Raw genomic sequence first — 55,683 nt, forward strand, 5'->3', positions numbered from 1 at the left:
CGGCGCGGCCACCTATCGGCCATCAAAATTGACGCCGACCGGACTCCGTAATCGTCGCGCTACAGTTCTTCTTCCGTCCCGGCTTGCGCCAGTTCGTCAAGCTCCTCGGCCATCTTCTCGATCGGGCCCTTGGCATCAGGCCAGTCGAACCCGACACGGCTAGCGCGCTTTTGCAGCTTTTCCGCCCGCATCAACGCCGGCAGCGTGGTCGCCACCCCGTCGAGCGCGCTGGTCGCGCCCTTGGCCCCGCGTTCCCGGGCCTTCAGCTTTTCCCAGCGCTCGGTCTGGGCATCGCCCGAGGCGTCGTCACCGAAGATGTGGGGATGGCGCGCCTCCAGCTTGTCGGAAATCGCCGCCGCGACATCGGCGAAAGCGAACGCGTCGGCTTCCTCGGCCATGCGCGCGTGGAACACGACCTGGAGCAGCAGATCGCCAAGCTCGTCGCGCAAGGCGGCCAGGTCATTGCGCTCGATCGCGTCGGCGACTTCGTAGGCTTCCTCGATGGTGTAAGGCGCGATCGTGGCGAAGGACTGCGCGCGGTCCCATTCGCAGCCGGACACGGGATCGCGCAAGCGGGCCATGATCGCCAGCAGGCGGTCAAGTTGGGAATGGCGGGGCTCGGTCATCGCGGCTCGGATCCATTGGGATGATAATATATACTCTTGTAAATCGAATCAGGCACTTAGGCCTACGCCGGTTTACGACATTTCGGGCGCCTATCATGTGGCTGCCCAGAAGTCATTCGATCTCGACCGTCTGCAACTCGAAGCAGCAGGGCAGGGAAGGCTCTTTCGGTGAGCGCCGTCATGGTCGATTTCCTGACTGTCGAAACGCCCGATCCGTTCGGGCAAGTGATCCACGGGGGCGAGGTCGTTAAGGTCGATCGTGACGGCGAGGTGGAGTGGTCCACGCGTTGCAAGCTGTCGGTTAAGGGCTCGTGGGACGGCCAGCTAGTCGTCCGTAACCTCATGGCGGACGATGTAATTTGCCCGGGTTTCGGGACGAAGCGCAGCGGTTTGGAGCTTTCGGGCAACCCGGCGAAATTCCTGCAGGGTCACAACCTGTTCGGCGTTGGGGATCCTACGGAGTTGATCCGCCGTGTTGTCGATCGCGTCGGATCGGTCCTTTTTCCGGGAACAAGCATGTTGCCCGTCGACCTTGGCATGGGCCAGATCAGCCGCATCGACCTGACGGCCTCGTGGCTTCTCGACCGGGCGGAAGACGTGCTTCCGTTCCTCAGGGCGATGGAAGAGCGTGTTTGGTGCCCCTACCGAGGCCGAGGGGTACAGTCTGAGCCGGGGACGTTGTATTATGGCTACTCGGCCAAGGGAAAGAGAGCGAAGGACTGGCAGCTTAAGCTTTATTCAAAGGGGCTGGAAGTGGCCCGGCGTAGGTTGCCCGGGCCTGCCATGGAAGTTCCGGGATTGCTCGATGAAGTCAACCGCACCGTGCGGGTGGAGTTGACACTAAGAACGGCAGAATTGAAGCGCTTAGGGCTTCGTAAATTGAGCGATTGGACCCCGGAGAAGGCGGGGGATGTTTGGCGGTCGTATGTGGACCGGTTGAATTTTGGAGAAAGCGCGATGACTCTGGATGCGACAGACCTTGCAGGTATTTTGAAACCTAGGCTGCTTGATGCGGTAGCGTCTTGGAAAGCGGGTAATGACATGCGCGCCGGTCGCTCGAAAACATCGTTTTATAGGCTGCGGCAAGAAGTGCTGGAGGCGTGTGGGTACGACATCGCTTCTCCGGTCCCAAAGTCTAACGTCGTGCCGCTGCGGCGAGTGATCGAGGCTAAGCCCGCTCAACGTCCCTCATGGGCCGATCAACTCACCGCAGCGCTAGAGCAGGCGGCCTAGCTGCCACTAGTCGTCTGCTGCACGGGGGGTCGGGGCGTTGAGTCCCGGCCCCCTTTTTCGTTGCATACGACTCCCGCGTTCTGTAGGCAAATCGCGCGCTGAGGGGCGTTGAGCAATCGAGAAGGTTGCTCCGATGAACTTTATCCATGTTGAAATCACGGCAGAGCCGATCGAGCCGGGCCGTACGTTCACCGATAAGCAGACTGGCATGGTGCGCCCTGCTCAGCCCAAGCAAAAAGCCTACCTTTGGTCCGGCGGCTCCTATCCCATTCCCTTCACTGTCAATGTTCCTGCGAGCGGTCCCTATCGCCCTGGGCGATATCTGATGGCCGGCGACGTCTTCAAGCCGGGTCAGTACGGCCTCGAATTTCGCGCGATCAAGCTTGAGCTCGTGGCGCTCGATGAGGGCGTCAAGCAAGCTGGCGAAAAGCCGAAGGTGGCGGCCGTCGGGTAAGGCGTTGCCGTGTCTCAGTTCATTTATTGCGTGCGCGCTTCGGATGGTGTGGCAGCACTTCCGTGCGGGACGCTTGATGGCGTGGCCTATGCGCCCGTTGTCTATGAGCCTGACTCTTCTCCTGTCGAAATTGATACTGCGCAGGCCGCCCAGCTTTTTGGCTGGTCGTTCTCGCTGGTCATGATCTCATTCGTCGTCGGCTTCACGGTCGGCGCGATTGTGCGGGTCATTCGCGCGGCGTGATCCGTCTTTTGAAAAGAAGTCCGCGATTTTGAAAGGCACTGCCATGCTGAAGAAAGTTGCTCTCGTTTCCGTTCTGATGATCGCTTCCACCGGCTCGGCGCTCGCCCAGGCGGCGGCGACCGGCCCGGATTACAGTTCGCTGACCAGCGCGATTTCGGTGGAATCGACTGTGACGGCGATCCTGTCCGTTGGCGCGCTCGTGATCGGCATTTCGCTCGCCGTGATGGGCGTCCGGAAGGTCATTTCTCTCGTTCGTGGCGCCTGACGGCGGGTGACACCTCGGGGCCGGGAGGCGTCTCGCTTTCCGGCCCTGTTCTGGGAGGCGTGGCCATGGACGGCGAACTTTTGATCAACCTTTTTATCGCGTTCCTCGGCATGGTGGCGGCTGCGATCGCCGTTATCGGTATCGCGACGGGCAATCGGCTATGATGCGGGTGTTGCTGCTGCTCGGGCTTGTCTTTGGGCTCGTGGTATTTCCGACTGCGGCGTCGGCGCAGCAGTGCACGGGCTACAACTGCGACGGCAAGCGCGACATTGGGCAGGCGCTGGCCAACACGCTCCGCGCCAACCTTGAGCGCACTGGTCATACCGATCAGGACATCGCCGACGCTATGTCGGCTCTTGAAGCGTACGTGCGTAATCTTGCTCAGACGAGTTGGTTGGCGTTGGCGCGTGTGCTCGGGTTTCCGACCGGATCGTCGCTTGGTGCTGGTGGCCGCGACAGTGCTTATTGCATTGAGAACCCGGATGCCTTGATCTGTACGGCGACTGGGGGAGGGTGGTCTGGCGGTGGCGCTCAGTTCGGTTGGAACTGTGATGCGTTGGACTTCTCAATTGATGAAAAGAACAACCTTATCGCGCCTGCGATGAACTTGCCCAATCCAAAGGCTATTGCTTACGAAACACCTCTTTGGATTGCACCAAATACTGATAACCATCTTAATACTACCGACGCATTTTCGGCACTTAAAGTCGGAATTCACATGTATAATCTCACGCAAGATTATGACAAAAGATATGCGCCGATGTTTATTAATGTTAACGCCGCCCTTAAAGGTGTTCTGGCTTCTTATCCGGCCCATTATAGTAATGGCGTACTCGTGAATAGCGCCGTTAAGTCATTTGCGAGTGGTCGTAATTCTCGTGCGTGGCCGGGTGACATTCCGCCGGGCACTGGCGACTGTGAGCCCGGTATTGCTGTCGGCGCTTTTGAGCTTCATTATCAGGGCTGCGCTTCGCCGCCTGACGAATGGGCCATTCCGCTGAGCGGTATCGTTCCTCTGAACCAGATCGGTCTTTGGTCGAAGGGAAATCAGGAGGCCGGGGCTTGCCCTATCGACCCTGAGCTTATCCGGTGGCTGACCGAGCACGCTTGGAAGGGCGCGTGCGAGACGGCTGGATACACAGGCCCGGCGTGTGGTCCGATTGAGATTGAGGATGTGCGCACTGGCGGTGAGACTCCGACGATCCGCGAGACGGGCGATACGCCGGTGATCCCGGAGCCGAACGATACTCCTTCGGAACCTGCCGTTGATCCAACTGGCGAACCGACGGGAGAGCCTTCGGGCGGCTCATCCGGCAGCCCAGATTGGACGAACCCCAACGTAGGCGCCCCTTCGGTGACTTCGCCGTCTGCTAGCTCGCTCGTTGATAAGGCGTTCGACTGGTTTCCCGAGCTTCCGTCGATAGAGATCGACTTAGGTGGCGCCGAATGCCCAACCTATAGTGCTGATTTCTTCGGACACGAGTTGGTATTGGATAGCCATTGCCCGTTTATAGAACAGAATAGAGCCACAATTTCGGCAATAATGATTGTGATTTTTACGATTGCTGCGGCTGCTATCGTTTTGAGGGCCTGACGATGTTTGGAATTATTAAGTCGGCGATTAACTATGCGCTGGATTTCATTCTAAAGGGCTCCATTATTAAGTTTGTCGTATTTACGGCGCTGTATTATGTTGTCACAGAGTTGACCGACATAGCCATCGGCATGATTGATCAGTCTGGTATGAATGGCATTGGCCCGTTGGTGTCGGGCCTGCCGGAAGATGTTCTGTTTTTTCTTGGTGTATTCCGTATCGAAATCGGCCTTCCGATGATTATCGCGGCCTATGTTGTTCGTTTTGGTATTCGGCGACTTCCTATTATCGGGTGATTTCTTATGGCGATTACGGCCTACACGGGGGTTCCCGGCGCTGGGAAGTCTTATGCGATGATCGAGCAGGTTATTTTGCCGGGTGTCCGTGTGGGGCGCCGAGTGTTGACCAATATCGGGGGCGTCCAGCCCGCTCGGATTGCGGCCTACTGTGCAGCTAAGTGGCCTGCCGATGATCTTGGCGAGGTTGTGGTTTTTGATGGGTCCGACGCGCTTCGTGCCGATTTTTTTCCGACGGAAGAGACCGGCGATGAGGACACCTTCGTTAAAGGCGGCGATCTGCTCGTGTTCGATGAATGGCGCTTGACGTTCCCCAATCGCGGCGCGGTTCCGAATGCTCGACTTGAGCCGTTTCTGCGGTGGCATCGTCACCTTACGGATAGTCGTGGGATCGCTTGTGATGTTGTGATCGGCACGCAGCTTTTAACCGATATTCATCGAGATTTCCGGGGGTTGGTCGAGCGCTCCTACAAGTTTCGGAAGCTCAAATCTGTTGGTTTGCCGAAGTTCTACCAGTGGGACGCCTACGATGGTCACTTGCAGCCCAAGGGGGAGGGTTACGCAAAAGGAAACGGAAAATATAAGCGCGAGATTTTTGAGCTTTATAGATCATATTCTACTGATGGAGACGGTAAGGAGTTATCTACTGACAAGAGAACGTCGGTTTTTACCAAGAGCGTTGTTGGTATAGCGCTCGGCGTATGTCTTATGTTCGGGTTGGGTGGCTATGGCGTTTATCGGTTTTTCTTGCGGGATGATGTCGCCGCTGCGAAGGTTGGCACCAAACCACCAGGCGCTGCGGTGCCCTTGTCGTCGGCTCCTTCGGTTTCTTTCGGTGGGCATCCTCCGCGGCCTCAGTCGCCTTATCGGATTGCCGGCTTTGTTGACGGCCCTCAGGGCGTCCGTGTGGTGCTTAGCGACGACAAAGGATCGGTTCGGGTCGTTGGGCCCGACGGGTTCGATTTCGACCGTGGTAGGCCGATTTATGGCGTGTTGGACGGCGAAGCTGTTGTGGCTGACGATCGGCTCGATCTGGGTTCTCGTTCGGGCGCGGGTTCGTCCTCTTTCGGGTTGACGATGTGATGCGTTGGGCCCTCGCTCTCGTGCTGGCCTTTTCGCCTCTCGTTGCTCATGCGGAGCGATTGCCCGAGGGTTCCGGTCCGGTTCGTGTTCAGCTTGATTCGATGCCGACGGGTGCGCTCGTGACCATGCTTATGCGTGATGTTCTAGGCGTGCCTTATGTGATTGCGCCAGACGTTCTGACCGATCGAAAGGCCCTGTCGGTTAACTTGGTCATGCCTCGCGACGATTTGCCTGTCGCGATTGCTCGGTTTCTCCGTTCGATTGGTCTCGTTGTCGATCTTCAAGGCGGCACTGTGTTCGTGAGCCGTAAGCCGATGTCCGGCGCGCTCTATCCGTCGCCCTCGATGCCGTCGTCTGCTCCGGTGAATTTCGGCGGTTCGCCTACTGGATCGCCTTTGTTGCCGTCCTCTCCGTCGTCTCCTGCGGTTACGGCTGTCGCTGATGAGCCGCTTCCTGTGGTCGCTGTGATCGAACCTGCGCACCGTTCACCTATGGAGCTGGCGGAGGTCGTTCGTAGCGTCCTGCCGTCTGTTTCTGTTGCGGCGCGCGAGGCAAGTGAGCCTCGTGGGGGGCAGGTTGCAGATCGTTTCGCGCCCAGTTCGTTGGTGCTCTCCGGTCGTAAAGCTGATGTGTCTCTTGCGATGGAGCTTATCCGTTCCATTGATCGCCCACGGCCTTCTGTCTCGATCCGTGCTGTTCTGTTCGAGGTCCGCACTAGTCGGTCTCGCGGATCTGCGCTTTCGTTGCTGGCGGACGTGCTTGGTGGGCGGATCTCGCTTAGCAGCTTTGCCGGGCAGGCCGGCGGCGATCAGTTCCTTAAGATCGCGACTGGCGGGTTATCGGCTGTTGTTTCTGCGGTTCGAGGCGATGGTCGATTTGAGGTTGTTGCCGAGCCGTCGCTGTCTGCTGTTTCCGGTTCGACTGCGACGATCAATTCGGGCTCCCAGGTGCCGACGATTGGCGAGGTCACATATACGGATAATGGCCAGCCTGTGCGGTCTGTGGTCTATCGCGACAGTGGTGTTTCGCTCACTGTCTCGCCGACCGTGCGGAAGGGTGAGATTGAACTGCGCGTCACGCAAGAACGTTCGAGTTTCGTTCGAACATCGACGGGTGTTGATGAGACACCGACGTTGAACAAGTCGTCTGCCTCGTCTGTTGTCGCCATGCTTCCCGGTGAGACTGTGGCGATCGCCGGGCTTGACGAGCGTTCTGATGAGAACAACCGGCAGGGCCTTTTCGGTGGCCTTCTCGGCTCACGGCGCCATGACAAGATGGCCTCGCAGCTTTTGCTCTTGGTGCAGGCCGATATTGTCCGGGACGATCGTGGTGCCACCACTGGTGTGCAGCTTCTGGGTGAAGATAACGACGATGAAACGGCTTCGGATGTCTCTCCCGAGCCCCGTGTGGGGGTGTAGGGGGTTTACCCCCTACGGGATGCCCCTTTTTCTCTTTTCGGGGCTGTCCGCGCTTCTCTGGTCGATTTTGCTGGTGATCCTCTTGCCGCTCTCTCTGCCTCCCTGCCGAGCCATTTTTGCCGGTCCTTTTGACCGGCTCTTTTTTGTCGTTTTGCTGCGCCTCGATCGGGCTGGGCCGCAGCGAGCGGAGCGAGCGAGGGCCAGCCCGATCGAGGGTCCAGCAGCGCCGAGAATTCGCATTGTCTAATAACCATGCGAATTTGTCCCAAAAATGGGACTCCGGGGTGAAATCCCCGTCCTTTGACCGGTCGCGGGATCGGACAGCTTTTGCGCCGAATTCCGGCGTTTCGGCTTGGCGGGAAAATGTGCGGATTTGTCCCAGCTCACGGTGCAGGCGAAAGGCGGTTGGGCCAAACCGATTGGATGCGCAATCCGCTCGGTCGTGGTAAGGCCGCCCGCGAGCTAGAGGTGGATGAGGATGAAACGCGCTGGGATGACAGGCTCAGGAAGGTGGCGAAGATGAAGCCTAAGCCGGAGAATCCAGAATGATGCGCCTTGCGCTCGCCGCGCTGGTACTTGCGCTCCCCGCCACAGCGCAAGCGCAATCGGGACCTTACAAACTGATTGTCGTTGCCAACGACTCCACCGTCGCTATTGACTATCCGAGCCTAGAACGGTGCCAAAAGGCTGCGAACGCGGCTGAAGGGGAGGCGCGTCGGAGGCTCCGCGAGGCGTACGCGCAAAACCCCGATCCTATCATCAAACCAGCGTTACGGGTGGTGGCATTTTGCATCCCCGGATAAGCGCGCATGGCGATGCGAAAGCTGCCGTCCGCGCTTCTCGTTACCGGGCGTTCATTTGGGTCGAAATCTTTCCACGTATCCTAGCCGCAAAGAGCAGGTAGCGTCAGAATGAACGTTTTTCCCAACTCCGTGGGCCAAATAGGCGATTAATATCGGTAATCTCGTAAGAGTTGCTCGTTATTTGCTAGCCCATGATCGATCCCAGCAGCTTTGAATGGCGGTTCCGGTTTGCGCATATGCGGTTGCTCTTCGCGTGCTTCATGGTGAAGTCGTTCGATCGCAAAGGGATTGGGCGGAAGGTTTCGAACGACAACTGACCTAAGCGGGTTGCCGTTTATTCTGACGGTGGTATGGTTCGTCTATGCTGACAGCGTGGTGTTGTGTCAGCGCTGACGGGGGGAGCGGTGGTGGCTGTTGACCGTAAGAACAGTAGGCGGCAGAGTGCGGATATTCGCAAGCGCACGCCTCTAGAGCAGGCAATTGCGGAGAAGACTGACCGAAATGCGCGCTACGAAGTGCGCATGCGTCAAAAGGGCTTCAAGCGGACCACGATTTGGGTTCGCGAGGACCGTTTAGATGAGGTCAAGGCTTTCGTTCATCGATTGAACGAGGGCGCTCCGCAGGAGCCGACGCCATGACCGACCTCCGCTCGCAAATCACCGCCCAGATTGATAATATATATTATGTTAAATCATACTACGAAGCGAGATGCAGCCCGGTAAGCTGGATCACCAGCACCAGCCCGACGATGATGGCCAGCCAGATCGTCGCCATCCGCACCTTGCGCTCGACGCTGAGGCCCTGCGCCTGCAAGCCGCGCCACGCGAGGAACAAGGCGCCGAGCACGCCGACGATCGCGACGATCATCGCGCCCGTGGACATCACGCCACCAGTTCCATGCCGTCGTACGCGACCAGCACATGGCCCGGCACCTCGCGGCCGAGCGCGGCGTAGTCCATGCTCTTGTCGAGATGCGTCAGCACCGCGCGATCGACCCGGCACGCCTCGGCCAGTTCCAGCGACATGGCCAGATGCGCATGGGTCGGATGCGGCTCACGGCGCAGGCAATCGATCACCAGCACGTCGCAGCCATGGAACAGATTGACCATGTTGCGCGTAATCTCGCTGAAGTCTGTTGCGTAACCGATGGATTTATCTTGATAACTAAAGCGGTACCCGGTGCTCTGCGCCGGCCCGTGCGGCATCTGGCACGCCGCCACGCCAAAGCCCTCGCAAATGCGCAGGTTGTCGAGCGTGTCGAGCGTCACGATCGTGGGATAGCCGTGCTGCCCGGCGAAGACATAGCCGAACCGCTGGCGCAGGCGCCGCACCGTCTCATCGGCGGCATAGCCGGGGATCGGCCCCGCGCGGCCATAGCGCAGCGGGCGCAAGTCATCGATGCCGTGGCAATGATCGGCATGGTCATGCGTCCAGAACACCGCGTCGATCCGGTCGATCTCGCAAGCGAGCAATTGGCTGCGCAAATCCGGCGAGGTGTCAATCAGCACGCGCCGGCCTTCGGGATGCTCGATCAGGACCGAGACGCGCGAGCGGCGGTTCTTCGGTTCGGCCGGATCGCACAGGCCCCAGTCGGCTGGGCCATGCTCGCCGCCAAGCCGCGGGACACCGGTGGACGTGCCGCTGCCGAGCACGCGCAGCTTCACGCGCGCGCCTTCGTGAACAGCGCGAAGAAATTGCGCGTGGTCTGCTCGGCCAGCCGTTCGGGCTCCTCGCCGCGCAGCCCCGCCACGAAGCGGGCAGTATCGGCGGTATAGGCCGGCTCGCACGGCCGCCCGCGATGCGGCACGGGGGCGAGGAACGGCGAATCGGTTTCGACCAGAATCCGGTCGGCCGGCAATTCCGCGGCCACGGCCTGAAGATCGCGCGCGTTCTTGAAGGTGACGATGCCCGACAGCGAGATCGACAGGCCCAGGTCCAGCATCTGCCGGGCAAAGCCCGCCGACGCGGTGAAGCAGTGGATGAGGGCGGGGAAAGCCCCCTTCCCCATCTCCTCGCCGATGATGCGCGCGGTGTCATCCTCGGCATCGCGCGTGTGAACGATCAGCGGCAGCCCGGTTTCGCGCGAAACAGCGATGTGGGTGCGGAACAGCACCTGCTGTGTCGCGCGGTCGGACTTGTCGTAATAGTAATCGAGCCCGGTCTCGCCAATGCCGATGACCTTGGGATGCGCGGCGGCTTCCAGCAGCGCCGCTTCGCCCAGGTCGGCGTGCTGGTCCGCCTCGTGCGGGTGAATGCCGACGCTGGCCCAGACGTCCGCCTCGCGCGCGGCCGTGCCCACCACTTTGTCCCACTCGCGCCGGCGCGTGGAAATGTTGAGGAAACCGCCAATCCCGGCCGCGCGCGCGCGGGCGAGCACGCCCTGCTGGTCTTCGACGAGCCCTTCGTATTCGAGATGGCAATGCGAATCGATCAGCATCAGGCCGGCGTCTCTTCAGGCAGTTCCAGGCGCGGGAACAGCGGCTTCGGCGTGGCGATGCGGTAACCGCTTTCCGCCAGCGGCGAATACCAGTGCTCGCCGATCCCGGCGTACGTGCGATGGGCCAGAGGCACGCCCATGGTGTCGAGCAGCGTGTCAGCGCTGGCCGGGATCACCGGGCGGATCGCCACGGCAAGCTGGGCAATGCAGATATAGAGCGTCGCCAGCACGGTTTCCATGCGCTGGGGATCGGTCTTGCGCAGGGTCCACGGTGCCTGGCTGTCGATATAGGCATTGCACGCGAAGACCGCCTGCAGCCAGTGCTCGACACCTTGCTGCAGCGCCAGGTCATCGAAGGCGGCGGGCACGTCGCGTTGCACCGCCTTGCCGATGGTCTCGAACAGTTCGGTATCCGCCGCGTCATGCCCGTGGATCTCGGGAAGGCGGCCTTCCAGGTTCTTGGCGATGAAGCTCAGCGTACGCTGCGCGAGATTGCCGAAGGCATTACCCAGCTCAGTATTGGCCCGCATCACAATGGCTTCTGGTGAATAGCTGCCATCCTGCCCGAAGGCGACTTCGCGCATCAAGAAATAGCGCAAGGCATCGACGCCGAACGTCTCGGCCAGCCCGATCGGATCGGTCACATTGCCCAGCGACTTCGATTCCTTCTGCCCGCGATTGAGCAGGAAGCCATGGCCGAACACCTGCCGGGGCAGCGCCAGGCGGGCGCTCATCAGGAAGGCCGGCCAGTAGACCGTGTGGAACCGGACGATGTCCTTGCCGATCAGGTGCAGGTCCGCCGGCCACCACCTCGCGAAATCGCCGCCCTCGTCGGGAAAGCCCAACCCGGTGATGTAATTGGTCAGCGCGTCGACCCACACGTACATCACGTGGTTCTCGCTGCCCGGCACCTTGATGCCCCAGTCAAAGCTGGTGCGCGACACCGAAAGGTCGCGCAGGCCGCCTTCGACGAAGCGCATGATTTCGTTCCGGCGGCTGTCCGGGCGGATGAAATCGCGCGAGGCATAAAGATCCAGCAGCGGCTGCTGGTATTTCGACAGGCGGAAGAACCAGCTTTCCTCGACCGTCCATTCCACCGGCGTACCTTGTGGCGAAAGCTTCTCGCCCCCCTCGCCCTCGACCAGTTCGCTTTCGTCGTAATAGGCTTCGTCGCGGATCGAGTACCAGCCTTCGTAGCGATCGAGATAGAGATCGCCGCTGGCTTCCATGCGGCGCCACAATTCCTGCGTCGCGGCGTGATGGCGCGGTTCGGTGGTGCGGATGAAAACATCGTACCCAATGTTAAGGGCACCGCACATATCAATGAAATATTGCGACATTTCTGCCGCCAGTTCAGCCGGCGTCTTGCCCAGCTCGCGCGCCTTCTGGGCCATCTTCAGGCCATGCTCATCGGTTCCGGTCTGGAACCGCACGTCGCGGCCTTGGGCCTTGTGGTGGCGCGCGATCACGTCGGCGGCGATCGCCTCGTAAGCGTGGCCGATATGCGGCTTCCCGTTGGGATAGCTGATCGCGGTGGTAAGGTAATAGGGTTCGCCCATGCGGGATCGCGCGGCTTTCTTGTCCAGAGTGGCTAGCGTGCCGCTTCTCTAGGCATCGCGGTCGAGGCCAGCAACCCGCCAATTTCCATTATGAGGAGCCCGGCATCGAAATTGTAGGTCGGCGCCTGCGCCGAAAGCCTGGTCAGCGCGCCGTGCGCCTCGATGATCCGGGCCTGCCGCGCGCGCGGCGCCGCGGCCAGTTCGTTGGCCAGCGTCGCGCGGGCCAGGTCGAGCGTGGCCAGCAGCCGTTCGCGCGCGGGGCGGGCGCCCATCTCGTCGGCCAGCCGGCCGCGCAGGGCGAATGCCTCGTCGCCTTCGTGCAGAATCCGCAACATCAGGGCGTGGATCGCGCCCAGTTCGTGCTCGGCGAAAGCCAGCGCCACGCCGGGCGAGCCGTGCGATGCGGCGATGGCGGCGGCGCGCGCCGCGCTGTCGGCCTGCGGCACGTCGCGGCGGATCACCGCGTCGAGTTCCTCGGGCTTGAGCGCGGCAAAGCGCAGCACCCGGCAGCGCGAGCGGATGGTCGGCAGCAGACGCCCCGGCTGATGCGTCACCAGCAGGAAATAGGTGCCGACCGGCGGCTCCTCCAGGCTCTTGAGCAAGGCATTGACCGCGCCCTTCTCCATGTCGTCGGCCGGGTCGATCACGATCGCGCGGCGCCTGCCCAGCGTGGGCCGCGTATTGAGCCGCTGCTGCATCCGGCGCACCTGGTCGATCGTGATGTTGCGCTTCACCTGAAAGGGCTTGCCCTCGGCCTTCTTCTTCGCCTCGTCGTCGTTGGCGGGAAGATGGTCCAGGATGTGGATATCGGGATGGGTATCGGCATCGGGCAGCTTCTCGCCCGGCTCGCGCACCAGTTCGGCGGCGGCGGCGCGCGCGAAGGCGTGCTTGCCCAGCCCCTTGGCGCCGGCCAGCAGCCAGGCGTGGTGCATCCGTTCCGAAGCGATCGCGGCCAGCCATTCCTGCCAGGCCGCTTCCTGCCCGATGAAGTCCTTGCCCGCGCGCGCCATCAGGCCGGTCCGGCCAGGCGCGCGATCGCGGCGAGCACGCGCGCATGGGTCGCATCCTTGCCGCCATCGCCGTCAATCCGGGCGAAGCGCGCCGGTTCGGCCTCGGCCAGCCGCGCGAAGGCCTCGGCCACGCGCTGGTGATAGGCCGCGCCGCGCCCCTCGATCCGGTCCGCCTGCCCGCCATCGCGCCGCGCCAGCCGTTCGGCCGCGACTTCGGGGGAAACCGCGATCAGCACGGTCAGGTCAGGCAGCAATCCCTCGCTGCCGATGGCGTGGAGCGCCAGGATATCGACATCCGAAAGGCCGCCGCCCCCGCCCTGATAGGCCCGGCTCGAATCGACGAAGCGATCGCACACCACCCATTGCCCCGCCGCCAGCGCCGGACGGATCAATCGTTCGACATGATCGGATCGCGCCGCGGCGAACAGCAGCGCTTCCGCGCGCGGGTTCCAGCCTTCGCCTTCGGTGCCCAGCAGCAGTGCCCGGATCGCCTCGGCACCGGGCGTGCCGCCGGGCTCGCGCGTCATCACCACGTCGATCCCGCGCGCGCGCAGCGTTTCGGCAAGCAGCCGGGCCTGGGTGGACTTGCCCGCCCCTTCCCCGCCCTCAAACGCAATGAACCGTCCCGGCGTCATGAGAACAGGTTCATAACCCCGTTGACGAGCCTGTCCATGGGCCCGGCGCGCTCCACCGCCGTGGCCGCGTAAAGCGGGATGCGCCCCGGCGTGGTGCCGCCGACGCGAATCTCCAGTTCGGCCACGCGCGCGCCCTTGCGGATCGGCGCTTGCAGCGGGCCATCATAGCGCAGCGTCAGCCGGATCGGCTCGCCGCCGGCCTTGGGCAGCGTGGCATAGACATCGCGGTTGGCGATCAGCCGCACGGTGCGCGCCGCCCCGTCCTGCACCCGCGCCTGGCCGATGGCCTTGCCCTTGGCGAACAGCGGCCGCCCATGCCATTGGGCAAAGCCCCATTCGAGCAGCGCGCGCGAGGCCACGTCACGCTCCGCCGCAGATGGCGCGCCGGCCACCACCATGACCAGGCGCCGCCCGTCACGCTCGGCCGAGCCGAGGAAGCAGTAGCCGGCATCGCGCGTGTACCCGGTCTTGATCCCGTCCGCGCCGGGCACCACGCCGACGGTGGGATCATGGCTGGTAAGCACAAGATCGCGCCACTGGTAATGCTTCTGCCCGGCATAGCGGTGATAAAGGCGGGGATAGAGCACGATCATCGCTTCGGCGAGGCGGGCCAGATCGCGCGCGCTGACATGGGTCCTGCCGCCATCGGGCCAGCCATTGGCCGTGGCGTAATGCGTCCGGCTCATGCCCAGGCGCTTGGCCGTGTCGTTCATCATGAAGGTCCAGGCATCCACGCTGCCGGCATATTCGCGCGCCAGCACGACGGCGGCGTCATTGGCCGACGCGGTCATGATGCCGTGGAGCAGTTCATCGGTCGTCGCCGTATCGGTGGGCCGCAAGTACATGCTCGTGCCCTTGGCGTACCATTCCCGCGCGATTTCGGGGCGAACGGCGAAGCGGCGGCGCAAGGGCAGCCGCCCGGCCGCGATCTCCTCGAACGCGACATAGGCGGTCATCACCTTGGTCATCGAGGCGGGCGCGAAGCGGGCATCGGCGCGGTGCTGCTCCAGCACCTGGCCAGATCCCAGATCGACCAGCATGGTCACGGGAACGCGCGCGACTTCGGGCGGGGGCGGCGGCACGGCGGCCGATGCCGCGCCGCCCCACAAGGCAAGCGCGGCGATCGACGTCCAAACTCTCTTCAAGACCCGCAAGCTCCGGCGTGATGGACGCGCGGGGCCGCCGATCGGCAGGATCAGTCCGCGCGCTGGATTCGCGCGTCCCTATACCCCGCCGCTTTCGCCTTCTCCAGCGCGGGGCCGGCTTCTCCACTGCTGGCGAAGGGCCCCAGGCGGACGAGCCAGAACTTGCCCGGCTTGCTGACCACGCCGCCAAGCTGCCTGGCCGCCTTGTCGGCATGGTCCCTGGCCGAGAACGCGGCGACCTGAACGACATAGGCGCCTGCCTTCACGGCGGGCGCGGCCGGCCTGGGCGCCAGCGGCGTCTCAGGCTTGCTCGCGGGTTTGGGAGCCGCAGGTTTGGGAGCCGGCTTCGGCGTGCCGGTGGGCGCGGGAGCCGGACTCGGCCTGGCCGCCGGCGTCTTGGCCGGGGTGGCCGTGGCCGGCGCCGTCGTGGGCATGGCGGGTGGTATCGAGGCCGGCGGCCCCAGCGGCGATTGCTCGGCCAGCTTGCGGCGCAGCACCTTGAGCAGCGCGTCGGGCGTCGCCATCCGTTCCGGCGCCTCGCGGCCCTGACGCAGCGCGGCCCGCTCGATCTCGGGTGGATTGACCCGGCGCACGCGCACCGCCGCGCTGGCACCCGGCGCCAGGCCAAGCTGCGCTGCCGCGGCGGGCGAAAGCTCGATCAGCAAATCGTTGGCCATCGGCCCGCGCCGTTCCAGCCGCACCAGGATCGTCCGGCCGCTGTCGAGCGCGGTGACTTCGACATAGCTGGGCAAGGGCAGCGTCTTGTGCGCCCCGGTCACGCCCGCGCTGGCGGCATCGCCGATCGCCGCCATGCCCACCGCATCGTAATTGAGCTGGTCCGATGGCGTATAAGTGATCGCGCCGATCGTGAAGGGATCGCCGATCACCATCGGATAATCGGCCGCCGGCCCGGTGACAGGCAGCGCGGGCGCCGGCGCGGGCCGTGCCAGAATGCCGCTTGCGCTGCCGCCCAGCAGGATCAGCGCCGCCAGCGGCAGGGCATGGTTAACGGACAATCTCATCTGCAAGCAACCCCACCGATAACGCGTAATAATTCGAGCAGTTATATTGGAGGATCACCCGATAATTCCCGGTTAACAGATAGGCCGGCTTGCCCGGACCATCGGGCTGGAACACCGTGGCCAGCACACTCTCGCCGATCGGGGCCAGCGGCGTCACGCCCAGGGCGCGCCATTCGCCCACCGTCTTCCATTGCGAATGGCGGGCATGGACACGGTCACACGTCGGCGCGGCAAGCCGGCTGTCATAGGCCGGCACATCGAACCCCGCCGGCACCGAAGCGCGCACGCCCCAGGGCTCGCCCGGCCGCCAGCCGGCATCGCGGAAATAGTTGGCGATCGAGGCGAGCGTATCGGCCGGGCTGCTCCAGATATCGGCATCGCCATCGCCATCACCGTCCGCCGCCAGCCGCAGATAGACGCTGGGCAGGAACTGCGGATTGCCGAAAGCCCCGGCCCAGCTTCCCTTGAGGCGGCTGGGCGGCACGCCCCGGTCGATCATCCTGAGCACCGCGATCAGCTCGCCCTCGAACAAATCGCGCCGCCGCCCTTCCCAGGCCAAAGTGGCGAGCGAACGGGCCAGATCGAAATCGCCGGTATAGCTACCGTAATTGGTCTCATGCCCCCAGATCGCCAGCATGATCTTGCCGGGCACGCCATAGCGCCGCTCCAGCGCGGGCAGCAATCCCGCCACTTGCGCATAGCGCGATCGCCCGCCGGCAATGCGATTGGCATCGACATGGCGCGCAAGGTACGGCGCGATCGGCGGCGGGGCGACTTGCCGGCCTGGCTGCGCGTTGTCGAGATCGATCACGCGCGGGTTGGGCGTAAGCCCGGTCAGCACGCGGGCGATCGTCGCCTCGCTCACCCCCTCGCCGCGCGCCCGCGCCGCGACCAGTTGCAGATAGCCGGGGAAGCTCTCCTGCGGCTGCTGCGCCTGCGCGGCCGGCATCGCCAGCGTGAACAGCAAGGCACTGGCCGCAAGCTTCGCGGCCTTTCGAATTCGCATGGCGCACATCATCCCGGCCGATGTCGCACACTGCACCCGGCTTGTGAATGCCCCGGGCCCGACAGACTGGCGACAACCACCACCAGCCGTTCACGCGCCGCGCCGGACGGCCCAACCCTCTTGCGCGCGCGCACCATTGGCGCCATGCGCTGCCGGACGCGGACAGATGGCAGAGCGGTTTAATGCACCGGTCTTGAAAGCTAACGGGGGGTTTCGACGCTCGACGGCACGGACTGGCGAAAAAGGGATGTAGTTAGAATAGCTTAGCGGCGGGTCGAGAAATGGCTAAAACGAGCGGCAGCGCCGCCATCTAGCAGATTTCTAGCCGCGCCGCTGAATCGGTATGGAAGAGTGTCCGAGTGGTTTAAGGAACTGGTCTTGAAAACCAGCGACGGGGCAACCCGTCCGTGGGTTCGAATCCCACCTCTTCCGCCAGATCGAATCAATGGAGCTACCCTGCATAGGCGAAATACACCTTCCCTCGGGCGGGATCGATGATGGTTACGCTGCCACCGCGTCCATACGAATAGAAAGATCCCGGTTCACGAATCGCGCGATTTGCTTCGTCATCGCGACCTTTTTCGATTGGAATAGAGAACCCATATTTATCGAGGTATTCAGCGATCGTGGCAGAATGCCCGTGCTTTTCCGCTTCGCTATCGTAGTGATGCCAACTGTTTCGCACCCCGCTTTCGTCAACGGGAGTTGCGTGCCAGCTTTCTGCTCCGCCGGGCAAGGCTTCACCTAGACGCTGTCCTTTACTGCGCGCCCATTGGGCACTCGCACCGGTAAGGCGATAGACGACAAATCCCGTCTCGTTGTCGCCCGGCAAGCCGATACCACCGAAGGAATCTTCTAAGCGGTATTCAATCCAAGCTACATGCAACGGACTGGGAACCCTCGCTAGAACAAAGCGAAGTTCGTATGCTTTGAACGCCAGATAAGGCGATGTGACAACTAACAGTCCCGCCGAAACTATGGCGACCCGTCTGATCCGGTGATCAGGGTCTGTAGCTCTCCATCTCTTGCGGAGCAGTAAGAGAACGGCACCGATGAGCGCAATTGGCGTCAATAGAACCAAGATGATCCCAAGAAAGATTGCAAAGCCGATCATGCCGCGTTGGTACGCTTATATCTTTACCGAATCATTCCATTAGGATGAGGCTGCGAGGAATTAGCGAGTATATGTCAGCACCGGCCACCATCCGCTCATAGCAGCGCCCCGCACCCGGAGACGCGAGGCGCTGACAGCGTCAGGCGGGAGGAGAAGGCACCTCGCCCCGCTGCTGCGGATGTTCGATTTTCGAGGGACCGTCCGCTGGTCCTCGGCGCGGGTGAAGATGACGAAAGCCCTGCGCAACCCTATGCTGCTACTGGCTGGCACCGTCAGCGAGCATATGCCAGCGCCCAAACGCCGCCCTCGTCCCATTCGCGGAGATGGTCGAGGATCAGCAGGAAGTCCCCTGCCAGCTTGCCAGCCATCACCTCCGCATACGTGGCATCGGCGAACGCATCGAACGAACCGCACATGATGACGATGGGCGATGGTCGCGGCTTCCGAACGGTCTCCAACTTCGCCACGCGGCGCTGAAGTGCCCGGATGCCCGACATTGTGGTCAGTCCTTCTTGGCGAGCGCCTTGCTCACCTCAATGTCAGCGGCAACCTTCCCGGCTTCCAAAGCGAACTCCTCGTCCACCACACCGAAGTGGCGCTGCATGATGCGGTCTGCGTATTCGACGGGCATCCCATACTTCTCGGCCTTGGGATGCGAACCGGGTTCAGCGGCTTTCAGGGATTCGTCGTGTCAGTCATGTCATTCTCCATCGTGGGGATACACCCCATCAGGCAGCTTGGAGCGCATCATTTCCCTGCGGTCCAGCCTCTCGCCATCAACCACGAAAGTGCCGTCGCCCACGGCGTGGAGCGTGCGTTGTTCGGCGCGGGTGCTGTCGAAATAGGCGGCGAGCCCTTCGAGCACGACGATGCTGTGCCGCTCGACGATGTCGATCACGCGGCATTCGATCTGGGCCAAGCATTCGCGGATCAGCGGCGCGCGCACGTGGCGGGCCTTCGCGCGGGTGAGGCCGAAGCGGGCGAACTTGTCGGTATCGGCGCCAGAGCAGGTGCCCACGCCCACGGCGGTATCGAGCAGATCGACCGTGGGGATGGCGATCACGCATTCGCGCGTGTCACGCAGCGCGTCGTAGGAATGGTTCCAGGCGCCGGTGGTGATCGCCAGCACGGGCGAAAAGTCCATCACCATGGTCCAGGTGATGGTCATCACATTGTCCTTGTGGCCGTCGTTCGTCGTCACCAGGACCACCGGGCCCGGTTCGATCAGCGTGAACGCCCTGCTGAGTGGCAAAGTTTCCATGTCCGTGTCCTCCTGCGCAAGCCATAGCACCGGCGCGGCCATGGCGCCTGCTTCGTGCCCCGCGCCGCCCGCCTCCTTGTCGCGACGATGTCTCGGCTCGTCGGACAGCGGTTGCCGGGGTCGTGCCCCGCGTGCGAGGGGCACGCCCCCAACGGATGAGCCGGCCCCACGGCCGGATGGATTTCTACCGGGAACCGGATAAGATTCTGTTCATTTCAGCATGATAGCGAAAAATTAACCGTCATCGTGCATTTTACCATCGCCGGACGAAGGACTTCGACAGATGCCCGGGCCTAGCGCCGAAGAACAATATTTCCTGGAGCTGCTCAACGAAACGCGGCTCGATCCGCTCGGCAACGCGGCGCGTTATATCTCGTCCTACGCCCCGCTCGATGCGGAGCAGACGAATATCCAGCAGGCGCTCGACTATTTCGGCGTGGATGGCGATGCGCTGCTGCAAGCGTTCTCCGCGCTTGCCCCGGCCGGCGCGCTGGCCTGGAGCGAGGAGCTTTCGGCGTCGGCCGAAGGCCACAACGCCAAGATGATCACTTACGACACCCAGTCGCACCAGGTGACAGGCGAGCTTTCGCTGGGCGACCGGATCAAGGCGGCGGGATACGATTATCGCTCGGCCGGCGAGAACATCTACGCCTATGCCGACGATATCCTCTATGCCCACGCCGGCTTCATGGTCGATTGGGGCTATGACGCGGAAGACGTCGATTCCGGCAACGTCGTGCGGCCCGATTTCGCCTCGCTCGGCGACGGGATGCAGGACGCGGCCGGCCACCGCAAGAACATCATGAGCGGCGGCTATACCGAAGTCGGCATCGCCGTGACGCATGAGACCGATACGCGCACCCAGGTGGGCGAACTGGTCATCACCCAGGATTTCGGCAATCGCGGCAAGCTGTTCGTTACCGGCGTCGCCTATGACGATGCCGACGGCGACAGGTTCTATTCGATCGGCGAGGGTCGCGGCGACCTGCACGTCAGCGTGGGATCGGCCAGCGTGACGAGCTGGTCCACCGGCGGCTACAGCCTTGCTACCGGCGGCGGCGCGATCGCCCTGACGCTGAGCGGCGGCGGATTGTCGGGCGCGGTGACGGTGAACGCCACGATCGGCGCGCAGAACCTCAAGCTCGATGTCGTCAATGGCAACACCCTGCTCGCCTCTGGCTCGATCGCGGTCACGGGCGATGCGGTCAGCGAGATCAGGGGCCTTGGCCTCAGCGGCCTGTCGCTTACCGGCGGGGCCGGCGGCCAGCGGATCGAAGGCACGCGCGGCAACGACACGCTCAATGGCGGCGGCGATGACGATACGCTGCTGGGCGACCTTGGCAACGATACGCTGGTCGGCGGCAGCGGCGTGGACACCGCGGTGTTTTCCGGGCTGCACAATGCCTATGCCGTCAGCCAGGGCGGCAATGGCGGCGTGATCGTGGCGGGCAATGGCCAGGGCAGCGACACCACCGACGGGATCGAGGTGTTCCGCTTCGACGATGGCGATTTCGTCTGGAACGCGCAGACGCATGTGCTGCAGCCGGCTTCCGGGACACCTGCACCCACGCCGACGCCGACGCCAACCCCCACGCCGACCCCTACGCCAACACCGACGCCTACCCCCACTCCCGCCAACAGCGCGCCGACGCTCGCCACCACGCAGTCCGCCTCGACCAAGGAAGACACCGCGCGGCAGATCACGGCGACGGCCAGCGATCCCGATGGCGATACCTTGTCCTATTCGGCCAGCGCTCCGGCGCACGGCACGCTGGCTGGCGGCGCCAACGGGCTGTTCACCTATACGCCCCTGGCCAACTTCTTCGGCACCGACACGTTCAAGGTGACGGTAGCCGACGGTCATGGCCATGCCGTGCTGCAAACCGTCACCGTCACCGTGACGCCGGTCAACGATGCGCCGGTGCTGACCGCGCCGCAGGACCTGAACACCCAGACGGGCATCCCCGTCACGCTGACTGTCGGCGCCACCGACGTGGAAGGCGATGCGCTGACCTACACCGCATCGGACTATCAGCACGGCACGGTGACGGGCGGGGCCGGCGGCCATTTCGTCTACCTGCCGGCGAGCGGCTATGCGGGCACCGATAGCATCACCGTTTCGGTCAACGACGGGCATGGCGGGATCGCGACGCGGACGGTGCATGTCGTCATCCAGCCGCAAGCGGTGGCCAATTCGGCCCCGGTCGTGGCCGCGACGCAGACCGTGGCGGTGCCCGATGGCGCCGCGTCCGCGCAAATCCTCGTCGCCGCGACCGACCCCGACGGCGACCCGCTGAGCTACAGCTTCACCGCCGCGCTGCACGGCACTGTCACCGCCGGAACGGGCGGCGTCTTCACGTATGTGCCCGGCGCGCAGTTCGCCGGATCGGATCACTTCACCGTCACTGTCAGCGATGGCCACGGCGGCACCGCGACACAGACCATCTCTCTTACCGAGGTAGACGATATGCCTGATTTCATCATCATCACGCGCGACGGCTTCAAGGGCGAGATCGGCGGCGCGGGCACCATCTATGGCACGGCCGAATTTCAGGACCTGAAGATTCTGGACGCACCCGGCCAGATCGAGTTCGACCCTTCCTACAACAAGGGCGGCGACGTGCTGCGCCTGGCGCACGCGGCATCGGCCTATCACGTGGCGCTGAACGGTTCCTCGGTGCTCATCTCGGACAGCGATTCAAGCTATCTGATCCCGGTCGGCGTGGAGCCCATCTACATGGTCTTTTCCGACGGGGTGCGCGCGCTGGGGTACGACACGGTTTCGGGCACGGTGAAGATCGGCGCGCAATCGATCACCGGCACTGCCGCCACGATCACCGCGGCGGCCGAACAGCTTACCGTGCCTGACGAATCGAGCGTCTTCTCGCAATCGCGTATCTCGATGCTGGACGGGGCCGAAGTCACCGCCGGCGGCGCCTATTCGGTGTTCGGCACGAGCGGGGCGGAAAAACTGCATTACAGCTATGGCGAAATGACGCTCGATCCCTCGTTCAACAAGGGCGGCGACGTGCTGTACCTGCCCGAGGGGCCATCCTCGTTCAGCGCCTATATCAAGGGCACCGCGATCGTGCTGTCCTCGCACCTGGGCAAGATCACCATTCCCGTCGGGCCGGACGGCATGGAGCTGAACTTCAACGGCCAGGCGCTGCTGCTCAGGCTGGATACCGATGCCGGCGCGATCAAGGTGGGCGACAAGGTCATCACCGGCACCAGCGCGATCACCGCCACGTCGCTGGCCGGCGCGGGCGTGACGCCCGATGGCGACATCGCGCTGGACGATTTCGGCGCCAACAAAGTCACCAATGTCGCGCTGGACGCAGACAAGACTTACGAGATCACGCATGACGGCACCAAGTCCACCGACGTGGTCATCGCCCATTTCGGTGCGGACGATCACTTGTTCATTTCGGGCCTGACCGGCCAGCAGCTGAGCTTCGGCAGCTTCGCGCAAGGCGGTGACGGCATCGCCAACGACTTGCGCATGACCTACAACAACGGTGTCGTCTTCACCCAGATCGTGCTGCTCGACGTCGCCGATTCCCACGCCTTCGTCTACAGCGAGGCGACGGCGGAAGCCTCGGTCGGCTACAACTTCGTCAGCTTCGGCTGAGGCGCCATCGCGGGCCGCAAGGCGTCCTAACGAAGCGCTTACGGCCGCCTCGGTATTGCGGAGCGGGCGCGGCTAACCGCTTTGTAATTTCTTGCCGGCATTGCAGGGTTTCGCGGCAGGAGGCTCCCTTGAAGCACGACAGGATCGTCGGTGAAGACGGGCGAAACACCCAGCGCAGGCCGCGCATCGGCGTGGCGTTGCTCTGCGAGGTGCGTCAGGGCACCCGGCCCTGGAAGACCGCGCGGCTGGACGACCTTTCACCTGGCGGCTTTCGCATTTCGCACATGCCCGATGCCCGGCCCGAAGTGCCGTTGCGCATCCGCATTCCCGGCATCCAGCTGCTCAGCGCGCGCATCTGCTGGGAACGCGACGGGGCGATCGGCTGCGAATTCGCCGAGCCGCTCCACGTCGCGGTGTTCGAGCATATCGTGAAGGCCGCCAGGGGGGCGTGAACGCCCTTTCCCGGCGCCTCCCGTCAGATGTGGATCACGCGCCCGTAAGCGGCGAGCACCGATTCGTGCATCGTCTCGGAAATCGTCGGATGCGGGAAGATCGTCTGGATCAGTTCCGCCTCGGTCGTCTCCAGCGTCTTGCCGACGACATAGCCCTGGATCAGTTCGGTCACTTCCGCGCCGATCATATGGGCGCCGAGCAGTTCGCCGGTCTTGGCGTCGAACACCGTCTTGACGAAGCCTTCCGCCTCGCCGAGCGCGATCGCCTTGCCATTGCCGATGAACGGGAACGTGCCGACCCTCAGCTCATGACCCGCTTCCTTGGCCTTGGCTTCGGTCAGCCCGACCGAGGCGATCTGCGGGTGGCAATAAGTGCAGCCCGGAATATTGCGGCGATCGAGCGGGTGCGGGTGGACTTCGCCATTGCCCAGTTCCCGCGCGATGGCCTCGGCCGCCGTCACGCCTTCATGGCTTGCCTTGTGCGCCAGCCACGGCCCGTCCACGCAGTCGCCGATCGCCCAGACGCCTTTCACATTGGTGCGGCCATAATCGTCCACCTTGATGTGGAAGCGCTTGTCGGGCTCGATGCCGAGATCTTCCAGGCCGATGTTCTCCAGGTTCGGCACGATGCCGACCGCGACGATGACATGGCTGAACTCGGTGGTCTCTTCCTTGCCGGCCTTGTCCTTGATCGTCACCTTGACGCCCGCCGCGCTCTTTTCGACCGTGCCGACATTGGCCTTGGTCATGATCTTGATGCCCTGCTTGACCAGCGCCTTTTCGAGGAAGGCGGAAACATCCGCGTCCTCGACCGGGACGATGCGGTCCATCATCTCGACCACGGTCACGTCCGAACCCATGTCGTTGTAGAAGCTGGCGAACTCGATGCCGATCGCGCCCGATCCGATCACCAGCAACTTGGACGGCAGTTCCTTGGGCGTCATCGCGTGGCGATAGGTCCAGATGCGTTCGCCATCGGCCTTCATCTTGGGCAGGTCGCGCGCGCGCGCGCCGGTGGCGATGACGATGTGCCTGGCCTCAAGATCGGTGGCCTTGCCGTCCTCGGCGGTGACGGTGAGCTTGCCCGGCGCGGTCAGCTTGCCGGTGCCCATGTGCACCGCGATCTTGTTCTTCTTCATCAGGTGGGTGACGCCCTGGTTGAGCTTGTCCGCCACTCCGCGCGAACGCTTCACCACCGCGTCGAGATCGGCGGTGACGTTGTCGGCCACCAGGCCATAGTCCTTGGCGTGCTTCATCTGGTGGAACACCTCGGCCGAGCGCAGCAGCGCCTTGGTCGGGATGCAGCCCCAGTTGAGGCAGATGCCGCCGAGCCGCTCACGCTCGACGATCGCGGTCTTGAGGCCCAGCTGCGCACAGCGGATCGCCGAAACATAGCCGCCAGGGCCCGAACCGAGAATGATGACGTCGTAGGAATCTGCCACTGCTTCAACTCTCCTGCTCGATTGCGCGGGGTTTGCCCGCATCGTCGACTGCCACGAAGGTGAAGACCGCTTCGGTCACTTTCACCTCCTCCAATTCATGCCGGTGCCGCCGCCAGGCATCGATCGCGATCGTCATCGAGGTTCGCCCGACCCGCCGCAGCTCGCCATAGACCGAAACCTCGTCCCCCACCTTGACCGGCAGGTGGAACTGCATCCCGTCCATCGCCACCGTCACCGCCCGCCCGCGCGAATGGCGCGCCGCGACCAGGCCGGCGCCAGAATCCATCAGGCTCATCAGCCAGCCACCGAAAATATCGCCATAGACATTCGCGTCGGCCGGCATGGCCGAAACACGGATAACGGGATCGCGCCGGGCTTCGCTCACGTCACGCGACCATGCCCAGCGGGCTCTCCACGTATTCGCGGAAGGCGGCCATCAGGCGCGCCCCGTCGGCGCCGTCCACCGCGCGGTGGTCGAAGCTGCCGGTCGCGCTCATCGCGGTGGCAACGCCCAGCGCGCCGTCGGGCATCACCCACGGGCGCTTCTCGCCCGCGCCGATGGCGACGATGGTGGATTGCGGCGGGTTGATCACGGCGGTGAACTGCTTGATCCCCATCATCCCCATGTTGGAGATCGAGGCGGTGCCGCCCTGATACTCTTCCGGCTTGAGCTTGCCTTCCTTGGCGCGCTGGCCAAGATCCTTCATGGCGGTGGCGATCGAGGAGAGCGAACGCCCGTTCGCATCCTGCACGATCGGCGTGATAAGGCCGCCCGGAATGCTCACCGCCACCGAGATGTCGGCGCGCGCATAGCGGATCAGTTCGTTGCCGGCGAAGGTCACGTTGCATTCGGGCACGTCGATCAGCGCCTTGCCCAGCGCCTTGATCAGCATGTCGTTGACCGAAAGCTTCACGCCCTGCTTTTCCAGCGCGGCGTTCATCTCGGCGCGCATCGCCATCAGCCGGTCGAGCCGGATATCGACGGTGAGGTAGATGTGCGGCGCCTGCTGCATCGACTGGGCGAGGCGGCGCGCGATCGTCTTGCGCATACCCGAGAGCTTCTCGACCGTGTGCGGAATGCGATCGTCGAGCAACTGGCGCGTCTCGTCAGCCATGGCGACGGGCGCGGGGCTGGCCGGCGCGGCATCGTTGGCGGCGGCCGGGGCGGGAGCCGGCGTGGCGGGCCTGGGCTTGCCGGTGCCGGGCTGGGCCGCCTCGACGTCGGCCTTGACGATGCGGCCATTGGGGCCACTGCCCGTCAGGCTGTCGAGATCGACGCCCTTTTCGGCGGCGATACGCTTGGCGAGTGGCGATGCGAGGATACGTCCCTCCTTCGATGATGGGGTGGCAGGCGCAAGTGCGGGCGCCACCACGGGCGGGGCCATGGGGGCGGCGGCCGGCGCGGGTTCGACCGGCTTTGCCTCGGCCGGTTCCGCCGCCGCTTTTGCGGCCGGTGCTTCGACGGTGCCGTCGTCCTCGCCTTCGAGCAGTGCGATGACGGTGCCGACTTTCACGCCCTCGCTGCCTTCGGGGATCAGGATCTTGCCGATGGTGCCTTCGTCGACCGCTTCGAATTCCATCGTCGCCTTGTCGGTCTCGATCTCGGCCATGATGTCGCCGGAAGAAACCGTATCGCCTTCCTTGACCAGCCATTTCGCCAGCTTGCCCTCTTCCATGGTGGGCGAGAGCGCGGGCATCTTGATTTCGATCGGCATGGCTGCGGCGATGTCCCTCTTTGCGGATGGCGGGCGTTGTTTCTGGCGGCACCGGACCGCCTTGTCCTTGGCCTGTCCTTGAACAAATTGCCGGGCCGGAGCAAGCGCCTTGCGCCCGTTTCGCATCCGTCTTGCGCTCGAATCGAATGTGGCGGATATGTCGCCCCTCGGGGGGAGTGTCGCGATGCGCGTCTATCTGGTGATTGTCGACGAGAGCGAGGAAGCGCTTGTCGCGCTGCGCTTTGCCGCGCGGCGCGCGGCCAAGACCGATGGCACCGTCCACCTGCTGGCGCTGGTTCCGCCCCAGCCATTCAACGCCTTCGCCGGCGTGCAGGCGACGATCGAGGAAGAAGCGCGATCGCGCGCCGAAACGCTGGTGACGGCGGCTGCGGGCAATCTCCTGTCGCAAGGCGGCAAGATGCCGATGATCTCGGTGCGCATGGGCGAGGACGTGAAAGTGGTGCGCCAGTACCTTGCCGAGCACCCGGAAGTCTCCGCGCTGGTACTGGGCGCGGCGAAGGAAGGCGGGCCGGGCCCGCTCGTCTCGCACTTCACCGGCTCGGCCTCGGCGCAACTGCCTTGCCCGGTCTTCGTGATTCCCGGCCATCTTGACGAAGCGGCGATCGAACGGCTGAGCTAGGGCCGCTCGACCCTCAGCCGCGCCGAAAATCGCCATTTGCAACCCGTCAGGGCTGAATGGCGATAGCCCCTAGCGCTTGCCGCGCCCCTGGTGGCGGATGTTCGCCGGGCGGCCGCGCTTGCCCACGAGATGCTGCCCCTGCCGCTTGAGCGCCAGCGGCTTGCCGCGCGGTTCGATGGGCGTGGAGCCGCCTTCCTCCAGCTCGAACTTGAGCGCGCCGGTCAGCGGGTTCGCTTCGGCGAGCCGCAGCCGCAGCCGGTCGCCCATGGCATAGCGCGTGCCGCTTTCCTCGCCTTCCAGCACATGCGCCTTCTCGTCATAGGCGAAGCGCTCGGCGCCGAGCGTCGAGACCGGCACCAGCCCATCGCCGCCGAGGCTGATGATCGTGGCGAAGAAACCGAACTTCTGCACGCCGGTGATCCGCGTCTCGAACACTTCGCCCACGCGCGCCGAAAGCCAGGCGGCGACATAGCGGTCGATAGTGTCGCGCTCGGCCTCCATCGCCCGGCGTTCGGCGGCGCTGATCGCCTCGCTGATCTTGCCGAGATCGTCGCGGTCGCGCTCCGATAGGCCCGATGTCCTGGGCACGTCGCCCTGCGGCGCGGGTTGTTCGAGGTGATAGGCATCGACCAGCGCGCGGTGGACGAGCAAATCGGCATAGCGCCGGATCGGCGACGTGAAGTGCGCATAGGAGGCGAGCGCGAGGCCGAAGTGGCCTTCGTTGCGCGGGCCGTAATAGGCCTGCGTCTGGCTGCGCAGCACCGCTTCCATGATCAGCGCCTTCTCGGATTCGTCGGCGATGTCCTTCAGCATCCGGTTGAACAGGCCAGGCGTGATGACTTGCCCCAGCGCCAGCTTGCGGCCGAACGTGGCGAGATAGTCCTTGAGCGCGACCAGCTTCTCACGGCCCGGCGGCTCGTGCAGGCGATAGACCACGGGCGCGACCTTGGCTTCCAGCGCCTTGGCGGCGGCGACATTGGCGGCGATCATGAAATCCTCGACCACGCGGTGCGCGTCGATCCGCTCGCGCAGCGCGATCTGCGCGATGCGCCCCTGCTCGTCGAGCACCACGCGCCGCTCAGGCAGTTCGAGCGCCAGCGGATCGCGCCGGTCGCGCGCCTGCTCCAGCGCGCGCCAGCAGGCCCACAGGTTGACCAGATGCACTTCGGCCCGGCCCTCGTCGATCCGCGCCTGCGCCTCTTCATAAGCGATCACTTCGGCGATCCGCACGATCGCGCGAGTGAAACGCCATTCGGTGACTTTGCCTTCGCCGTCGATGCGCAAGTGGCAGGCCATGGCCGCGCGATCCTCGCCCGAACGCAGCGAGCAGACATCGGCCGATAGCACTTCGGGCAGCATCGGCACGACCCGATCGGGGAAATAGACCGAATTGCCGCGCTTCCGCGCCTCGCGGTCGAGCGCGCCGCCGGGGCGCACGTAGAACGAGACGTCGGCGATAGCGATCACTGCGCGAAAGCCCCCCTCGCCATCGGGCTCGGCCCAGATGGCATCGTCGTGATCGCGCGCGTCGATCGGGTCGATGGCCACGATCGGCAAGTGGCGCAAGTCCTCGCGCTTGTCCGCGCTCAGCGGCAGCCTGGCCGCGCGGCTCGCCTCGGCCAGCGTTTCCTCGGCGAAGACATGCGGGATGCCGTGCTTGTGGATCGCGATCAGGCTGAAGGCGCGCGGGGCGAGTGGCTCGCCCAGCACTTCGGTGATTTTGACGCCCGATCGCGGCGAACGGCTCGCGGGCTCGGCCAGCACCAGTTCGCCCACTTCGGCCCCGCCGAGATCGGCGATCGGCACGGAATTGCGGATGCGCTTGTCGACCGGGGCCAGCCACGGCTTGCCCGACCCATCCAGCTCAACCACGCCGAGCAGTTGTTCATTGCGATCGGCCAGGGTCTTCATCGGATAGGCGCGCCAGTTGCCGCCGCTCTCCTCGGTGCGCGCCAGCACCCGGTCGCCCTTGCGCAGCGCGGAGCCCCTGCCCTTCTCGACCATGCGGATGCGCGGCGGCGGCGTGGCATCGTCGGGCTGCCAGGTGTCAGGCACGGCGATCGCCTCGCCCTCGTCGATATCGACGACGCGCAGCACCGTCACCTTGGGTACGCCGCCCATGCGGTGATAGGCGGTGCGCTTGCCATCGATCAGGCCTTCCTCGGCCATGTCCTTGAGCAGCGCCTTGAGCTGGATCTTCTCCTGCCCCTTCAGCCCGAATTCGCGCGCGATTTCCCGCTTCCCGGCGGGCGTGGGGGAATCCTTGATGAAGTCCAGGATCTGCTGGCGGCTCGGCAAGCCGGGCTCGGGCCGGTTTTTTGGTGGCATGGTCCGGCAATGGGGCCGATCCACGGCGATTACAACCGGCGCGTGACGTCGCGACCTTGGCTTTCGTGGAAATGGGGAAATGCGCGGATTGAGCCGAGCATGAAGGTGACGATGTAAAGGAACAGGACAAAGAACCAGAAAGTCTGCCGCGCGTCACGCCCGGAGAAATTCACAAGGTTCGTCAGCCCGTACCTGACCGCGCCGGGCATAGGCGTCTCCCTGCCTCAATAGGCCCGGGCGACATATATCCTTTCGACCGCCGGGCGTCCCGTGAAAACGCAGGCGCCGCTGGCCGGCGCGGCATCCGTCGCCGTGTTGCGGATGGTGAGCTTCAGTTCCTTGAGCGTCTTGATCACGCCTTCCAGTTCCGCGCCAGTCGGGCGTGCCCAGCACAGTTCCACCCAGCCCGGATAGCGCTTGTCCTCGCTGAAGAAGGTGGCCAGCGCGTCGATGCTGGTCACATCGCGGGTAATATTGGCATCGCGCCGCGCGCGCGCCTCGGCGTGGAGCGACACCTGGATATCCTCGATCTCGCCAGCGGCGATGCCGAGGAATTCGTCCTTGGGCATGGCCCGGAAATCGGGCTTGGCCGCCGCGTTCCACAGCCGGTCGCGGCGCAGCAGCGAGACCTGGCCCGCGGCCGCGTCACGCCCGCCGATCTCCAGGATCAGCGGCGCGCCCTTCTTCACCCAGGCCCAGCGCTTCTGCGTGGCCTTGCCCGGCCGCTTGTCGAGCAGCACGCGCAGCGGCTCACCCAGCGCCGACTGCGCGGCAAGGCTGCGGCGGATGTCCTCGCAATAGGCCAGCAGCGCCGCGTCGCCATCGTCATCGCGCAGCATCGGCAGGATCACGATCTGCTGCGGCGCGATCTGCGGCGGCACGCGCAAACCGTCGTCATCGCCGTGGACCATGATGACGCCGCCGATCATCCGGGTCGACGTGCCCCAGCTGGTCGTGTGGCAATACTGCTGCGTGCCTTCCTTGTCCTGGTACTGGATGCCCGCCGCATGGGCGAAGCCGGTGCCGAGGTAATGCGAGGTGCCCGCCTGCAGCGCCTTGCCATCCTGCATCATCGCCTCGATCGAATAAGTCGCGACGGCGCCGGGGAAACGCTCGTTCTCCGGCTTCTCGCCGGCAATCACCGGCATGGCGAGCGGGCCTTCGGCGAATTCGCGGTACATCTCCAGCGCGCGCAGCGTTTCGGCCATCGCGTCCTCGCGGTCGGCGTGGGCGGTGTGGCCTTCCTGCCAGAGGAACTCGCTGGTGCGCAGGAACATGCGCGTGCGCATTTCCCAGCGCACCACGTTGGCCCACTGGTTGGTCAGCAGCGGCAAGTCGCGCCACGATTGCACCCAGCGCGCCATGGCCGCGCCGATCACCGTCTCCGAGGTCGGGCGCACGATCAGCGGCTCTTCCAGCTTCGCCTCGGGATCGGGCACCAGCCCGCCCTTGCCATCGCCAATCAGGCGATGGTGGGTGACGACTGCCATTTCCTTGGCGAAGCCTTCGACATGCTCGGCTTCCTTGGCGAAATAGGACAGCGGGATGAACAGCGGGAAATAGCAGTTCTCCACGCCCGCGGCCTTGATCCGCTCATCCATCAGGCGCTGGATGCGTTCCCAGATGCCATAGCCCCACGGCTTGATCACCATGCAGCCGCGCACGCCCGATTCCTCGGCCATCTCGGCCTCGGCGATGACTTCCTGATACCACTGGGCGAAATCGTCCTCGCGCTTGGTCGAGAGGGCGTGGCGGATGGCGGACACGGGTTATGGCTTCCTGAATCGTTGAACGCGCAAGGGCGATGTCGGGGGGAGCGCTGGGGCCTATTTGCCCAGCGCGTCAAGCTTCTTCTGCATCTCGGCCATCTGCTCGCGCAGGGTGGAGAGATCGCCGGGGTTTTCGCTTTCGGCCGCTGGCTGGGGCTTTTCGGAACCCGGCATGAAAGCGGCGGCGGCGGCCTTGAACATGGCCATGTTCTGCTCGGCCAGCTTGGCCAGCGGATTGTTGCCCAGGCTTTCCTCGAAAGCCTTGTGCAGCTTGGCCTGGTTGGCCCGGAAGTTTTCCATCGAGGCTTCAAGGTAGTGCGGGATCAGCGATTGCATCGAATTGCCGTACATGCTGATCAGCTCGCGCAGAAAGTTCACCGGCAGCATCTGCTCGCCGTTCGATTCCTCTTCCATGATGATCTGGGTCAGGATGGTGTGGGTGATGTCGGCGCCGCTCTTGGCGTCGAGCACCTTGTACTCCACGCCTTCGCGCGTCATCTTGGCAAGGTGATCCAGCGTGATGTAGCTTGACGAGCGGGTATTGTAGAGCCGCCGATTGGCGTACTTCTTGATGATGACGGTATCGTCGCTGGTCGCCGAAGCTTCAGACATCAGGTTTTCCTCTTTTTCCCCGCGCTCGCTAATTTGTGATCCTATCACCAGCGGATGCCGCAACGCAATAAATTTGCTGCGCAGCAAAAAGGATTCGGCGAGGGCGCGTGGGCGGTTTGGCGATGCGCCTATCGGCGCATGGCGGCACCGGCCCGCTCCCCCACCCGACCTCCCATCGGAATGATACTCTGTGGGAGGTCGGGTGGGGGAGCGGGCCGGTGCCGCCACGAAATGCGCTCTTCCGCGCATTTCCAAACAGACTCGATCCCCGCCTAACCCGTCCAGCGGCCGAACCGGCGGCCCAGAACGGTGAGCAGCTCGTATTGTGAAAGGCCGCTGCGCGCCGCCGCTTCGGGCAAGGCGTATTCGATCTCCACCCAGTCGCCCTCGCGCAGATCGGGCGCGGCGGAAAGGTCGATCACGGTCATGTCCATGCTCACCCGGCCCAGCACCGGCAGGCGCTGGCCATCGGCGATGACGCCGCCGGTGCCCGACCAGCAGCGCAGATAGCCATCGGCATAGCCCAGCGCGATCGTGCCGATCCGCATCGCGCGTTCGGCAACGAAGATCTGGTTATAGCCGATCCCGTCGCCCGCCTGCACTTGCCGCGCCTGCATGATCGCCGCCTGCGGGCGCGCGACTTGCCGGATGGCGCCGGCAAGCTCGGGACGCGGCACACCACCATAGAGCGAAAGGCCGGGCCGCGTCAGGTCGCCGTGGTATTCGGGGCCCAGCACGATGCCCGCGCTGCTGGCAAGGCTGGCGCGGGCATGGCGCACTTGCCCGCGCGCCGCGTTCCAGCGGCCAAGCTGCACGGCGTTGAGCGGTACGTCCTCGTCCGCCGAGGCGAGGTGCGACAGCAGGATGTCGATATCCAGCGCGGCGATCGCCGCGTCACCCAGGTCGGCCATCGGCACGCCCAGGCGATTGATCCCGGTATCGACCATGAGATCGCAGCGCCCGCCCCCGGCAGCGAGCCAGCGGCGTGCTTGCGCCAGCGAATTGATCACGGGCCTGGCCCCGGTGGCCCGCGCATAAGCCGCATCGGCGCCCGTCAGCGGCCCGTGCAGCACCGAGATCGCATCGGCCGGCACATGCCCGAGCAGTTCGCCCACCTCGCACCAGTGGGCAACGAAAAACGCCCCGCATCCCGCCGCCTGCAGCGCATCGGCCACCATGACCGCGCCAAGGCCATAGCCATTGGCCTTGACCGCGGCCCCGGCGCGCGCGCCGCCCGACAGACGGTCCAGCACCGTCCAGTTGGCTTGCAGCGCCTGCGTGTCGACCGCGAGCCTGAGCGCGGCGGACGGTTCAGGCAACATCGTCTTCGAAGTCACGCGGCGGCCCCGGCCTCAGCCCCCACCAGCCGACCAGCAGGGCAATGGCGACGACGACCCAGGTGTACCACAGCCCGGCATAGGCATTGCCCGTCTTCGCGACGATGAAGCTGGCGATCAGCGGCAGGAACCCGCCCAGATAGCCCGCGCCGATGTGATAGGGGATCGACATCGAGCTGTAGCGGATGCGCGCCGGGAACATCTCGGACAGCAGCGCCGCCACCGAGCTGAAGGTCAGCCCCGAAAGCGCGCCGAGCACCAGCAGCACCGCGCCGATGCCGAGCAGGCTGGCCAGCGGCGGCGACTGTTTGGCGAAATCGTATCCCGCCTGTTCCAGCCAGGTCTTGAGCTGGGCCTGCCGCGCCGCCTTGTCGGCCCAGGGAAAGCCGCCCGCGGCCTGATCGAGCCGCACGTCGCGTTGCCCGATCGCCAGATCGAGCCCGCCCGGCGCCTGCGCCGCGGTGGCCGGCTTCACTTCATAGCTCACGCCCAGCCCGGTCAGATCCTGCAGCAGCTTGCCGCAGGGGGTGGCCTGTTCGGAAGCGAAGGGATCGTAATTGCAGTCCGTCCCGGTGATCACCACCGGCGCGCGCCGGGCCGCTTCGGCCAGGCCCGGATTGGCGAAGCTGCCCATCATCCAGAAGGCCGGGAACAGCAGGATCAGCGTCAGGATATCGCCGATCATGATCGGCTTCTTGCGCCCGATCTTGTCTGACAGCTTGCCGAAGATGATGAAGAAGCTCATCGAGACGAGCCCGGCCAGGCCCACGACTATTTCCGCCGTCGTCTCGTCCATCCGCATCGGCCCCTTGAGGAACGACAGGCTGGAAAAGAACGCAGTGTACCAGATCGTCGTCAAACCGCCGGTCACGCCGAACAGCGCCACGAAGATGCGCTTCTTGTTGCCGGGATAGGTGAAGCTTTCGACGAAGGGATTGCCCGCGATCTCGCCGGCGGCCTGCATCTCGCGGAACACCGGGCTTTCATTGAGCTTCAGGCGCATCCACAGCGAGATCGCCAGCAGCGCCAGCGAAAGCAGGAACGGCATCCGCCACCCCCATGCGTCGAACGCCTCGGCCGGGATCAGGAAGCGGCAGGCCAGCACCACGATCACGCTGAGGACGAAACCGCCGACCACGCTGGCCTGGATGAAGCCGGTATAGAAACCGCGCCGGTTGGGCGGCGCGTGTTCCGACACATAGATCGCCGCGCCGCCGTATTCGCCGCCGAGCGCCAGTCCCTGAAGGATGCGCAGCAGGATGACGATGATCGGCGCGGCCAGCCCGATCGAGGCGGCGGACGGGACCAGGCCCACGCCCGCCGTGGCAATGCCCATCAGCGTGACGGTGACGAGGAACGTGTATTTGCGCCCCAGCTTGTCGCCGATGAAGCCGAACAGGACCGCGCCCAGCGGCCGGAAGCCGAAGCCGACCGCGAACCCGGCCCAGACCAGCAGGATCTGCAGCGTCGCGTTGTCGGCGGGGAAGAAGGACTTGCCGATGATCCCGGCCAGGGTGCCGTAGATGAAGAAATCGTACCATTCGAACACCGTGCCGGCGGACGAGGCCGCGATGACCATGCGGACATCGGATACGCTGAGGTCTTCGTGTTCGCCGCTTGGCATGGTCGCTTCGGCCATGGTCTTCTCCCGCCAGTCCCAGACCTCGGCCCTTAGCGAGCGATTCAGGGTGAGGGAAGCAGTTGCATCGCCGCCTTCCACGGCAGCATCACCGCACCGTGCCGGCCCGGATAATCGCGCGCGGCGGCGATCGCGGCCAGGCCGGGCCAATCGGGCAAGGGCGCTGCGCCCGCCAACCAGCGCTCGATCGCCAGCCCGGCGGCATGAATATCGGCGCCTGTCAGGCCCACGGCCGCATCGGCGAAGATCGCCGCCGATGCCTGTCCGATCGCGCAGGCCTGGCTTTTGACCGCGACGCGCGCGATCCGGCCGGCATCGTCCAGCGCCAGCGCCAGCGTGATCGTGCTGCCGCAGCTTTTCGATCGCGCATCGCCTTGCAACGGCAAGTCCGCATCCCAGCGATAGCGCGAAAGCCCGGTGGCGAGCCCGAGCACTTCGGGCGTGTAAAGGACAGTGGCGGACATGCTGCCGGGCGCGCTCAGGGCGTTTCGGGCGCGGGCGCTTCGGAAGGGGGCGTTTCGAGCGGCGCGTCCGCTTCGATCGCTTCCTCGCGCCGCTTTGCGATCATCGTGACCAGCGCCTCGCTCGCGGCGTTGATGAAGGGATAGGTGCGCGCCTGGGTGATCCAGGTCGGCCGCCCGCCCGGCCCCCACACCGTGTCATACCCCAGCACCAGCACGGAAAAGGCCAGCACGACGATGATCATGCCCTTCACCCCGCCAAAGCCGAAGCCCAGCACGCGGTCGATCGGGCCCAGCACCGAATTACGGCTCTTGTCGCCGGCCCATTTGGCGAACAGCTTGACCCCCGCGTAAGGCACCAGCAGCAGCAGGGCGAAGGCCAGCACGGCCGCGCCCGAGGGCGTGCCGACATGCGGCAGCAGCGCGGCGGTCAGCGGCGTGTGCAGCCCGTGAATGGCGAGAATCGCCAGCACCCAGGCGCACAGCGCGAAGATTTCCTGCACGAAACCACGGAAAAAGCCCGTTACGGCGCTGACGCCGACGAAAAGCAGAACGGCGATATCGAACCCTGTCATCAGGGCGCGAAATTATGCATCCGCGAGCACGCGGTCAACGAGGTTCGGCAACAGGCCCAGTTCGGTAAAGCGCACGCCCGTCTCGCCCGCCCGGGGCCCGGCGGGGCCGAAGGCGCGGCCAAAGCCGAGCTTGGCCGATTCCCGCTGGCGGATGGCGGCGTGCGCCACCCGGCGAATCTCTCCGGCCAGCGAGACTTCGCCGAACCACACCGCGTCGCCCGGCAGCGGCTTGTCGCCCAGCGCGGAGACCAGCGCGGCGGCCACCGCCAGATCGGCGGCGGGATCGGCCAGCCGGTATCCCCCGGCGACATTCAGATAGACTTCGGCGCTGGAGAAATTGAGCCCGCAGCGCGCCTCCAGCACCGCCAGCAGCATGGCCAGCCGGCCGGTATCCCAGCCCACCACTGCCCGGCGCGGCGTCGCGCCGCTTTGCAGCCGGACGATCAGCGCCTGGATCTCGACCAGCACGGGCCGCGTCCCCTCCATCGCCGGAAACACCGCGCTGCCCGCCACCGGCTCTTCCCGGCCCGAGAGGAACAGCGTGGAGGGATTGCCCACTTCGGCCAGCCCCTGCCCTTCCATCGCGAAGACGCCGATCTCGTCCACCGGACCAAAGCGGTTCTTCAACGAGCGCAGGATGCGGTACTGGTGGCTGCGCTCCCCCTCGAAGCTCATCACCACGTCGACCATGTGTTCCAGCACGCGCGGCCCCGCGATCGTGCCGTCCTTGGTGACGTGGCCGACAAGGAACAGCGCGACGCCGTTTTCCTTGGCATAGCGGATCAGCTCGAAAGCGCAGCCGCGCACCTGGCTGACCGTGCCGGGCGCGCCTTCGATCTGGTCCGAATGCATCGTCTGGATCGAATCGATCACCAGCAGCGCGGGCGGTGCCATGCCGCCCAGCGTCGTCAGGATATCGCGCACCGATGTCGCGGCGGCAAGGCGGATCGGCGCGTCCGACAGGCCCAGCCGCTCGGCCCGCAGCCGCACTTGCCCCGCCGCTTCCTCGCCACTCACATAGACCGCCTCCGCCCCGGCGCGTGCGATGTTCGCCGCGACCTGCAGCAGCAGCGTCGACTTGCCGATGCCCGGATCGCCGCCCATCAGGATCGCCGATCCCGGCACCAGCCCGCCCCCCAGCGCGCGATCGAACTCGGCGATGCCGCTGGCGCGCCGTTGCAGCCTCTCGCCCGGCGCGTCGAGCGGCTCGAAACGGATGGCGCGGCCGCCCGAAGAGAGATCGTGCCTGGCGGAAAACACTGTCTTGGGCGCATCCTCGGCCAGCGTGTTCCACTCGCCGCAATCGGGACACTGGCCCTGCCAGCGGTGCGTCACACCGCCGCAGGCCTGGCAGACATATTGGCGTTTGGGCTTGGCCATGGCGGCTGCATAGACAGAACATTGCGCGAACGCAATTGCCAGCGCGGGCTTCCTTCGCCTATGCCATGCGGCAAGGGAGGATCATGCGCCAGAAGGAACTGCGGATCGCGCTCATCTGCTACGGCGGCATCAGCCTTGCGGTCTATATGCACGGCGTGACCAAGGAGCTGTGGAAAGCGCTGCGCGCCAGCCGGGCGTTCTGGTCCGGCCAGGAACCGCCCGGCGGGACCGAGGCGGTCTATGCCCGGCTGTTGCGCCTGCTGGAAGACCGGCACGGCCTGCGGCTGCGGCTGATGACCGACATCGTCGCCGGGGCCAGCGCGGGCGGGATCAATTCCGTGCTGCTGGCCCAGGCGATCCATTCGGGGCAATCGCTCGATCCCCTGACCGAGCTGTGGCTGGAACGCGCCGATGTCGATGTGCTGCTCGATCCCGACGCGCGGCCATGGTCGCGCGCGGCCAAGTTCTGGGCCAGCCCGCTCGTCTCCTATCTGCTGCACCGGCCGGGCGACGCGGTTTCCGCCAGCGTCGCGCCCGAAACGCGCGAGGAAGTGCGCGAGAAGCTTTCGCGCCTGATCCGCTCGCGCTGGTTCGAGCCGCCGTTCAGCGGCATCGGCTTTTCGCGCCTGATCCGCGAGGCGCTGGCGGCGATGGCGCGCACGCCCGATGGCGACCCGCTGCTGCCGCCCGGCCACCCGCTCGACCTGTTCGTGACCGCGACGGACTTTTCCGGCCATCTCGAAGCGCTGCGGCTGCATTCGCCGCCGCTGGTGGCAGAAAGCGAGCACCGCCTGACGATCGGCTTTCGCCGCGCCACGCCCGCCACGCCGGGCAGCGAGCTGGCCTCGCCGCTCGAACTGGTCTTCGCCGCGCGCGCGACGGCGAGCTTTCCCGGCGCCTTCCCGCCGCTGCAAGTGGCCGAGATCGACGCGCTGGCGCGCGAGGACGGCATACCCTGGCCCGGCCGCGACGCGTTCCTGTGGCGGGTCATGCCCGAGCACGGGCGGCAAGGCGATCTGGAGGCGGTGGCGCTGATCGACGGTTCGGTGCTGGTCAACGCGCCTTTCGCCGATGCCATGGGCGTGCTGCGCGATCGCCCGGCCCACCGCGAGGTCGACCGGCGCTTCGTCTATATCGACCCGACGCCCGATCGCGCGCCGCCGGGCCAGCGGGCCGGGCGCGACATGCCGGGGTTCTTCTCGGTGATCTTCGGCTCGCTTTCGGCGATCCCGCGCGAACAGCCGATCCGCGACAACCTGGAGACGATCGAGCGGCAATCGGGCGAGATGGCGACGCTGGGCGCGATCGTCAGCGCGCTGCGCCCCGAGGTGGAGGAAGCGGTCGAGCGCCTGTTCGGCCGCACGCTGTTCTTCGGCCGCCCCACGCCCAGGCGGCTGGCCGCGTGGCGATCGAAAGCGCAGCAGGCGGCGTGGGAGCAATCGGGCTTTGCCTATCACGGCTATGCGCAAGTCAAGTTCACGGCGGTGGTGAACATGCTGGCCAAGCTGGTGTTCGATGCCGCCCCATCGCTCGAACTGGGTTCGCCGGAGCCGGTCGCGCGGCTGCTGGCGGCCCATTTCGCCGCGAACGGGCTCGATCGCATGTCGGCCCTGCGCGGCGGCAGTTCGCCCCAAGCGGTCGCCTTCTTCCGCACGCACGATCTGGCCTTCCGGGTGCGGCGCCTGCGGCTGCTGGCCCGGCGCGTGACGCAGGAGTGGGAGGCCGACGCCTCGGTGACGGAAGACGCACGCGATCATGCGCGCGGCGCGATCTATCAGGCGCTGGCGCTTTACCTCGAGCTGGAACCCTCGGCCTCGCTGGGCGAGGCGTTTCGCGAGGTGGCGGCCGGCGTGTTCGACGATCCGGGCCACGTGGTCGACTGGATCGCGCGGGCGCGGGCGCTTGCCGAAGTAGACGCGCGGGTCGATGCGATCCTGTCCGAAGCGATGGCGGCCATGCCCGAGACGCTGCGCCGCCGGGTGCTGCTCGCCTACCTCGGCTTCCCCTTCTACGACACCGCCACCCTGCCTTTGCTGCGCGGCGAAGGGCTGACCGAATTCGATCCGATCAAGGTGGATCGCATCTCGCCCGACGATTGCCACGCGATCCGCTCGGGCGGCGCGCACGAGACGCTGCGCGGCACCGAATTCTACAACTTCGGTGCCTTCTTCAGCCGCGCCTATCGCGAGAACGACTACTTGTGGGGCCGGCTGCACGGCGCCGAGCGCATGATCGACCTGATCGCCTCGGCGCAGGACGAGAAGCAGCCCGTGCCGCAAGGCGAGCTGGCCGCGCTGCGGCGTACGGCGTTCCTGGCCATTCTGGACGAGGAAGAGGAACGGCTCACCGCCGACCCGGGCCTGATCGCGGGCATTCGCGGCGAAGTGCTGGCGACGCCCGGTTCCTGACCGCATCGCGGCGGCCGGGAACGGGCCATCATTCCGTCAGATCGTTCCAGGCATCCTTGATGCGATCGAAAAAGCCTTTCGAGCCGGGGCATTCCTCGCCGGTTTCGGTGGCCTGCAATTCCTGCAACAGTTCCTTCTGGCGCGCCGAGAGCCTGGTCGGCGTTTCGACCGTGATCTCGATCACCAGATCGCCCCGTCCCCGCCCTTGCAGCACGGGCATTCCCGCGCCGCGCTTGCGGAGCTGCTTGCCGGACTGGATGCCGGCCGGAATATCGAGCGCGATGCGTTCGCCGTCGATGCCGGGAATGTCGATCGAGCCGCCCAGCGCCGCCGTGGTGAACGTGATCGGCACGCGCGTGATCAGCGTGGTGCCCTCGCGCTCGAACACGGCGTGCCGCTTGACGTGAAGGAAGATATAAAGATCGCCCGGCGGCGCGCCGAACGGGCCCGCCTCGCCCTTGCCCGAAACGCGGATGCGCGTGCCCGAATCGACGCCTGGGGGCACTTCGATCTGGAGCGATTGCGGCTTGTCCATGCGGCCTTCGCCGCGGCAGGCGCGGCACGGCTTTTCGATCACTTCGCCGCGCCCGTGGCAGGTGGGGCACGTCCGCTCGACCACGAAGAAGCCCTGCTGCGCGCGCACCTTGCCGTGCCCGCCGCACATGTTGCAGCGGCGCGTGCCGGTGCCCGGCTCGGCGCCCGAGCCCGAGCAAGGCTCGCAGGTCTGCGAGACTTCGATGGTGATCTCGGTCTTGCTGCCGTTGAACGCCTCTTCGAGCGTGACTTCCATGTCATAGCGCAAGTCGGCCCCGCGCCGGGCCTGCTGGCGGCCACCGCCGCCGAAAGCCTGACCAAAGATCGATTCGAAGATATCGCCGATATCGCCGAAATCGGCCGCGCCGCCACCGCCGCCGCCCATGCCGCCCTGTTCGAAGGCGGCGTGGCCATAGCGATCATAAGCCGCGCGCTTCTGCGGGTCCTTCAGGCAATCGTAAGCCTGGCTGATCGCCTTGAAGCGCGCCTCGGAATCCTGGCACCCCGGATTCTTGTCCGGGTGATAGCGCATGGCGAGCCGGCGGTAGGCGGACTTGATCGTCTTCTCGTCCGCCGTGCGCTCAACCTCGAGCAATTGGTAGTAGTCGATTTCCGTCGCTGACACGTTCCGATTCCCCAATCGAACCTAGCCGCCACCGATACGAAACGCATCGGTGGCGGCCACGGTTATCATCTGGACAATCAGCCCTTGTTGTCGTCGACTTCCGAGAATTCGGCGTCGACCACGTCTTCACCGCCGGCCGGAGCCTCGGCTCCCGGCGAGGCGGCCGCGGCCTGCTCCTTCTCGTAGATCGCCTGGCCCATCTTCATGGCCACTTCGGTCAAAGCTTGGGCCTTGGCCGTGATCTCGGCGGTGTCGCCACCTTCGATCGCGGTCTTGGTCGCGGCGATCGCGGCCTCGACCTCGGACTTCAGGCCCGCGTCGATCTTGTCGCCATTCTCGGCGATCTGCTGCTCGGTCGCGTGGACAAGACTGTCGGCGTTGTTGCGGGCTTCGGCCGCCTCGCGCCGCTTCTTGTCCTCTTCGGCGAACTTCTCGGCATCCTTGACCATCTGGTCGATATCGGCATCGGACAAGCCGCCCGATGCCTGGATGCGGATCTGCTGCTCCTTGCCGGTGCCCTTGTCCTTGGCCGAGACGTTGACGATGCCGTTCGCGTCGATATCGAAGGTGACTTCGATCTGCGGCACACCGCGCCGCGCCGGCGGAATGCCGACAAGGTCGAACTGGCCCAGCAGCTTGTTGTCCTGCGCCATCTCACGCTCGCCCTGGAACACGCGGATCGTCACCGCCTGCTGGTTGTCCTCGGCAGTCGAGTATACCTGGCTCTTCTTGGTCGGGATCGTCGTGTTGCGGTCGATCATCTTGGTCATGATGCCGCCCAGCGTCTCGATACCCAGCGAGAGCGGGGTGACGTCGAGCAGCAGCACGTCCTTGACGTCGCCCTGCAGCACGCCGGCCTGGATCGCCGCGCCCATGGCGACGACTTCGTCCGGGTTCACGCCGGTGTGCGGTTCCTTGCCGAAGAAGTCCTTCACCACGTCGCGCACCTTGGGCATACGCGTCATGCCGCCCACCAGCACCACGTCGTCCACTTGCGCGGCGGTGATGCCGGCATCGGCCAGCGCCTTGCGGCAGGGTTCCAGCGTGCGGCGGATGAGATCGTCGACCATGCGCTCAAGATCCGAGCGTGTCACCGTTTCGACCAGGTGCAGCGGCGTGGTGCTGCCGCCTTCCATGCGGGCGGTGATGAAGGGCAGGTTGATCTCGGTCGTCGCGGTGGACGAAAGCTCGATCTTGGCCTTTTCGGCGGCTTCCTTCAGGCGCTGCAGAGCGAGCTTGTCGGTCCGCAGGTCCATGTTCTCCTTGGCCTTGAACTTGTCAGCCAGCCATTCGACCAGCTTGGAATCGAAGTCCTCGCCGCCCAGGAAGGTGTCGCCGTTGGTCGACTTCACTTCGAACACGCCATCGCCGATCTCGAGGATCGAAACGTCGAACGTGCCGCCGCCAAGGTCATAGACCGCGATCGTCTTGCCGTCCTGCTTCTCAAGGCCATAGGCCAGCGCGGCCGCGGTCGGCTCGTTGATGATGCGCAGCACTTCCAGGCCCGCGATCTGGCCGGCGTCCTTGGTCGCCTGGCGCTGCGCGTCGTTGAAGTAGGCCGGCACGGTGATGACCGCCTGCGTCACGCTCTCGCCCAGATAGCTCTCGGCGGTTTCCTTCATCTTTTGCAGGATGAAGGCCGAGATCTGCGACGGGCTGTAATCCTCGCCCCCGGCATTGACCCAGGCATCGCCGTTCTTGCCCTTGACGATGGTGTAAGGCACCAACTCGGTGTCCTTCTTGGTCACCGGATCGTCAAAGCGGCGGCCGATCAGGCGCTTCACCGCGAAAATCGTGTTGTCGCCGTTCGTCACCGCCTGGCGCTTCGCCGGCTGGCCGATCAGGCGTTCGCCGTCCTTGGTGAAGGCGACGATCGAAGGCGTCGTGCGCGCGCCTTCCGAATTCTCGATAACCTTGGGCTTGCCGCCGTCCATCACGGCAACGCAGCTGTTGGTGGTTCCGAGGTCGATACCGATTACTTTACCCATTATCCCCATTCCTCACGTCGTGGTTGACACCGCGCGGATCGTCTCCCGAAATCACGGCAAGACGGCTTGGCGGCTCGATGACGTTCCATGTCGTCGGGGGCGATATAGGAGCGGTTTTGCTTGGCACAAGAGCCGTCTGACGGCATTAGGCCGGTCCAGAATTCGAACACCTGAGAAGGGGATTTTCGCCATGAAGAAGCTGCGCCAGCCCGGTTTTGCCCCCAGTATCGCATTGGCCATCGCCCTCGCGATTCCGCTCGGCGCCTGCCAGCAGGCAAGCGAGCCGGCCGCGACCGGGGCCGATGCCAGCGAAGCCGCGCCCGATGCCAAGCCGGGCATGGCCGCCAGCCGGGGCGAACTGATCCTGCCGGCGATCCCCGGCCGGCCCGGCGCCGCCTATTTCGAAGTGCGCAACGATAGCGGCAAGCCCACCGCGCTCGTCGCGGTCCATATCGACGGCGTCGGCAAGACCGAGATGCACCAGACCCAGGGCGGCACCATGGCCCCGGTCGACAAGGTGGATATCGCGCCGGGCGAGACGATCGAATTCGCGCAGGGCGGATTGCACGTCATGGCCTTCGATATCGCCGACACGTTGGAAAAAGGCGGGACGAGCGAGATCACGCTGACGTTCGCGGGCGGCGACAAGCTGTCCATGCCGATCAAGATCGAGGCGATGGGCGATGACGACGCCATGGGCGGCATGGCGCACGGGGAGCAGCACTGAGCGAGCCCTCTGCCCCTTGCGCCTGCCCGGCGGGCGGCGACCGGCCGCTCGGTGCCGGGGAGATCGCGCTGGTCCGCTCGATCTTCGGCGATGCGATCGATTATGCCGCCGTGCGGCTGAAGCGACGGCGCTGGTTTCCCCTGCAGCCGGTCGGCACGCTGATGGCGCCGAGCGGGCATGTCCATTTCCACCCGCGTTCCGAGCTTTACTGCGACGATTTCGCCCAGGCCGGGATCGGGCTGCAAGGCCTGTTCATCCACGAGATGACGCATGTCTGGCAAAGCCAGCACAAGGGCCGCTGGTATCTGCCGCTGATGCGCCATCCGCTGTGCCGCTATGACTACAGCATCAGGCCGGGTTGGCCGCTGCACCGCTATGGCATAGAGCAGCAGGCCGAGATCGTGCGCCACGCTTTCCTGTTGCGCAACGGCGCGCGCGTGCCCGGCATCGTCGATGCCGCCGCCTATGCCCTGCTGGTGAACTTCCCCGGCGCCCGATAGCGATTCAGCCCGCTGACGGGATGCGAAGCCGATTCTAGCGACGCAGCGGCAGGGGCTGGTAATCGGGCTGCGATGGCTCGCGGAAGGAATCGAGGATCGCCTGGTAGCGCGCGGCCAGGTGCTGCTTGTGGCCGGGATGGCTGATCACATAAAGTTGGTTGTCCTCCACCGCCTTCGCCACCGATCGGCCGAGCCAGACCGGCTCCATCATCGCGGCGGCCAGCACCGCCGGATCGGGAATGTCCGGCGCCGCGCCCTTTACCGGATCGAGCGCCATGCGGCTGCGCGTCAGGCCGGGGAACAGGATCGAAACGCCCACGCCGAACGGCGCCAGTTCGCCTTGCAGCGCTTCGGACATCGCGGTCACGGCGAACTTGCTGGCCGAATAGGTCGCGTACGTCTGGTGCGCCAGCAGCCCGTTCATCGACGAGACGTTGACGACGTGGCCACTGCGGCGGGCGCGCAGATCGGGCACGAAGGTCTTGATGCCGTTGAACACGCCGGTGACGTTGACCGCCAGCACCGTCGCGAAAGTCTCCGGCGGCATTTCATCCAGCGGCATTCGCGGCGTGGAGATGCCGGCATTGTTCACCAGCACGTCGACCGGGCCGAAAACCCGCTCCGCCGCCGCCTTCACCCCTGCCCAGCTTTCCAGCGAGGTGACATCGTGCGCCAGCGCGATCGTGCCGCCGCCGATGCGCGCGGCCTCCGTCTCGGCATAATCGGGGTTGAGGTCGGTCAGGACGACCTTCATGCCCTTCTCGACGAATGCCTCGCCAATGCCCGCCCCGATGCCGCCGCCACCGCCAGTGACGAGCGCGACTTTCCCGGCCAGTTCCATCCCATCCCTCCTTACGATTTCTTACGACAGGTATGTCGTAAGAATCCGGTGAGGGAAAGGCCGGATCATCGCCCCGGTGATGAACGGGCGGAAGATCCGCCGCTCAGTACCGGATCAGCAATCGCGATCCCAGTAGCGGTCGCCCCGCCGGTCATAGCGATAGCAGCCGCGATCGTTCTTGCGCACTTGCGAGCCGACCGCGGCGCCCGCCGCCGCGCCGATCGCGGCCGCCGTGCCGGTATCGGCATCGGTCGCAAGGCCGACGCCCGCACCGAGCGCGCCGCCGGCCAGCGCGCCTTCGCCCGCATAGTTGCTGGCACAACCGCCCAACGCAAGCGCGCCGGCGGCGATGAGAGGCAGGGCAAGGTATCGCATGGCAAATCTCCGTTCGGGAACCTGCCAATGCAACGTGCGGCGCACGCGCGGGTTTCACCGCCGCGCACCGCTTGTCGCAGCCAGTGACCGATCAGGCGGGCCTGACCGGAGATTTGCGCTGGCGGGGCGTGATCCTCAGTCCGGCTTCTTCGCCACGGCCACCATCGCGGGACGCAGCAGGCGATCCTTGATCATGTAGCCGGCCTGCAGTTCCTGCAGGACCGTGCCCGGCTCGGCATCGGCCGAGGGCATTTCGATCATGGCCTGGTGCTGGTTGGGATCGAGCGGCAGGCCCAGCGCGGCGATGCGGCTGATGCCGTGCGAGGCGAAGACCTTGTCGATCTCACGCCCGGTGGCCTCGATCCCGGCGACGAGGCTCTTGAGCTTCTCGTCCTCGCGCAGTTCGGCCGGGATGGCCGAAAGCGCGCGCGAAAGGTTGTCGGCGATCGAAAGGATATCGCGGGCAAAGCCGGTTGCCGCATAGGCGCGGGCATCGGCGATGTCCTTTTCCAGCCGGCGGCGCACGTTCTGCGTTTCCGCCTGCGCATAGAGCACATCCTGCTTCGCCTTCTCAAGATCATCGCGCAGGCGCGCGAGTTCCCCGCCAATGCTTTCGCCTTGCGGTGCGTCCTTCTCGATCAGGTCTTCCGGCACGCCCTTCAGTTCCCCGGCGACCGCCGGATCGTCCTGCGGCTGCGTTCTATCGTCAGTCATTTCTTGCGTTTTTCCAGCTATCCGATGAGCTTGCCCAGGCTCTGGGCGGTAAAATCCACCATGGGGACAACGCGCGCATAATTCAACCGCGTCGGCCCGATAACCCCCACCACGCCGACCACCCGGCCCTCGCGATCGCGATAGGGCGATGCGATCACCGAAGAGCCAGAAAGCGCGAAAAGCCGGTTCTCCGATCCGATGAAGATCCGCGCCGAACGCGCTTCCCGCGCCAGGTCGAGCAGTTCGACCACCGACTGCTTGTTTTCCAGATCGTCGAGCAGCGATCGGACCCGCTCGATATCGGACAGCGCCGTCTCGTCCAGCAGGTTGGCCTGTCCGCGCACGATCAGCACGCGCCGCCGCGCGGCATCCTCGCTCCACACCGCCAGCCCGCGCTCGACCAGATCGCGGCTGACCGCGTCGAGCGCGGACTTGCCCGAAGCGATCTCGGCCTCCACCGAACGCAGCGCCTCGGCCAGCGTGCGCCCGGCAAGATGCGCGGTGATGTAGTTGGAGGCTTCCTCCAGCGTGCCGGGCCGAATCGGTTCGCCAAGCTCGACGATGCGGTTCTCCACCGCGCCATCCAGCCCCACCAGCACCGCCAGCGCGCGCCGCTCCGAGATCGCCACCAGTGAAAGCTGGGCCAGGCGCGGCTCGCGGCGCGGCACCATGACCACGCCGGCGCAAGCCGAGAGGTCCGACAGGATCGCGCTGGTCGCTTCCAGCGCGGCCTCGATCGGCCCCGGCTCGAACAGGCGCTGCTCGATCGCGGCGCGTTCGCGCGCGGTCGGCTCGGCCACTTGCATCATGCCGTCGACGAACAGGCGCAGGCCCGATTCGGTGGGCATCCGCCCCGCGCTGGTATGCGGCGCGGCCAGCAGGCCCAGCCGCTCCAGATCGGCCAGGACCGAGCGGATCGAGGCGGGCGAGAGATTGATCGCGCCACCGCCCGCCAGGGTCTTGGACCCCACCGGCTGCCCGGTTTCCAGATAACCTTCCACGACAAGGCGGAAAATCTCCCTTGCGCGGTCGGTCAGCTCGGTGATGGGCAGTGTCGCCATAGGCTGCAATTTAGGCCAAACACTTGCGGCCTCAAGCCCCTGCGCATAGGGGCAGCCGCGAACACCACGAGAGGACACCTCATGCGACCTTCCGGCCGCGCGCCCGACGAGATGCGCGTTATCGACATCCAGACCGGCTTTACCAAACATGCCGAAGGTTCGGTGCTGATCTCCTTCGGCGATACGCGCGTGCTCGTCACCGCGTCGGTGGAGGAAAAGGTGCCGCCGTTCCTGCGCGGCAAGGGCGAAGGCTGGGTGACGGCGGAATACTCGATGCTGCCGCGCGCCACGCATACGCGCGGATCGCGCGAGGCGGCCAAGGGCAAGCAGACCGGCCGCACGCAGGAGATCCAGCGCCTGATCGGCCGTTCGCTGCGCGCGGTGTGCGACATGAAGAAACTGGGCGAGCGCCAGATCGTGCTCGATTGCGACGTGATCCAGGCCGATGGCGGCACCCGCACCGCCTCGATCTCGGGCGCCTGGGTGGCGCTGCGCCTCGCGGTCGACAAGCTGATGGCCGAAGGCAAGATCGCCGCCGACCCGATCACCGCGCGGGTCGCGGCGATCTCGTGCGGCATCTATCAGGGCACGCCGGTGCTCGATCTCGACTATGTCGAGGACTCCACCGCCGATGCCGATGCCAACTTCGTGCTGATCGAAGGCGGGCTGATCGCCGAGGCGCAGGCCACGGCCGAAGGCGCGCCTTACGACGAGGAAGGGCTGCTGCGCCTGCTGCGGCTTGCCCGCATCGGCTGCGACCGGATCTTCGCCGCGCAGGCGGCGGCGGTGGGGCGGTAAGCCGCCGCGGCCATGCGCAAGCTTGATACCAGCCGCCTGGTCATCGCCACGCACAACGCGGGCAAGCTGAAGGAAATCGGCGCCCTGCTCGCGCCCTACGGCATCACCTGCCTGTCCGCCGGCGCGCTCGGCCTGCCCGAGCCCGCCGAGACCGGCACGACCTTTGTCGAGAACGCGCTGATCAAGGCCCATGCCGCCGCCAGGGCCGCGCAGATGCCCGCGCTGGCCGATGACAGCGGCATGTCGGTGGCCGCGCTGGGCGGGCGGCCCGGCGTCTACACTGCCGACTGGGCCGAGCGGCAATGGTTCGAAGGCGAGCCGGGGCGCGACTGGTACATGGCGATGGGCAAGGTGGAAGGCATGTTGTGCCAGCTCGGCCCCGAGGTTGACCGTTCGTGCTGGTTCTCGTGCGTCCTTGCCATCGCCTGGCCCGATGGCGACAGCGTGACGTACGAAGGCCGTGTCGACGGCACCTATCGCTGGCCGCCGCGCGGCACGATGGGCTTCGGCTACGATCCGGTCTTCGTGCCCAAAGGCCGCGACGTGACTTTCGCCGAGCTGGCGCCCGAGGAAAAGCACCGCATCAGCCACCGCGCCGATGCCTTCGCCAAGCTGGTGAAGGACCAGTTTACCGCCTAGAGTCCGCCGCATGGCCCGCGCACTCTACATTCATTGGCCGTTCTGCCTCGCCAAGTGCCCCTATTGCGACTTCAACAGCCATGTCCGCGAGGCTGTGGACCATGCCCGCTGGGAAGCCGCCTTGCTGGCGGACATGCGCCATGAACGCGCGATGGTGGATGACGAGCCGCTGGATTCGCTCTTCTTCGGCGGCGGCACCCCTTCGCTGATGCCGCCCGCACTGGTCGAGCGGCTGCTCGCCGAGGCCGAACGGCTGTGGGGTTTCGCCCCGGGCGTCGAGATCACGCTCGAAGGCAATCCCTCCTCGGTCGAAGCGGCGAACTATGCCGCGCTGGCGAGCGCCGGGGTCAACCGCGTCTCGCTGGGCCTGCAGGCGCTGGACGACGCGACGCTGCGCTTCCTCGGAAGACTGCACGATGCGGACGAGGGCCTCGCCGCGCTCGCTGTCGCGCAGCGGCATTTCGCGCGGGTTTCTTTCGATCTGATCTATGCCCGCCCCGGCCAGACCGTCGCGGCGTGGCAGGCCGAACTGGCGCGCGCGCTGGGGTTCGGCACCGGGCACCTCTCGCTTTACCAGCTCACCATCGAGCCGGGCACACGCTTTGCCACCATGGTGCGCAAGGGCGATTTCGTGCCGCTCGACGACGATGCCGCCGCCGATCTGTTCACCCTGACGCGCGAGATGACCGCCAGCGCGGGCCTGCCCGCCTACGAGATCAGCAACCACGCGCGGCCCGGCGAGGAAAGCCGCCACAACCTGACCTACTGGCGCTATCGCGACTATTGCGGCATTGGCCCCGGCGCGCACGGGCGGCGGATGGGCGTGGCGACCACGCGCCATCGCAAGCCGGAGAACTGGCTGGAGGCCATCGCCGCCCTTGGCAACGGCATTGCCGAAGCCCGTCCGCTGGGCCGCGCGGAACAGGCATCCGAAGCAATGCTGATGGGGCTGCGGCTGGGCGAAGGCGTCGATCTGGCCGCCATGGCCGCGCGCTTCGGGCTGGCCGAGGCCGAGCTGTGCGATCCGGCCAAGCGCGATTTCTACCGGCGCCAGGGCCTCGTCTGGCGCCAGGGCGAGCGCATCGGCGTGACCGAGGCGGGGATGCCGCTGCTCGACGCGCTGCTGGGCGAGCTGGTGCCGGCCGCACTGGTCTCCTCGTGACACGCGCCGATATCCTCGAAGCCTGGGGAACGCATCTCGCGCAAGGACGGCGGCGTAGCCCGCATACGGTGCGCGCCTATGTCGCCACGGCGGCGCGGCTGCTCGACGCGCTGGGCGATGCGGACTGGCCGGCGCTGGCCCGGCTCGACGCGGCCGACTTGCGCCGCCAGCTGGCAAGCCGCCGCGCCGAAGGGATCGGCAATGTCGCGGCGGCGCGCGAGTTGTCCGCGCTCAAGGGCTTCCTGGCCTTCGCGCGCGACCGCGCGGGAGTGGCCGGCGCCGCGCCGCCGCGTATGCGCGGCCCGCGCATCAAGAAGGGCCTGCCCCGCCCGGTCACGCCCGACGAGGCGATCAACCTGATGCAAACGGTGGACGAGGATGCCGGCGAGGCGTGGATCGGCGCGCGTGACCGCGCGGTGCTGCTGCTGCTCTATGGCGCGGGCCTGCGCATCGCCGAAGCCCTGTCGCTGACCGGCGCGACGCTGCCGCTGGGCGAAAGCCTGACCGTCACCGGCAAGGGCGGCAAGCAGCGCGTGGTGCCGCTGCTGCCGATCGTACGCGATGGCGTGGCGGACTATCTGGGCAAGTGCCCCTGGCCAGTGGCGCGCGACACGCCGCTGTTTCGCGGTGCCAAGGGCGGGCCACTGTCGCAAGGCATGGTGCAAAAGGCGATGGCCCGTGCCCGCGTCGCGCTCGGCCTGCCGGCCAGCGCCACGCCGCACGCCTTGCGCCACAGCTTCGCCACGCACCTGCTCGGCGCGGGGGCGGACTTGCGCAGCCTGCAGGAACTGCTGGGCCACGCCAGCCTGGGTTCGACCCAGATCTATACCAAGGTCGATGCGGCCACCCTGCTCGACGTCTACCGCGACGCCCACCCGCGCGAGCGGGATTGAACGGCAGGCCCCCGCCCCCTCCGTTCGTCCCGATCAGAACTTGTTGTCGCGCGGGAAGCCTTGCGGCGGCAGGCGACCGGCGGCGCCGCGCGCGACTTTCCACAGCAGCAGGTCCTTCTCGGTGCGGGTGCGGCCGGTATCGCCGCCCATCGCCCACGACAGACCATCTTCCAGCTTGAGCGTCACCGCATCCGACAGCCCGCCGTCGCGATAACGCTGCAAGGTCACGCCCTGCCCCTTGGCGAGCACCGGCAATTCCTCGAGATTGAAGATCACCAGCTTGCGATTGTCGCCGACCACGGCGACGTGATCGTGCTCGGACGGGATCTCGCGCACCACGGCGAGCTTTACCCCCGGCTTGGTGCTCATCACCGCCTTGCCCTTGCGGGTTTCGGCCAGCAGTTCATCGGCCTCTGCGGCAAAACCGCGCCCGATGTTCGATGCCAGCAGCAATTGCGCCTTGGGGCGATAGACCAGCACCGCCACGATCTGCGCGTCGGCATCGATGTCTACCATCGTGCGGATCGGCTCGCCAAAGCCGCGCGCGCCGGGCAGCTTGTCGGCGCCCAGCGTATAGAATCGCCCGTTGTCGAGCGCGATCAGCAGCTTGTCGGTGGTCTGCGCGTGAAAGGCGAAAGCCGGGCCATCGCCTTCCTTGAACTTGAAATCGCCATCCAGCGGCACATGTCCCCTGGCGCCGCGAATCCAGCTTTTGGCGGAGAGGATCACCGTCACCGGCTCCTTCTCGATCATCGCGTCCATGCTGAATTCGACCGTGGGCGCGGCTTGCGCGATCGTCGTGCGGCGGCGACCGAGCGGCGTGTCCTCGGCATAGTCCTTGCGCAGATTGGCCAGATCGCGCTTCAGCCGCGTGCGCTGGCGGGCCGGACTGTCGAGCAGCGCCTGCAACTCGCCCTGCTCCTTCAGCAAGTCCTCGCGCTCCTGCCGCAGCTCCATTTCCTCCAGCTTGCGCAAAGAGCGCAGCCGCATGTTGAGGATCGCCTCGGCCTGCCGGTCGGTCAGGTTGAACTCAGCCATCATCACCGGCTTGGGCTCATCCTCGGTGCGGATGATCTCGATGATCCGGTCGAGGTTGAGGTAGGCGACGATATAGCCTTCGACCAGTTCGAGCCGCGCGGCGATCTTGTCGAGCCGGTGCCGGGTGCGGCGCAGCATGATGTCGATCTGCGACTTGATCCATTCCTGCAGCAGCAGCTTCAGCCCCAGCACGCCGGGCGTCCGGCTCGCATCGAGGACATTGAGGTTGAGCGTGAAACGGCTTTCCAGGTCGGTCAGCCGATAGAGGCTTTCCTTCAGCAGTTCGGGATCGACATTGCGGCTCTTGGGCACGAGCACGAGGCGGATTTCCTCGTCGCTCTCGTCGCGCACGTCTTCCAGGATCGGCAGCTTGCGATCGGCGATCAGCCCGGCAATCTGCTCGATCAGCTTGCCCTTGGGCAGCATGTAGGGGATTTCGGACACGACCAGCTGCCACTGCCCGCCGCCCAGCTTTTCGATGCCGGTCTCTTCCCAGCCATCGCCGACCCGCCCGGTGGAAAAGCGCGCGCGCATACGGAACGCGCCCTTGCCGGTCTCGTAAGCGGCCGAGATCGCCTCGGGGCTGTCCACCACCAGCCCGCCCGTGGCGAAATCGGGGCCGTGGAACACCTGCATCAGCTCGGCGTGCTCGGCATGCGGATTGTCGATCAGCATCAGCGAGGCGTCGATCACTTCGGCGACGTTGTGGCTGGGGATCGAGGTGGCCATGCCGACGGCGATGCCGGTCGCGCCGTTGGCCAGCAGATTGGGGAACAGGCCGGGGAAGATCTCGGGTTCTTCCTCCTCGCCGTTGTAGGTCGGGTGGAATTCCACCGTGCCCTCGTCCAGCCCGGACATGAGCTGGATCGCCGTCCTCGTCAGGCGCGCTTCGGTGTAACGATAGGCGGCGGCGTTATCGCCATCGATATTGCCGAAGTTGCCTTGCCCCTGCACCAGCGGATAGCGCAGCGAAAAGCTCTGCGCGAGGCGGACCATCGCGTCATAGACGCTGGCATCGCCGTGCGGATGGTATTTGCCGATCACGTCGCCGACGACCCGGGCGCTCTTCTTGTAGGCGCTCGCCGGATCGAGCTTCAATTGCCGCATCGCCCAGAGCAGGCGGCGGTGCACCGGCTTCAGCCCGTCGCGCAGATCGGGCAGCGAGCGCGCGGTGATCGTCGAAAGCGCATAGACGAGGTAGCGCTCGGACAGCGCCGCATCGAAGGGCGCATCGATGATCGCGTCGAACGGATCGGAATCGTCTTCGGGGGTGATGGCCATGGCCGGGCCGCCCTAGCAACGCGGCGGCCGGAGCGGAACGGGCCAGGCCGATCTTTTCCGCCGTTTCATTTCGCGCGCGGGTGGCAAAGGTGGCGCGCGCCTCAGCCGATCTGCATGTCGCGCGAAACGCCGGGGATGCGCACTTCCAGCCCGTCAAGATCGGGAGTCAGCGCGATCTGGCACGACAGGCGGCTGGTGCGGCACACGCCGGCGGCAAGGTCCAGCATGTCCTCCTCGTCCATCGAGGCCGGGGGCAGCCGATCGAACCAGTCGGCCGCGACGATGACATGGCAGGTGGAACAGGCCATCTGGCCTTCGCAGGTTCCTTCCAGCGGCATACCGGCGGCCTGCGCAACCTCCAGCAGGCGTTTGCCCGGTTCGGCCTGCGCAGTGACCTTGCTTCCATCGGCGTTAACGAAAACGATGTTCAGCACGGCAACCATCACACTCCCTGCGCCACCGCGGTGGCTTCCATGCGCGCGCAGGCATCCTCCAAATCCCGCGTTGCAGTATATCTCCCGAATCCCAAACGAATAGAGGCTTTCGCCCCAGCATCGTCGAGGCCGATGGCGCGCAGCACATGGCTGGGCCGGCCCGATCCGCTGGCGCAGGCCGATCCGGCGGAGAAGGCGATGTCGCGCAGGTCCGACATCAGGCGCGCGACGTCGAGCCCGTCGCGCCGCACGTTAAGGTTACCGTGCCAGCGCAAGTCCGCCGAACCGTTGAGCTGCCAGCCCGACAGGATCGCGCGCGCCCGTGCCCACAAGCCCGCGACATGCGCGGCATCGGCCGCCATGCGCTCCACCGCCAGCGCCGCCGCCGCACCGAAGCCGGCGCAGAGCGCCGGGCTGAGCGTGCCCGAGCGCAATCCCTGCTCCTGCCCGCCGCCATGGATCTGCGGCGCCAGCGAAACGCCGTCGCGCACCCACAAGGCGCCGATGCCCTTGGGGCCGTAAAGCTTGTGCGCGGAAATCGCGATCAGGTCGGCATTGCCGGGAGCGGCAAGCTTGCCTGCGCCCTGAACCGCGTCGCACAGGAACAGCGCGCCCGCCGCGTGGGCCGCCTGCGCCAGCGCCTCCACCGGCTGGATCGTGCCGATCTCGTTGTTCACCTGCATGACCGCGACCAGCGAGGTGCCGGCGGCAATCGCGCATCCGGCCGGGACCACGCCATCGCCGCCGACCGGCAACAGATCCACCACCGCGCCGCTGGCGGCGGCGGTATCGAGCACGGCGGCATGTTCGATCGGCGGAACCGCGATCCGCCTCGGCCCGGCTCCCAGGATCGCGAGATTGATCGCCTCGGTCGCGCTGCCGGTGAAGATCAAGCGCCCGCCCGGCGGCAGCAGCCGCGCGACCTGCTCGCGCGCGACCTCGATCGCGGCTGCGGCGGCGCGGCCGGGGCGGTGCGGACTGTGCGGATTGGCGAAGCCCTGGGTCTCGGGCCCGCCCAGCCAGGGCAGCATCGCCTCACGCGCTTCGGGCGCGAGCGGTGTCGTTGCCTGGTAATCGAGGTAGATCATGCCGCCGCCCGCGCCGCGGAGGCAATCGCGCGCCAGCCGTCAAGGAAGCGGACGATGGCCTCCTCGTCCGTCTCGCGGCCGATGCTGACGCGGATCGTTTCGGACGCGGCCTGTTCATCCAGCCCCATGGCCGCCAGCACATGGCTGGCCCGCAGCGAGCCCGACGAGCAGGCGCTGCCCGCCGAAACCGCGATGCCCATGCCGTCGAACCGGATAAGCTGCACCGCCGCCGCCACGCCCGGCATCCGGCAAGCGCCGATCGTCGGGCACCGCCGCGCCGTGGCCGCGATCACCTCGCCGCCCGCCGCGAGGATGCCGGCTTCGAGCAGCGCGCGCAGCCGCGCCGCCTCGGCCAGCCAGGCGGAGCCCGCTTCCAGCGCGGCCGCCATGCCCAGCACGCCGGGCAGGTTCTCCGTGCCCGCGCGATAGCCGCGCTCCTGCCCGCCGGTGGGTTCGAGCATGGCCCAGTCGCGCACCAGCAGCGCGCCCACGCCGATCGGCCCGCCGAACTTGTGCGCGGCCAGCGCGATCATGTCGGCATCGGGCAAAGCGATCTTGCCTGCCCCTTGCGCGCAGTCGGCCAGCAGCAGTCCGCCCGCGCCGCGCACGGCCCGCGCAATCGTATCCAGAGGCTGGATCACGCCGGTCTCGCTATTGACCTGCTGCACCGCGACAAGGCCGCCCAGCGCCGTGTCCGCCGGGTCCACCGCGCCAGTGCGATCCACGCCCAGCCTTGCCGCCTCGCCCGCGTGGCGCAGCACCGCTTCGTGCTCGACGGCGGCAACCGCCATGAGCGGCCGCTGCGATCGCCCTATGGCCAGCGCCAGCGCCTCGCTCGCGCCCGAAGTGAAGATCACCTCGTCCCGCCAGCCGAGCGCCGCCTTCACCCGATCGCGCGCATCTTCCAGCGCGGCGCGCGCGGCGCGGCCGGCGCGATGCGGGCTGGAGGGGTTGGCCCAGAGGGCGAATCCATCGGCCATGGCATCGCGCGCCGCGGGCAGCAGCGGCGTGGTGGCGGCATGATCGAGATAGAGCGTGGCAAGGGTCATCGTTTGCACGTTGTTTTAAAAGGCGACGTTTCTATATAGCGAACTCCATCCCTTATCACCCCCGGCAGCAGGCGACGAGTTTCTCGGGCCCTCAGGCGGCGGGTCTAACGAGCAACAGGTCACACGCAATGCCCGCAGTCATCTTCCCTGGTCCCGAAGGCCGGCTCGAGGGCCGCTTCCAGCCCGCGTCGCGGCCGCGCGCGCCGGTCGCGATGATCCTTCATCCGCACCCCCAGGCCGGCGGCACGATGAACGATCGCATCACGCAGCACCTCTACAAGACGTTCACCAATCGCGGCTTCGCGACGCTGCGCTTCAATTTCCGCGGCGTGGGCCGCAGCCA

56 protein-coding genes, 1 tRNA gene and 1 pseudogene (1 of these 58 only partly in view) are annotated in these 55,683 nt (G+C 65.8%); 22 read left to right on the top strand and 36 right to left on the bottom strand.

From position 1 onward, the window contains the following. Window positions 1-65: 65 nt before the first annotated feature. Window positions 66-626 (bottom strand): annotated as a pseudogene (gene mazG, locus PYV00_RS09175) (nucleoside triphosphate pyrophosphohydrolase); the annotation flags it as partial. 168 nt (window positions 627-794) lie between these two features. On the opposite strand from mazG, the gene PYV00_RS09180 reads away from it, so the two are divergent. From PYV00_RS09180 to PYV00_RS09225, 10 genes are all read left to right on the top strand, one after another. Continuing rightward, the gene (locus PYV00_RS09180) at window positions 795-1,859 is read left to right on the top strand and encodes a phage/plasmid replication protein, II/X family (protein WP_275227970.1); all 1,065 of its coding nucleotides are present in this window, start codon (window positions 795-797) and stop codon (window positions 1,857-1,859) included. A gap of 133 nt (window positions 1,860-1,992) precedes the next feature. Then, window positions 1,993-2,313 (top strand): single-stranded DNA-binding protein, encoded by a 321-nt coding sequence (locus tag PYV00_RS09185; protein ID WP_275227971.1) that lies wholly within the window; start codon window positions 1,993-1,995, stop codon window positions 2,311-2,313. Window positions 2,314-2,322: 9 nt separating this feature from the next. Further along, entirely contained in the window at window positions 2,323-2,556 is a 234-nt protein-coding gene (locus tag PYV00_RS09190) for a hypothetical protein (RefSeq protein ID WP_275227972.1), read from the top strand. A gap of 43 nt (window positions 2,557-2,599) precedes the next feature. Continuing rightward, a complete protein-coding gene (locus PYV00_RS09195) occupies window positions 2,600-2,821 on the top strand; it encodes a major capsid protein (protein WP_275227973.1) in 222 nt (73 codons plus the stop codon). 163 nt (window positions 2,822-2,984) lie between these two features. Beyond that, window positions 2,985-4,415 (top strand): hypothetical protein, encoded by a 1,431-nt coding sequence (locus tag PYV00_RS09200; RefSeq protein ID WP_275227974.1) that lies wholly within the window; start codon window positions 2,985-2,987, stop codon window positions 4,413-4,415. Between the two features lie 2 nt (window positions 4,416-4,417). Further along, complete coding sequence (locus PYV00_RS09205) at window positions 4,418-4,711, top strand: DUF2523 family protein (protein WP_275227975.1); 294 nt, start codon at window positions 4,418-4,420, stop codon at window positions 4,709-4,711. Window positions 4,712-4,717: 6 nt separating this feature from the next. Continuing rightward, entirely contained in the window at window positions 4,718-5,794 is a 1,077-nt protein-coding gene (locus PYV00_RS09210; RefSeq protein ID WP_275227976.1) for a zonular occludens toxin domain-containing protein, read from the top strand. Between the two features lie 59 nt (window positions 5,795-5,853). Further along, window positions 5,854-7,212, top strand: coding sequence for a type II secretion system protein GspD (locus tag PYV00_RS09215; RefSeq protein WP_275227977.1), 1,359 nt, complete (start codon window positions 5,854-5,856; stop codon window positions 7,210-7,212). 405 nt (window positions 7,213-7,617) lie between these two features. Next, a complete protein-coding gene (locus tag PYV00_RS09220; protein WP_275227978.1) occupies window positions 7,618-7,761 on the top strand; it encodes a hypothetical protein in 144 nt (47 codons plus the stop codon). Between the two features lie 661 nt (window positions 7,762-8,422). Further along, complete coding sequence (locus PYV00_RS09225) at window positions 8,423-8,653, top strand: hypothetical protein (protein WP_275227979.1); 231 nt, start codon at window positions 8,423-8,425, stop codon at window positions 8,651-8,653. 58 nt (window positions 8,654-8,711) lie between these two features. Here the strand turns inward: PYV00_RS09225 and PYV00_RS09230 are convergent, their stop codons facing one another. From PYV00_RS09230 to PYV00_RS09270, 9 genes are read right to left on the bottom strand one after another with little or no spacing between them, the layout of a single operon-like run. Then, window positions 8,712-8,900, bottom strand: coding sequence for a hypothetical protein (locus PYV00_RS09230; protein ID WP_275227980.1), 189 nt, complete (start codon window positions 8,898-8,900; stop codon window positions 8,712-8,714). Continuing rightward, a complete protein-coding gene (locus PYV00_RS09235) occupies window positions 8,897-9,679 on the bottom strand; it encodes an MBL fold metallo-hydrolase (protein WP_275227981.1) in 783 nt (260 codons plus the stop codon). The genes PYV00_RS09230 and PYV00_RS09235 overlap by 4 nt, the downstream gene beginning before the upstream one ends. Continuing rightward, complete coding sequence (locus PYV00_RS09240; protein WP_275227982.1) at window positions 9,676-10,452, bottom strand: TatD family hydrolase; 777 nt, start codon at window positions 10,450-10,452, stop codon at window positions 9,676-9,678. The genes PYV00_RS09235 and PYV00_RS09240 overlap by 4 nt, the downstream gene beginning before the upstream one ends. Further along, on the bottom strand, window positions 10,452-12,011 hold the full coding sequence (gene metG, locus PYV00_RS09245) for a methionine--tRNA ligase (RefSeq protein WP_275227983.1): 1,560 nt from the start codon (window positions 12,009-12,011) through the stop codon (window positions 10,452-10,454). The genes PYV00_RS09240 and metG overlap by 1 nt, the downstream gene beginning before the upstream one ends. Window positions 12,012-12,043: 32 nt before the next feature. Next, entirely contained in the window at window positions 12,044-13,021 is a 978-nt protein-coding gene (locus PYV00_RS09250; RefSeq protein WP_275227984.1) for a DNA polymerase III subunit delta', read from the bottom strand. Continuing rightward, on the bottom strand, window positions 13,021-13,656 hold the full coding sequence (gene tmk / locus PYV00_RS09255; RefSeq protein WP_275227985.1) for a dTMP kinase: 636 nt from the start codon (window positions 13,654-13,656) through the stop codon (window positions 13,021-13,023). Before tmk ends, PYV00_RS09250 begins: the two co-directional genes overlap by 1 nt. Then, window positions 13,653-14,801: a D-alanyl-D-alanine carboxypeptidase family protein gene (locus tag PYV00_RS09260; RefSeq protein WP_275227986.1), complete on the bottom strand. Its 1,149-nt coding sequence runs from the start codon at window positions 14,799-14,801 to the stop codon at window positions 13,653-13,655. The genes tmk and PYV00_RS09260 overlap by 4 nt, the downstream gene beginning before the upstream one ends. Window positions 14,802-14,851: 50 nt before the next feature. Continuing rightward, on the bottom strand, window positions 14,852-15,823 hold the full coding sequence (locus PYV00_RS09265) for a septal ring lytic transglycosylase RlpA family protein (RefSeq protein ID WP_275227987.1): 972 nt from the start codon (window positions 15,821-15,823) through the stop codon (window positions 14,852-14,854). Continuing rightward, complete coding sequence (locus tag PYV00_RS09270) at window positions 15,807-16,829, bottom strand: lytic murein transglycosylase (RefSeq protein ID WP_428981622.1); 1,023 nt, start codon at window positions 16,827-16,829, stop codon at window positions 15,807-15,809. Before PYV00_RS09270 ends, PYV00_RS09265 begins: the two co-directional genes overlap by 17 nt. 345 nt (window positions 16,830-17,174) lie before the next feature. On the opposite strand from PYV00_RS09270, the gene PYV00_RS09275 reads away from it, so the two are divergent. Then, window positions 17,175-17,264 (top strand) — tRNA-Ser (locus PYV00_RS09275). A 16-nt stretch (window positions 17,265-17,280) separates the two neighbouring features. Here the strand turns inward: PYV00_RS09275 and PYV00_RS09280 are convergent. The 4 genes from PYV00_RS09280 to PYV00_RS09295 all read right to left on the bottom strand — a co-directional run bounded on the left by PYV00_RS09280 (window position 17,281) and on the right by PYV00_RS09295 (window position 19,204). Further along, window positions 17,281-17,943 (bottom strand): hypothetical protein, encoded by a 663-nt coding sequence (locus PYV00_RS09280; protein ID WP_275227988.1) that lies wholly within the window; start codon window positions 17,941-17,943, stop codon window positions 17,281-17,283. A gap of 272 nt (window positions 17,944-18,215) precedes the next feature. Further along, window positions 18,216-18,440, bottom strand: a complete 225-nt coding sequence (locus tag PYV00_RS09285) for a hypothetical protein (protein ID WP_275227989.1) — start codon at window positions 18,438-18,440, stop codon at window positions 18,216-18,218. A gap of 5 nt (window positions 18,441-18,445) precedes the next feature. Beyond that, window positions 18,446-18,574, bottom strand: coding sequence for a hypothetical protein (locus PYV00_RS09290; RefSeq protein WP_275227990.1), 129 nt, complete (start codon window positions 18,572-18,574; stop codon window positions 18,446-18,448). A 69-nt stretch (window positions 18,575-18,643) separates the two neighbouring features. After that, window positions 18,644-19,204, bottom strand: coding sequence for a flavin reductase family protein (locus PYV00_RS09295; protein WP_275227991.1), 561 nt, complete (start codon window positions 19,202-19,204; stop codon window positions 18,644-18,646). A 283-nt stretch (window positions 19,205-19,487) separates the two neighbouring features. On the opposite strand from PYV00_RS09295, the gene PYV00_RS09300 reads away from it, so the two are divergent. Both PYV00_RS09300 and PYV00_RS09305 read left to right on the top strand, forming a co-directional pair. Further along, window positions 19,488-22,835: an Ig-like domain-containing protein gene (locus PYV00_RS09300; protein WP_275227992.1), complete on the top strand. Its 3,348-nt coding sequence runs from the start codon at window positions 19,488-19,490 to the stop codon at window positions 22,833-22,835. A gap of 128 nt (window positions 22,836-22,963) precedes the next feature. Further along, the gene (locus PYV00_RS09305; RefSeq protein ID WP_275227993.1) at window positions 22,964-23,287 is read left to right on the top strand and encodes a PilZ domain-containing protein; all 324 of its coding nucleotides are present in this window, start codon (window positions 22,964-22,966) and stop codon (window positions 23,285-23,287) included. A 23-nt stretch (window positions 23,288-23,310) separates the two neighbouring features. On the opposite strand, the gene lpdA is transcribed toward PYV00_RS09305, so the two are convergent. Genes lpdA through PYV00_RS09320 form a run of 3 tightly spaced genes read right to left on the bottom strand, consistent with a single transcriptional unit; the run spans window position 23,311 to window position 26,444 of the window. Then, a complete protein-coding gene (lpdA, locus tag PYV00_RS09310) occupies window positions 23,311-24,729 on the bottom strand; it encodes a dihydrolipoyl dehydrogenase (RefSeq protein ID WP_275227994.1) in 1,419 nt (472 codons plus the stop codon). Between the two features lie 4 nt (window positions 24,730-24,733). Beyond that, window positions 24,734-25,072 carry an acyl-CoA thioesterase gene (locus PYV00_RS09315; protein ID WP_275228238.1) on the bottom strand — a complete coding sequence of 113 codons (339 nt, stop codon included), beginning with the start codon at window positions 25,070-25,072 and terminating at the stop codon, window positions 24,734-24,736. Window positions 25,073-25,115: 43 nt separating this feature from the next. Then, a complete protein-coding gene (locus PYV00_RS09320) occupies window positions 25,116-26,444 on the bottom strand; it encodes a pyruvate dehydrogenase complex dihydrolipoamide acetyltransferase (protein ID WP_275227995.1) in 1,329 nt (442 codons plus the stop codon). Window positions 26,445-26,628: 184 nt separating this feature from the next. Between PYV00_RS09320 and PYV00_RS09325 the strand changes: the two genes are divergently transcribed. Next, window positions 26,629-27,084, top strand: coding sequence for a universal stress protein (locus PYV00_RS09325; protein WP_275227996.1), 456 nt, complete (start codon window positions 26,629-26,631; stop codon window positions 27,082-27,084). A gap of 69 nt (window positions 27,085-27,153) precedes the next feature. Here PYV00_RS09325 and rnr read toward each other — a convergent pair whose 3' ends face one another. The 9 genes from rnr to radA form a co-directional block, all read right to left on the bottom strand. Beyond that, the gene (gene rnr, locus PYV00_RS09330; protein WP_275227997.1) at window positions 27,154-29,412 is read right to left on the bottom strand and encodes a ribonuclease R; all 2,259 of its coding nucleotides are present in this window, start codon (window positions 29,410-29,412) and stop codon (window positions 27,154-27,156) included. A 29-nt stretch (window positions 29,413-29,441) separates the two neighbouring features. Next, window positions 29,442-29,621, bottom strand: coding sequence for a DUF805 domain-containing protein (locus tag PYV00_RS09335; RefSeq protein WP_275227998.1), 180 nt, complete (start codon window positions 29,619-29,621; stop codon window positions 29,442-29,444). 15 nt (window positions 29,622-29,636) lie between these two features. After that, window positions 29,637-31,178, bottom strand: a complete 1,542-nt coding sequence (locus PYV00_RS09340; RefSeq protein WP_275227999.1) for an aminoacyl--tRNA ligase-related protein — start codon at window positions 31,176-31,178, stop codon at window positions 29,637-29,639. A 60-nt stretch (window positions 31,179-31,238) separates the two neighbouring features. Next, entirely contained in the window at window positions 31,239-31,793 is a 555-nt protein-coding gene (gene phaR / locus PYV00_RS09345) for a polyhydroxyalkanoate synthesis repressor PhaR (protein WP_275228000.1), read from the bottom strand. A gap of 272 nt (window positions 31,794-32,065) precedes the next feature. Further along, the gene (locus tag PYV00_RS09350) at window positions 32,066-33,115 is read right to left on the bottom strand and encodes an alanine racemase (RefSeq protein WP_275228239.1); all 1,050 of its coding nucleotides are present in this window, start codon (window positions 33,113-33,115) and stop codon (window positions 32,066-32,068) included. Then, the gene (locus tag PYV00_RS09355; protein ID WP_275228001.1) at window positions 33,105-34,769 is read right to left on the bottom strand and encodes an MFS transporter; all 1,665 of its coding nucleotides are present in this window, start codon (window positions 34,767-34,769) and stop codon (window positions 33,105-33,107) included. The genes PYV00_RS09350 and PYV00_RS09355 overlap by 11 nt, the downstream gene beginning before the upstream one ends. 44 nt (window positions 34,770-34,813) lie before the next feature. Continuing rightward, window positions 34,814-35,233, bottom strand: coding sequence for an iron-sulfur cluster assembly scaffold protein (locus tag PYV00_RS09360; RefSeq protein WP_275228002.1), 420 nt, complete (start codon window positions 35,231-35,233; stop codon window positions 34,814-34,816). Window positions 35,234-35,247: 14 nt separating this feature from the next. Next, on the bottom strand, window positions 35,248-35,805 hold the full coding sequence (locus tag PYV00_RS09365) for a CvpA family protein (protein WP_275228003.1): 558 nt from the start codon (window positions 35,803-35,805) through the stop codon (window positions 35,248-35,250). Between the two features lie 12 nt (window positions 35,806-35,817). Next, window positions 35,818-37,185 carry a DNA repair protein RadA gene (gene radA / locus PYV00_RS09370; RefSeq protein WP_275228004.1) on the bottom strand — a complete coding sequence of 456 codons (1,368 nt, stop codon included), beginning with the start codon at window positions 37,183-37,185 and terminating at the stop codon, window positions 35,818-35,820. Window positions 37,186-37,268: 83 nt separating this feature from the next. Here radA and PYV00_RS09375 point away from each other — a divergent pair, with 83 nt between their 5' ends. Next, on the top strand, window positions 37,269-39,593 hold the full coding sequence (locus tag PYV00_RS09375) for a patatin-like protein (RefSeq protein WP_275228005.1): 2,325 nt from the start codon (window positions 37,269-37,271) through the stop codon (window positions 39,591-39,593). A gap of 28 nt (window positions 39,594-39,621) precedes the next feature. Here PYV00_RS09375 and dnaJ read toward each other — a convergent pair whose 3' ends face one another. Both dnaJ and dnaK read right to left on the bottom strand, forming a co-directional pair. Next, window positions 39,622-40,752, bottom strand: a complete 1,131-nt coding sequence (dnaJ, locus tag PYV00_RS09380; RefSeq protein WP_275228006.1) for a molecular chaperone DnaJ — start codon at window positions 40,750-40,752, stop codon at window positions 39,622-39,624. A 77-nt stretch (window positions 40,753-40,829) separates the two neighbouring features. Beyond that, window positions 40,830-42,740, bottom strand: a complete 1,911-nt coding sequence (dnaK, locus tag PYV00_RS09385; RefSeq protein WP_275228007.1) for a molecular chaperone DnaK — start codon at window positions 42,738-42,740, stop codon at window positions 40,830-40,832. Window positions 42,741-42,930: 190 nt separating this feature from the next. Between dnaK and PYV00_RS09390 the strand changes: the two genes are divergently transcribed. Both PYV00_RS09390 and PYV00_RS09395 read left to right on the top strand, forming a co-directional pair. Then, entirely contained in the window at window positions 42,931-43,467 is a 537-nt protein-coding gene (locus PYV00_RS09390) for a copper chaperone PCu(A)C (protein WP_275228008.1), read from the top strand. Continuing rightward, window positions 43,464-43,967 (top strand): vgr related protein, encoded by a 504-nt coding sequence (locus PYV00_RS09395; RefSeq protein ID WP_275228240.1) that lies wholly within the window; start codon window positions 43,464-43,466, stop codon window positions 43,965-43,967. The genes PYV00_RS09390 and PYV00_RS09395 overlap by 4 nt, the downstream gene beginning before the upstream one ends. A gap of 34 nt (window positions 43,968-44,001) precedes the next feature. Here the strand turns inward: PYV00_RS09395 and PYV00_RS09400 are convergent, their stop codons facing one another. The 4 genes from PYV00_RS09400 to hrcA form a co-directional block, all read right to left on the bottom strand. Then, the gene (locus tag PYV00_RS09400; RefSeq protein ID WP_275228009.1) at window positions 44,002-44,808 is read right to left on the bottom strand and encodes an SDR family oxidoreductase; all 807 of its coding nucleotides are present in this window, start codon (window positions 44,806-44,808) and stop codon (window positions 44,002-44,004) included. A gap of 114 nt (window positions 44,809-44,922) precedes the next feature. Continuing rightward, window positions 44,923-45,183 carry a glycine zipper domain-containing protein gene (locus tag PYV00_RS09405; protein WP_275228010.1) on the bottom strand — a complete coding sequence of 87 codons (261 nt, stop codon included), beginning with the start codon at window positions 45,181-45,183 and terminating at the stop codon, window positions 44,923-44,925. A gap of 135 nt (window positions 45,184-45,318) precedes the next feature. After that, window positions 45,319-45,897 carry a nucleotide exchange factor GrpE gene (locus tag PYV00_RS09410; protein WP_275228011.1) on the bottom strand — a complete coding sequence of 193 codons (579 nt, stop codon included), beginning with the start codon at window positions 45,895-45,897 and terminating at the stop codon, window positions 45,319-45,321. Window positions 45,898-45,914: 17 nt separating this feature from the next. Then, window positions 45,915-46,958 carry a heat-inducible transcriptional repressor HrcA gene (gene hrcA / locus PYV00_RS09415; protein ID WP_275228012.1) on the bottom strand — a complete coding sequence of 348 codons (1,044 nt, stop codon included), beginning with the start codon at window positions 46,956-46,958 and terminating at the stop codon, window positions 45,915-45,917. 81 nt (window positions 46,959-47,039) lie between these two features. Between hrcA and rph the strand changes: the two genes are divergently transcribed. The 4 genes from rph to PYV00_RS09435 are packed head-to-tail and all read left to right on the top strand — an operon-like array spanning window position 47,040 to window position 50,450. Further along, on the top strand, window positions 47,040-47,756 hold the full coding sequence (gene rph, locus PYV00_RS09420; protein WP_275228013.1) for a ribonuclease PH: 717 nt from the start codon (window positions 47,040-47,042) through the stop codon (window positions 47,754-47,756). Between the two features lie 12 nt (window positions 47,757-47,768). Further along, complete coding sequence (gene rdgB / locus PYV00_RS09425; protein WP_275228014.1) at window positions 47,769-48,395, top strand: RdgB/HAM1 family non-canonical purine NTP pyrophosphatase; 627 nt, start codon at window positions 47,769-47,771, stop codon at window positions 48,393-48,395. 10 nt (window positions 48,396-48,405) lie between these two features. Beyond that, window positions 48,406-49,557, top strand: coding sequence for a radical SAM family heme chaperone HemW (hemW, locus tag PYV00_RS09430; protein ID WP_275228015.1), 1,152 nt, complete (start codon window positions 48,406-48,408; stop codon window positions 49,555-49,557). Continuing rightward, window positions 49,554-50,450 (top strand): tyrosine recombinase XerC, encoded by an 897-nt coding sequence (locus PYV00_RS09435; RefSeq protein WP_275228016.1) that lies wholly within the window; start codon window positions 49,554-49,556, stop codon window positions 50,448-50,450. Before hemW ends, PYV00_RS09435 begins: the two co-directional genes overlap by 4 nt. A 33-nt stretch (window positions 50,451-50,483) precedes the next feature. On the opposite strand, the gene parC is transcribed toward PYV00_RS09435, so the two are convergent. The 4 genes from parC to PYV00_RS09455 form a co-directional block, all read right to left on the bottom strand. Beyond that, window positions 50,484-52,769: a DNA topoisomerase IV subunit A gene (gene parC / locus PYV00_RS09440; protein WP_275228017.1), complete on the bottom strand. Its 2,286-nt coding sequence runs from the start codon at window positions 52,767-52,769 to the stop codon at window positions 50,484-50,486. A 101-nt stretch (window positions 52,770-52,870) separates the two neighbouring features. Beyond that, the gene (locus PYV00_RS09445; RefSeq protein WP_428981623.1) at window positions 52,871-53,212 is read right to left on the bottom strand and encodes a 2Fe-2S iron-sulfur cluster-binding protein; all 342 of its coding nucleotides are present in this window, start codon (window positions 53,210-53,212) and stop codon (window positions 52,871-52,873) included. Beyond that, a complete protein-coding gene (locus PYV00_RS09450) occupies window positions 53,212-54,291 on the bottom strand; it encodes a cysteine desulfurase family protein (RefSeq protein ID WP_275228018.1) in 1,080 nt (359 codons plus the stop codon). Before PYV00_RS09450 ends, PYV00_RS09445 begins: the two co-directional genes overlap by 1 nt. Then, window positions 54,288-55,340 (bottom strand): cysteine desulfurase family protein, encoded by a 1,053-nt coding sequence (locus PYV00_RS09455; RefSeq protein WP_275228242.1) that lies wholly within the window; start codon window positions 55,338-55,340, stop codon window positions 54,288-54,290. Before PYV00_RS09455 ends, PYV00_RS09450 begins: the two co-directional genes overlap by 4 nt. A gap of 128 nt (window positions 55,341-55,468) precedes the next feature. Here PYV00_RS09455 and PYV00_RS09460 point away from each other — a divergent pair, with 128 nt between their 5' ends. Continuing rightward, window positions 55,469-55,683, top strand: the 5' portion of a protein-coding gene (locus PYV00_RS09460; protein WP_275228019.1) for an alpha/beta hydrolase. It continues 442 nt past the right edge of the window; 215 of the gene's 657 nt are visible here — the first part of the coding sequence; it begins with the start codon at window positions 55,469-55,471; its stop codon lies off the right edge, out of view.

Origin of the sequence: Novosphingobium album (ex Liu et al. 2023) (assembly GCF_029076845.1) — a bacterium.
Lineage (GTDB): Bacteria > Pseudomonadota > Alphaproteobacteria > Sphingomonadales > Sphingomonadaceae > Novosphingobium.

Excerpts from the sequence above, each read along its gene's own strand:
- PYV00_RS09185 (WP_275227971.1), top strand. The coding sequence starts at position 1,993 with ATGAACTTTATCCATGTTGAAATCACGGCAGAGCCGATCGAGCCGGGC.
- PYV00_RS09195 (WP_275227973.1), top strand. The coding sequence starts at position 2,600 with ATGCTGAAGAAAGTTGCTCTCGTTTCCGTTCTGATGATCGCTTCCACC.
- PYV00_RS09200 (WP_275227974.1), top strand. The coding sequence starts at position 2,985 with ATGCGGGTGTTGCTGCTGCTCGGGCTTGTCTTTGGGCTCGTGGTATTT.
- PYV00_RS09205 (WP_275227975.1), top strand. The coding sequence starts at position 4,418 with ATGTTTGGAATTATTAAGTCGGCGATTAACTATGCGCTGGATTTCATT.
- PYV00_RS09210 (WP_275227976.1), top strand. The coding sequence starts at position 4,718 with ATGGCGATTACGGCCTACACGGGGGTTCCCGGCGCTGGGAAGTCTTAT.
- PYV00_RS09240 (WP_275227982.1), bottom strand. The coding sequence starts at position 10,452 with ATGCTGATCGATTCGCATTGCCATCTCGAATACGAAGGGCTCGTCGAA.
- metG (WP_275227983.1), bottom strand. The coding sequence starts at position 12,011 with ATGGGCGAACCCTATTACCTTACCACCGCGATCAGCTATCCCAACGGG.
- PYV00_RS09250 (WP_275227984.1), bottom strand. The coding sequence starts at position 13,021 with ATGGCGCGCGCGGGCAAGGACTTCATCGGGCAGGAAGCGGCCTGGCAG.
- tmk (WP_275227985.1), bottom strand. The coding sequence starts at position 13,656 with ATGACGCCGGGACGGTTCATTGCGTTTGAGGGCGGGGAAGGGGCGGGC.
- PYV00_RS09265 (WP_275227987.1), bottom strand. The coding sequence starts at position 15,823 with ATGAGATTGTCCGTTAACCATGCCCTGCCGCTGGCGGCGCTGATCCTG.
- PYV00_RS09270 (WP_428981622.1), bottom strand. The coding sequence starts at position 16,829 with ATGCGAATTCGAAAGGCCGCGAAGCTTGCGGCCAGTGCCTTGCTGTTC.
- PYV00_RS09280 (WP_275227988.1), bottom strand. The coding sequence starts at position 17,943 with ATGATCGGCTTTGCAATCTTTCTTGGGATCATCTTGGTTCTATTGACG.
- PYV00_RS09285 (WP_275227989.1), bottom strand. The coding sequence starts at position 18,440 with ATGTCGGGCATCCGGGCACTTCAGCGCCGCGTGGCGAAGTTGGAGACC.
- PYV00_RS09290 (WP_275227990.1), bottom strand. The coding sequence starts at position 18,574 with ATGCCCGTCGAATACGCAGACCGCATCATGCAGCGCCACTTCGGTGTG.
- PYV00_RS09295 (WP_275227991.1), bottom strand. The coding sequence starts at position 19,204 with ATGGAAACTTTGCCACTCAGCAGGGCGTTCACGCTGATCGAACCGGGC.
- PYV00_RS09300 (WP_275227992.1), top strand. The coding sequence starts at position 19,488 with ATGCCCGGGCCTAGCGCCGAAGAACAATATTTCCTGGAGCTGCTCAAC.
- PYV00_RS09315 (WP_275228238.1), bottom strand. The coding sequence starts at position 25,072 with ATGCCGGCCGACGCGAATGTCTATGGCGATATTTTCGGTGGCTGGCTG.
- PYV00_RS09320 (WP_275227995.1), bottom strand. The coding sequence starts at position 26,444 with ATGCCGATCGAAATCAAGATGCCCGCGCTCTCGCCCACCATGGAAGAG.
- PYV00_RS09325 (WP_275227996.1), top strand. The coding sequence starts at position 26,629 with ATGCGCGTCTATCTGGTGATTGTCGACGAGAGCGAGGAAGCGCTTGTC.
- rnr (WP_275227997.1), bottom strand. The coding sequence starts at position 29,412 with ATGCCACCAAAAAACCGGCCCGAGCCCGGCTTGCCGAGCCGCCAGCAG.
- PYV00_RS09335 (WP_275227998.1), bottom strand. The coding sequence starts at position 29,621 with ATGCCCGGCGCGGTCAGGTACGGGCTGACGAACCTTGTGAATTTCTCC.
- phaR (WP_275228000.1), bottom strand. The coding sequence starts at position 31,793 with ATGTCTGAAGCTTCGGCGACCAGCGACGATACCGTCATCATCAAGAAG.
- PYV00_RS09350 (WP_275228239.1), bottom strand. The coding sequence starts at position 33,115 with ATGTTGCCTGAACCGTCCGCCGCGCTCAGGCTCGCGGTCGACACGCAG.
- PYV00_RS09355 (WP_275228001.1), bottom strand. The coding sequence starts at position 34,769 with ATGGCCGAAGCGACCATGCCAAGCGGCGAACACGAAGACCTCAGCGTA.
- PYV00_RS09360 (WP_275228002.1), bottom strand. The coding sequence starts at position 35,233 with ATGTCCGCCACTGTCCTTTACACGCCCGAAGTGCTCGGGCTCGCCACC.
- PYV00_RS09365 (WP_275228003.1), bottom strand. The coding sequence starts at position 35,805 with ATGACAGGGTTCGATATCGCCGTTCTGCTTTTCGTCGGCGTCAGCGCC.
- radA (WP_275228004.1), bottom strand. The coding sequence starts at position 37,185 with ATGGCCAAGCCCAAACGCCAATATGTCTGCCAGGCCTGCGGCGGTGTG.
- PYV00_RS09375 (WP_275228005.1), top strand. The coding sequence starts at position 37,269 with ATGCGCCAGAAGGAACTGCGGATCGCGCTCATCTGCTACGGCGGCATC.
- dnaK (WP_275228007.1), bottom strand. The coding sequence starts at position 42,740 with ATGGGTAAAGTAATCGGTATCGACCTCGGAACCACCAACAGCTGCGTT.
- PYV00_RS09390 (WP_275228008.1), top strand. The coding sequence starts at position 42,931 with ATGAAGAAGCTGCGCCAGCCCGGTTTTGCCCCCAGTATCGCATTGGCC.
- PYV00_RS09400 (WP_275228009.1), bottom strand. The coding sequence starts at position 44,808 with ATGGAACTGGCCGGGAAAGTCGCGCTCGTCACTGGCGGTGGCGGCGGC.
- PYV00_RS09405 (WP_275228010.1), bottom strand. The coding sequence starts at position 45,183 with ATGCGATACCTTGCCCTGCCTCTCATCGCCGCCGGCGCGCTTGCGTTG.
- PYV00_RS09410 (WP_275228011.1), bottom strand. The coding sequence starts at position 45,897 with ATGACTGACGATAGAACGCAGCCGCAGGACGATCCGGCGGTCGCCGGG.
- hrcA (WP_275228012.1), bottom strand. The coding sequence starts at position 46,958 with ATGGCGACACTGCCCATCACCGAGCTGACCGACCGCGCAAGGGAGATT.
- rph (WP_275228013.1), top strand. The coding sequence starts at position 47,040 with ATGCGACCTTCCGGCCGCGCGCCCGACGAGATGCGCGTTATCGACATC.
- rdgB (WP_275228014.1), top strand. The coding sequence starts at position 47,769 with ATGCGCAAGCTTGATACCAGCCGCCTGGTCATCGCCACGCACAACGCG.
- hemW (WP_275228015.1), top strand. The coding sequence starts at position 48,406 with ATGGCCCGCGCACTCTACATTCATTGGCCGTTCTGCCTCGCCAAGTGC.
- parC (WP_275228017.1), bottom strand. The coding sequence starts at position 52,769 with ATGGCCATCACCCCCGAAGACGATTCCGATCCGTTCGACGCGATCATC.
- PYV00_RS09445 (WP_428981623.1), bottom strand. The coding sequence starts at position 53,212 with ATGGTTGCCGTGCTGAACATCGTTTTCGTTAACGCCGATGGAAGCAAG.
- PYV00_RS09450 (WP_275228018.1), bottom strand. The coding sequence starts at position 54,291 with ATGATCTACCTCGATTACCAGGCAACGACACCGCTCGCGCCCGAAGCG.
- PYV00_RS09455 (WP_275228242.1), bottom strand. The coding sequence starts at position 55,340 with ATGACCCTTGCCACGCTCTATCTCGATCATGCCGCCACCACGCCGCTG.